Raw genomic sequence first — 50008 nt, forward strand, 5'->3', positions numbered from 1 at the left:
CCGCTTCCAGCCGCTCCCACTGTGCATCCGTCAGATCGCCACGAGACATCTGAAGATCGTTTCACGACCTTGATCAACATCTCAAACACGTCCTACGCGCCGGCCGGGGTGGATCGCATCTCATCCACGCTCGCGGAGGTACGCCTCCAGCTCGGCGGCCCCGGCCAGCATCGCGCGCCCGCGGGCGGACAGCCGACCGTGCCAGTCACGCAGGGTGGCCTCCAGCGGCTCCGGCCCGCCGGCCGCCCGCACCTGGGCGATCAGCGGGGCGATCTGCTCCAACAGGTAACCGCCCCGCCTGAGTTGATGTGCCAGCCGGGCGTCCCGCATATCGGCCTCGTCGTAGACGCGGTAGCCGGTCCGCGGGTCACGGCGCGGGCGTACCAACCCGGCGCGCTCCCACTTGCGCAGCGTCGCGGGCCGGATGCCGAGCTCCCCCGCCAGCGGCCCGATGAACCTGCCGGCAGGCCCTGACACCGCGTTGGGCTCGGACGTCGCAATGGGCTCCAGGCCGCGGAGGGCGCGCTCCACGGCCTGGAGGGTCCGCCGGTCGTCGAGGAGCTGCGTGTGGCTCTCGTCGATGAGGCGCAGCGCTTCATCGACCGCGCCCTGATTCACCGCCCGCATGATCGACGTCGCCGTCCGGTGGCCGTGGCCGGGCACCAGGGCGAGGAACGCGCGCAGGGCCCCCGCGTGCAGCGAGGTATAGGTGCGGTAGCCGTGGGGGGTGCGACCGGCGGCCGGGAGGATGCCGGCCTCCTCGTAGTTCCTGACCGCCTGCGTGGACAGACCGTGCCCGCGCGCCAGATCAACCGGCCTGAGCCGCTCACCGTTTTGAAGGTTTCGCCCCATGAGACGGACGATATCGCGGAAAAGTTTCAACCGAAGGTTCAACGATACCGTTGAAGGCATGGCCACTGACATCAAGGACACCGCCCATGCCCTCGAGGCTGCCACCGTCATGAGGCTGCTCCCGACCCGGCCTCGGCTGCTCGCCCTGGGCGAGCCCACCCACGGCGAGGACACTCTGCTCGACCTGCGCAACGAGCTGTTCCGGCAGCTCGTCGAGCACGAGGGCTACCGGACGATCGCGATCGAGAGCGACTGCCTGATGGGCCTGGTCGTGGACGACTACGTCACCTCGGGCACGGGCACTCTCGACGAGGTCATGGAGCACGGATTCAGCCACGGCTGGGGCACCTCCGCGGCCAACCGTGAACTCGTGCGCTGGATACGGGCCTACAACGACGGCCGGCCCGTGCCCGAACGGCTCCGCTTCGCCGGTTTCGACGGCCCGCTGGAGATCACCGGCGCCGCGAGCCCCCGGCAGGCCCTCACCGCACTCCACGGCTACCTCTCGACCCGGGTGGACGAGGACCTGCTCCCCTGCACCGGGGAAACACTTGACCGCCTGCTCGGCACCGACGACCGCTGGACCGACCCCGCCGCGATGATGGACCCGACCCAGTCCGTGGGACAGTCGGCCGAGGCCGGTCGGCTGCGGCTGCTCGCCGACGATCTGGTGGCGCTGCTCGACGCGCAGGCCCCACACCTGATCAGGGCGACCCCGCGGGACGACTGGGAACGGGCGCGCCTGTACGGGCGTACCGCCACCGGCCTGCTGCGCTACCACTACTGGATGGCCCACACCTCGCCGAGCCGCATGACACGGCTGGTGGGCCTGCGGGACCAGATGATGGCCGACAACCTCCTCGCTCTCGCCGAACGGGGCCCGACACTCGTCCACGCCCACAACGGCCATCTCCAGCGGGCCAAGAGCACGATGCGGATGGGTGGGATGCCGCTGGAGTGGTGGAGCGCCGGTGCGCTGGTGAGTGCCCGGCTCGGCGAGGAGTACGCCTTCGTGGCCACGGCCCTCGGCACGCTCCGGCACCAGGGCGTGGACACCCCGCCGCCAGACACCGTCGAAGGACTCCTGTACGCGCTCCCGGAGGACCGCTGCGTCATCGACGCCCTGCGGCTGGCCACCGCCCTCGGCGACACGCCGCCCGCGCCCCGCGTGTCCCCCTGGTTCGGCTACTCCCCGCTGGATCCGGCCCACTTGGCGGACAGCGACGGAATCGTGTTCGTCAAGGACGTCCCACGGATCCAGCCCTACTGACTGACGACAGGCTCGACTACCTGGTCACCGGCCCCGACCACTGCCGCACCGGCACCTTCCGCGCCGCCCGCCCGTCGAAGATCAGGCGGGCGGCCGGGTCGGTCCCTACGGTGCACGCGTGCTCGGTGCACGCGTGCACCGACACACCTCAGCCGACCTCGATGAGCAGGTCGCCGCCTTCCACCTGCTGGATCCGGTTGATGGCCAGCCTGGTCACCCGGCCGGCCTTCGGGGCGGTGATGGAGGCTTCCATCTTCATCGCCTCGATGGTGGCCACGGTCGCACCGGCCTCCACCGCGTCGCCCTCGGCGACCGCGAGCGTCACCACACCGGCGAACGGCGCCGCCACGTGCCCGGGGTTGGCCCTGTCGGCCTTCTCGGTCACCGGTACGTCGGAAGCCGCCGCGTTGTCACGGACCTGGATCGGGCGCAGTTGGCCGTTCAGGGAGGACATCACGGTGCGCATACCGCGTTCGTCCGCCTCGCCGATGGCCTGGAGCTCGATGAGGAGCCGCACGCCGGGCTCGAGGTCGACGGAGTACTCCTTGGCGGGGCGCAGCCCGTAGAAGAAGTCCTTGCTGTCCAGCACGCTGGTGTCACCGTAGGCCTGGCGGCGGGTGTCGAAGTCGCGCGTCGGCCCGGGGAACAGCAGCCGGTTGAGGGTCGAACGCCGGGACTTCTCCAGGCCCGTACGGTCCTCGGTGCTCAGCTCCGGTACGGGCTTGGCCTCCGCGCGGCCTTGCAGCGCCTTGGTGCGGAAGGGCTCGGGCCAGCCGCCGGGCGGGGTGCCCAGTTCGCCGCGCAGGAAGCCGATGACGGAGTCGGGGATGTCGAACCTGTCCGGTGTCGCCTCGAAGTCCTCCGGCGTCACCCCGGCACCCACCAGGTGCAGGGCGAGGTCACCGACGACCTTGGAGGAGGGGGTGACCTTGACCAGGTGGCCCAGGATACGGTCCGCGGCCTCGTACATCGCCTCGATGTCCTCGAAGCGGTCGCCGAGGCCGAGGGCGACCGCCTGGGTGCGCAGGTTGGACAGCTGGCCGCCGGGGATCTCGTGGTGGTAGACGCGTCCGGTCGGCGAGGCCAGGCCCGCCTCGAAGGGCGCGTAGATCCTGCGGACGCTCTCCCAGTACGGCTCCAGGTCACCGACGGCTCCCAGGTCCAGGCCGGTGGGCCGGTCGGAGTGGTCGGTGGCGGCGACGATCGCCGACAGCGACGGCTGGGAGGTGGTGCCCGCCATGGAGGCGACCGCGCCGTCCACCGCGTCCGCGCCCGCCTGGATCGCGGCGAGGTAGGTGGCGAGCTGGCCGCCCGCGGTGTCGTGGGTGTGCAGGTGCACCGGCAGGTCGAACTCGCGGCGCAGTGCCGACACGAGCGTGGCCGCGGCGGGTGCCCGCAGCAGACCGGCCATGTCCTTGACGGCCAGGACGTGTGCGCCGGCGGCCACGATCTGCTCCGCGAGGCGGAGGTAGTAGTCCAGGGTGTACAGCCGCTCCGACGGGTCGGACAGGTCGGAGGTGTAGCACAGGGCGACCTCGGCGATCGCCGTCCCGGTCTCCCGTACGGCGTCGATGGCCGGGCGCATCTGGCCGACGTCGTTGAGCGCGTCGAAGATGCGGAAGATGTCGATGCCGGTGGCCGCGGCCTCCTGGACGAAGGCGTCGGTCACCTCGGTCGGGTAGGGCGTGTAGCCGACGGTGTTGCGGCCGCGCAGCAGCATCTGGAGGCAGATGTTGGGCACGGCCTCGCGCAGGGCCGCCAGGCGTTCCCAGGGGTCCTCGGCGAGGAAGCGCAGGGCGACGTCGTAGGTGGCGCCGCCCCAGCATTCCAGGGACAGCAGCTCGGGCAGGGTCCGGGCCACGGCCGGGGCGACGGCGAGGAGGTCCTTGGTGCGTACCCGGGTGGCGAGCAGGGACTGGTGGGCGTCGCGGAAGGTCGTGTCCGTGACACCGATGGTCGGCGACTCGCGCAGCTGCCGGGCGAAGCCTTCCGGGCCGAGTTCGACGAGGCGTTGCCGGGAACCCGCGGGCGGCTCGCCGGCGGGCAGCGACGGCAGCTTGGTGACCGGGTCGATCAGCTCGGGGCGTTCGCCGTGCGGCTTGTTCACCGTGACGTCGGCGAGGTAGGTGAGCAGCTTGGTGCCGCGGTCGGCGGAGTGGCGGGCGGTGAGCAGGTACGGCCGCTGTTCGATGAACGACGTCGTGACCCGCCCGGCCTGGAAGTCGGGGTCGTCCAGTACGGCTTGGAGGAACGGGATGTTCGTGGCGACGCCCCGGATGCGGAACTCGGCCACGGCACGCCGGGCGCGGCCGATCGCCGACTTGAAGTCCCGGCCCCGGCAGGTGAGCTTGACCAGCATCGAGTCGAAGTGCGCGCTGATCTCCGTACCCGCGTGGGTGGTACCGCCGTCCAGGCGGATGCCCGAGCCACCCGGCGAACGGTAGGCGCTGATCCGGCCGGTGTCCGGACGGAAGCCGTTCGCCGGATCCTCGGTGGTGATACGGCACTGGAGGGCGGCTCCGCGCAGGGTGACCGTCTCCTGGGAGAGCCCGAGATCCGCCAGCGACTCGCCCGAGGCGATGCGCAGCTGGGCCTGGACGAGGTCGACGTCGGTGACCTCCTCCGTGACCGTGTGTTCCACCTGGATGCGCGGGTTCATCTCGATGAAGACGTGGTTGCCGTCGCGGTCGAGGAGGAACTCCACGGTGCCGGCGTTGCGGTAGCCGATCTCGCGGGCGAACCGCACCGCGTCGGCGCAGATCCGGTCCCGCAGCGCCGGATCGAGGTTCGGCGCGGGCGCCAGCTCGATCACCTTCTGGTGGCGGCGCTGCAGCGAGCAGTCACGCTCGAACAGGTGGATGACGTTGCCCTGTCCGTCGGCGAGGATCTGTACCTCGATGTGGCGCGGATCGACGACCGCCTTCTCCAGGAAGACGGTGGGGTCGCCGAACGCCGACGTCGCCTCGCGGGAGGCCGCCTCGATGGACTCACGCAGGGTGGCCGGGTCCTCGACCCGTCGCATACCGCGTCCTCCACCACCCGCGACCGCCTTGACGAAGACGGGAAAGCCGACGTCCTCGGCGGCGCGGACCAGTTCGTCGACGTCGGTGGAGGGCGCCGAGGAGCCGAGGACCGGCACGCCGGCCGCCCGGGCGGCCGCCACGGCGCGGGCCTTGTTTCCCGTCAGCTCGAGAGTGGCGGCGTCCGGGCCGACGAACGTGATGCCCGCCTCCTCGCAGGCGCGCGCCAGTTCCGGGTTCTCGGACAGGAACCCGTAGCCCGGGTAGACGGCGTCCGCACCCGCCTTGCGTGCGGCACGGACGACCTCCTCCACGGAGAGATAGGCCCGCACCGGGTGCCCGGGCTCGCCGATCTCGTAGGCCTCGTCGGCCTTCAGCCGGTGCAGCGAGTTGCGGTCCTCGTGAGGGAAGACGGCCACGGTTCGCGCGCCCAGTTCATAGCCAGCGCGGAACGCGCGAATCGCAATCTCGCCGCGGTTGGCGACCAGCACCTTGCGGAACATCCTGGATCCCTTCGGCCTGCCGGTGACGAGGACCATGCTGTCGGTGACGCCGCCGTTATGCCATGTGAACCGGGCCACTCCCGTCCATGCCCCTCTCGGAACACCGTGAATTCGGGGTGGACCGTCCGGGGCGGACGCACGTCGTCGCCCGCACGGGTGGTTCCCGCCCCCATCAGGGTGCCCCGCGTGCCCCGACGGATGCGTACCTGCCGCCGTACGACGGGGTCTCGGGCGGCGTCCTGATGCACCGTCGTCAAGAAGCAACCGTCGGCCGCGGTTGGCAGATTGTCGCCGTTGACCCGTATGTACGGCACATGACAGCGTCGGCCCTGCCCGGGTGGCAGACCCCGGGCGCATCCGCAGAGGGAACCGATCAGCATGGGCGGCAGACGGGCCACGTACACGATGGCGGCGTCCACAACAGCCGCACTTCTTCTCGGAGTCTCGGGCACGGCGACCGCGGCCGCCGCCGGACCTTCCCCGGCCACGACACCCGCGGCGGCCGTGCACGCCTTCAACCAGAGCGACTTCTCCCCGGAGGAGGAGGCGCACCTGCGGGAGGTGGCCGCCTCCATCTGGGACGCCGACCTGGCCGCCGGCTGGAACATGAACCCCGACGTCGCCGACGTCCTCTCCCAGGCGACCGGGGATCCTCCGCTGCTCCGAGGCCTTCGCGCCGGTGCCCCGGCCGCCGGGCTTCCTCCCGGGCATCGGCTACTGGGCTTCTTGCGTAGTACCCCAAACTTCAGCCTGGGGGTGAAGCGCATCCGGTGGCTGCGACGCGGAGCGTCGCGGTGCCGGGTGGAGCGGGCGCGGAGCGCCCGCAGCGCTGCCCTGCGGAGCCGGGCAGCGCTGCGTCTGGGCCGGTGTCGCCCGCGTGACGGCAGTGCAGGAGTGGTCCGGCGGGGCTGGGTTCGGCTGATCAGGATGGGGTTGTCGGTGGTGGGTGTCAGCGTCCGGATCATACAGCTTCGGTATGCCTTCCGCCTCGACCCGGGGCCCGGTCAGCGCGTTGCGCTGGCGCGGGCGCGCTGTCGAAGACGCTGATCACCGACGCGAAGCAGAGCCCCGAGCGGCAGTGGCTGTCCGAGGTGTCGACAGTCATCCTGCAACAGGCGCTGCGGGACGTGGAGCGCGCCTACACCAACTTCTTCTCCTCTTAAGGATCCCGCCCGGGGGCGCGGGTGGGGGCGCCGCGCTTCAGGTCGAAGCAGGATGCCCGCCAGGCGATCCGGCTCACCGCGAACGCCCGCTGGAAGATAACCGAGGCGGGGCGGCTGCTCCTGCCGAAGATCGGCGAGGTGAAGGTGCGCTGGTCGCGCAGGCCCCCGTCCCTCCCGTCGAGCGTGACGGTGATCCGGGACGCAGCGGGGCGATTCTTCGCCTCCTTCGTCGTGGAGAGCGACCCGGACGCCGACCTGGCGCGGATGCCGGATGCCGACGGTCTGCCGTCTGTGGACGTGCACGCACTGCGGCACGGTCCACGACCGGGACCACAACGCCGCCAAGAACGTCAAACAGGCCGCCGGACTGGCGGTGACAGCCTGTCGAGCGCAGGTAAGACCGGAACTCGTTCCGGCACCACGCGAAGAAGCAGGAAGCCACGGAATCCACACCGGAGCTCGTGCCGCGCAGCGGCACAGCACCCGGTGAGGAAGGCCAGAATCCCCCTGCTTCAGCAGGGAGAGCAAGTCAATGGAAGAACCTCAAGGACTACTTCCTCGTCGTGAAGGACAACCGCACCTATCGGGCCTGCGTGGTGGCCGCGGCAGCGAACTACCGGTCGGCGATCGAGATGGCGTCGATGGGTATCTGACCGGCAGGCTGTGACGCTCCGACGCAGACCGTTCCAGGTCTCCGGGTCGTGGGCCATCGGTGGCAGAGTGGCCCGCGCCCGCGTGTGCCTCCCGTCCTGTTCCCTCACCGCACTGCACAATCGCCCCTGGTCAAGACGTCCGCAGACGTCTCGGCGGACTGAGAGGTCAGGGCTGATGGACAGAGCGGGACATCCCGATCGCAGAGATCTTCTCGTCGGCGGTCTCGTGGCCGCCACGGCCGCGCTTGCGGGGTGTTCGCCGACGAGCGCGGCCTCGTCGGCGACCAGCGCTCCGCCACAACCGGCGCCGACCACGCCCGCCGCGGCGTTCACCAGGCTGATGGAAGGCAACGAGCGCTGGGTGAGCGGCGATCTTCGACATCCCGACCGCGATCCGGACCGGCGCGAGTTCGTGGCCGAGAAGCAGGAACCCTTCGGGGCGATCCTCTCCTGCATCGACTCCCGGGTACCGCCCGAACTCCTCTTCGACACCGGGCTGGGTGACCTGTACGTGATGCGCACGGGCGGGGAGGCCGTCGGTCCGGTGGTCACCGGTTCCGTGGAGTACGGGCCCATGACGAGCGGCACTCCGCTCATCGTGGTGCTCGGGCATCAACGTTGCGGCGCCATCGAGGCGGCGTACAAGTCCATCCGCGACGACAAACCGCTGCCCGGCAACCTGGAGGCGATCGCCAAGGCCCTGCGTCCGGCGTACGAGCAGGTCCATGGGGGCGGTGGCGACCCGGTGGATTCCATGGCCCGTGCGCAGGTCACGCTGACCGCCGCCGACCTGCGCTCCAATCAGGACCTGGCCCCCCTCGTGAAGAAGGGTGCCCTCGCCGTGGTCGGCGCCTACTACTCGCTCGACACCGGCAAGGTGGAAGTCCTGGCCGGAGCGCCCGCCTGACCGGTCCGAGCCGCTGGCGGAGGGCACGGCCCGCATGACAGGGTCAGCCTGATCGGACACGGGCGGGCGACGAGGATGAGTTCATGGATGCACAGACGTGGGACGCGCTGGTCGAGTCGATGAAGAGCGCGTACGCCGCGGGGCTCGCCGAGGGCGCCGTGCCACGGCCGGTCATCATGCCGCTGGTGCGCGGCGAGTTGGTCGGCCTGATCTGGGTGCGGCCGACCGAGCCCGGCAAGGACGCGCTCACCGGCATCGCCGAGCTCGCGAACATCGCCGCGGCGGCCGGCGCCGACGAGGTCGTTCTCGCCTGGGAGACCCACGACGTGGCCACCGCCTGCCAGTTGCCGGTCACCGGCCCGGTGCCGTGTCTGAACATGGTGCACGCCACGAAGGACGGCCATGTGCTGCACCAGTTCCCCTACACCGAACAGCCCCCGGCCCACTCCCCCGAGGGCCGGGGCTCGGCCGAGCCGGCCTGGCAGCCCGCCGTCGAACCACAGCCGGGCGGCGAGTTGGTCCTTCCCGTCCAGGCCGCGGTCGACTACTCCTTCATCCCGCTCGAACTCGACCATCCCTCCCCGTTCGGCGTCACCGTCGTCCTCATGGAAGAAGACGGCTACAACGTCCGCCTGAACGAGGCGTTCGCCGGCTGACCGCGACTTCGGCAGGGCGGTGACCTCCGCAGGACGGTGACCTCGGCACCCCTCGCATGGATGGTCTGTACGCCGCGGGCACGCACCGCCTGGGTGAATCACGAGCAGAGATCGTGTTCGGATGACGTCGCTCCGGAAGAGACCTCACACTCGGTGGGGCGTAGGCCTGACGACAGGAGGTGGCCGGGCACGTGCGGACATCCGGTCGAATCCGCCCCGGGTCGGTCGCGTCGTGGCTGCGCGACCGCGATCCCGAGCTGGCGGCCACCCGGCGTGCCGGGCGGACGGCGCTCGTCATGCCCGCGCTGTTCGCCCTGTGCAGCCAGGTCATCGGGTCACCGACGATGGCGACCTTCGCCGCGTTCGGTGCGTTCTCGATGCTGCTGCTCGTGGATTTCACCGGTCCGATGGTGCAGCGGCTCCGCGCCCACCTCGGCCTCGCGGTCGCCTGGGCCGTCCTGATCTGTCTGGGCACGCTCGTGGCCGACAAGACCTGGCTCGCGGTCACGGCCATGGTCATCATCGGTTTCCTGGTGCTGTTCTCCGGGGTGGTCAGCTCCGTCCTCGCGGGCGCCTCGACCGCGCTGCTGCTGGCCTTCATCCTCCCGGTGACCTCGCCCGTCCCGGTCGCGGAGCTTCCCGCCCGGCTCGCGGGAGCGGGCCTCGCGGCAGCCGCCGCCATGCTCGCGGTCGCCCTGCTGTGGCCCCGTCCCAGCGGGGACCCCCTCAGCGCACCCGCCGCCCGGGTCTGCAGTGCGGCCGCCGAGCAACTGCGCACCGACGCGTCCCTCCTGGCGGGCGGGCCTGCCGCGCCGAGCACCGGTCAGTGCCGTAGCAGAGCCGACGAGGCCGCCGACGCGGCGGCCGAGCTGCGCACCGTCTTCGACGCCACCCCGTACCGACCCACCGGCCTGTCCACCAGCTCGCGCGCCCTCGTCCGTCTGGTCGACGAACTGACCTGGCTCAGCAGCATCCTGGCCGACAGCGCGCCCCCGCTCGACGGTGGAGCGGCCTGCGACATCGCCGCCCGGTCCGTACGCCGGGCCGCCGCGGCCGTACTCGACGAGGTGGCCGCGCTGCTCGACGCCCCGCGCGGCTCACCGGACGGGCTGCACGCAGCCTCGGAGAGTCTGCGCAAGGCCATGGCCGACATGGAGCGCAACGCCACCACCCTGCTGCCCGTGCACCGGGGCGGCGCCGGCACACCCTCGCAGGTGCATCCCGTCATCGGAGCGCTGGACCTCTCGTTCCGCGCGCAGGAGCTGGGTTTCGCGACACTGCAGATCGCGGACAACGTGGCCCTGGCCGCGGCCGCCGAGCGCCGCAGCTGGTTCGAACGCCTGCTGGGCCGGGAGCCCGACGCCGTGACCCGACCGCTGGCGGCGGCGCGCGAGCGAGCCGCCGCCCACCTTCAGCCGGGGTCGGTCTGGCTGCACAACAGCCTGCGGGGAGCGCTCGGCCTCGGCATCGCGGTCGGCCTCGCCAACGTGACCAGCGTCCAGCACTCGTTCTGGGTGCTCCTGGGAACCCTGTCCGTGCTGCGCTCGAACGCCCTCAACACCGGGCAGAACGCGGTCCGCGCCCTGGGCGGCACCCTCGCGGGTTCGATCATCGGCACCGGGCTGTTGCAGCTGATCGGCCACCACGGCACGGCGCTCTGGTTCCTGCTGCCCCTCGCCGTGTTGCTCGCCGGCATCGCCCCCGCCGCCATCTCCTTCGCCGCCGGTCAGGCGTCCTTCACCATCACCCTCGTCATCCTGTTCAACATCGGCCAGGACCCCGACTGGCACATCGTGCTGCTGCGGATCCAGGACATCGCCATCGGCTGCGCGGTGAGCGTGCTGGTGGGCCTGTTCTTCTGGCCGCGCGGCGCCTCGGCGGCCGTCGACCGGGCGCTCGCCGAGGCGTACACGGACAGCGCCCGGTATCTGGCGGGCGCGGTGCAGTGTGCCATCGGCCACTGCGGCACCGCGCCCGGGCCTGCATCTGCCGAGGTCGCGCTGCGGGAGGGCGTCGAAGCGGCCGCGGCCGCGCGCAGGCTCGACGACGCGTTCCGCAGCTATCTGGCCGAACGCGGCGCCAAACCGGTACCCCTGGCCGACATGACCACCCTGGTGACCGGCATCGTGGGGCTGCGCCTCGCGGCGGACGCGGTCCTGGGGCTGTGGCGGCGCGCCGGTGAACCGGACAGCGAGCCGAACCGGGCGGAAGCCGGCCTCGTCCTGCAGAGCACCGCAGGCCAGATCTCCGGCTGGTACCGGGATCTGGCCGCCGGTCTCGGGCACAACGCCTCCGTCCGGGATCCGCTGCCGCGCAACCCCGCGGCCGAGGCACGGCTGGTCGAATCCCTCCGCCGCGACCTCAGCGACGAGCGCGGGCAGGCCACGGACACGGCCGTCCGCATCATCTGGACCGCCGACCACCTCGACGCCGCCCGCCGGCTCCAGCCGAGCCTGGCCGCCGCGGCGAGGCCCGACGGTCCGTCCTGACCCGGGGCGGTGCCCCGGGTCAGACCGCGGCCTTCGAGGGCGCAGGCAGGCGGCCGGGGTCGAAGGCGGTGGCACTGAGGGTGCCGTCGACGGTGATCAGGCCGAAGACGGGGTACCCGGTGATGTCGAAGGCCTCGCCGAGCGGCCCGTCGCCCGGCTCGACCACGACGTGGGCGACCTCGGACAGCGCCGCCACCTGCTCGCGCGCCTCCTCGTCGGTGCCGTGCACGACGGCGAGGACGCTGCGACCGGTCGCGCGGGCCGTGGTGCGAGCCTGCTCCACGAAGAGCGGCAGCCGCTCCTTGCAGGCCCGGCAGTCGGGCGAGAAGAAGCCCAGCATGGTCTCGCCGAGGCCCTCGCGGGTGATCCGCTCACCGGCGGTGGTGACGGCGGAGAAGCCGGGCACGGCCGAGCCGGCCGGGATGATCAGGCCGTCCGCCACTCGGTCGGCCTTCTCGTCGGCCTGGGCACGGAGTTTGCGTATGACGCCGAAGGTGAGCAGCAGGTTCAGCAGACAGAGCACGGCGATGAGGACGACGGCGGTGACCAGAAAGGGCATGGGTGACTCCGGGGTCTCGTGTCATCGTAGGGCGGGGTGACCGCCCATCGGATCGCGGGATGCGACGGCGCGACGCCGCACGGGTGTGCCGCGCGCCGTGGTGCGGCGGCGGCTGCGACGGGTGCGTCGCGGTGGCCGCCACGGTGGTGCGTGAACATCAACCACCCGGGAAATCGGGAGGGTTGTCGCCTACCAGGTCGCTTGCCCGGGTCGCCTACGGGGCTGATCCGCGGACGCGTCCCGAGGTACGTGGGGCGCCGTCGTCGAACAGCGTGCCCAGCTCGTCCGTGAAGATCACGAGCAGGGCGCCCACCAGCGCGCCGAACGCCGCGATCAGCACGCCCGCCGCCTGGGTCGGCGCCGGCGTCCCCGCGAGGGCGGCGGCCAGACCGAACACGGCCAGGGCGAGCAGCACGGTGTTCCGCACCACGTGGCGGCGGCCGATCGGCGCGGTGGAAGCGCCGAAGCAGGCGCAGGACGCCTTGGTTCCGCTGCGGAGCGTACGGACGATTCCGGTGGTGAACGCGGCGAGCAACAGCAGGGTCAGGACGAAGCCGGGAGCGCCGCCGGGCCCCACGGCGAGCAGCACCACCGCGGCGCACTCCCCCACGACCACGGCCACCGCCACGAGGCGGCTCAGGCGGGCCGGAACGCCCATGGAACGGGCGGATTCCTCGCCCTGCGCGACGCGGACGCGATCGCCGTGCCGGTGGACGGCCGGATCGCCGAACTCGGCTCCCACGACGAGCTGATGGCCCCGGGCGGCGGGCACTACGCCCGGCTGTTCGGCCTGCAGGCGGCGGGCTACGCCGAGCGCGGCGACCGGGGCAGAACCACGGAGGCGGCCACATGAGCCGCCCGGAACGGAAGGCGGCGGCATGACGGGGGCGGGGCGAACGACGGTGGCGATGGCAGCGGGCGCGGGCATGCTGCTCCTGTCCGTACGCGTACTGCGCGCACGCCTCGCCCTCATCAGGGTCACCGGGTCACCGGGTCACCGGGTCGAGCATGACCCCGGCCTTCGCGGGCGGCGACCGGCTGCTGGTCCGCCGCACCACGCGCGTGCGACGCGGCGACGCGGTGGTCTTCCGCAACCCCGTCCCGTTCGGTGACGGCGACGACGCCCTGGCCTGGCTGGTCAAACGGGTCTCCGCCCTGCCCGGCGACGCCGTGCCGCTCGACGTACGCGAGATCGTCGGGGCCCCGGAAGGTGGACGGGTGCCGCCCGGGTGCCTGATCGTCCGGGGCGACGCCGCCCGCACCCAGGACTCCCGCCACTTCGGTTACGTCCCCCAGTCCTCCCTGCTGGGCGTGGTCCTCACCCGCCCAACTCCCCTCGGCCGCCCCTGAAGCCGCCGCTCACGGCGGTGTCCGCTCGGCACAGTCCGCGCACTGCCGCGCTTCTCGTGTGCCCCTTGCATACGCTCTCAGCACACCCCCCTTCTTTCACGACGTGAACTCACATACGCCGGAAGGACTTTCCCGACTTCATCTCTTGACGTACGGAGTGACGGGGAGCACATTGTCCGCGCAGCTGTTTTGAGAGCGCTCTCAAAAGCGTCGGAGCGCTCCCACCACCCGCGCTCCCCACTCCGTACCCGAAGAGGCACCCATGAGTGAACCCTCCGGCACGCCTGTCAGACGCCGCTCCCTACGGCGCGTCCTCATCGCCGTGTTCAGCGCCCTCGGCCTCGCGGCCGCCGCGGCGGCGGCCGCCACCCTCCCCGCCACCGCGTCCGCCCCCACGCCCCCGTCCGGCTGGTCCCAGGTCTTCCTCGACGACTTCGACGGAGCCGCCGGCTCCGGCATCAACAGTTCGAACTGGCAGTACACGACGGGCACGAGCTATCCCGGCGGGCCGGCCGGCTTCGGTACCGGCGAGGTCGAGACGATGACCTCCAGCACCAACAACGTCTCGCTCGACGGCGCCGGAAACCTCCGGATCACCCCACGGCGCGACGCCGCGGGCAACTGGACGTCGGGCCGCATCGAGACGAACCGCTCCGACTTCCAGCCGCCCGCCGGCGGCACACTCCGCGTCGAGGCCCGGCTCCAGATGCCGAACGTGACCGGCGCGGCCGCCAAGGGCTACTGGCCCGCCTTCTGGATGCTGGGCGCCCCGTACCGCGGCAACTGGTGGAACTGGCCCGGCGTCGGCGAGCTGGACATCATGGAGAACGTCCAGGGCATCAACAACGAGTGGGCCACGATGCACTGCGGCACCAGCCCAGGTGGCCCGTGCAACGAGAAGTCCGGCATCGGCGGCCAGAAGGTCTGTGAGGGCACGACCTGCCAGGGCGGCTTCCACACCTACGCCGTGGAGTGGGACAAGTCGACCAGCCCCGAGGAGATGCGTTTCTACCTCGACGGCGTCAACTTCCACACGGTCAGGCAGAGTCAGGTCGACGCGACGACCTGGGCCAACGCCACCAACCACGGCTACTTCATCATCCTGAACGTCGCGATGGGCGGCGAGTTCCCGGCGGCCTTCGGCGGCGGCCCCGGCGGCGGCACGGACCCCGGCCACCCGCTCGTGGTCGACTACGTCCAGGTGCTCCAGGCCACCGGCGGTGGCGGCACGACCCCGCCGCCCACGACCCCGCCGCCTTCCGGCAACCGTGACGCGTACAACGCGATCCAGGCCGAGTCGTACGACGGCCAGGCGGGCGTCGGAACGGAGACCACCACCGACACGGGCGGCGGCCAGAACATCGGCACGCTCGCGAACGGCGACTACGCGCTCTACAAGGGTGTCGACTTCGGCACCACGGCAGCCAAGCAGTTCTACGGCCGGGTCGCGAGCGGCGCAGCCGGCGGTGTCAGCGGTCTGGTCGAAGTGCGCCTCGACAGCCGCACGAGCACGCCGACAGGCAGCTTCGCGGTGGCCAACACCGGTGGCTGGCAGACGTGGAAGACGGTCCCCGCGAACATCAGCTCCGTCACCGGAACCCACGACGTCTATCTGACCTTCACCAGCGGCCAGCCCGCGGACTTCGTGAACGTCAACTGGTTCGACTTCGGTCACTGACGGGAGAGTTGACGGATGATCGCATATCTCCCGGCCAGGTCCAAGAGGTCACGCCCCGGGGTCGGGCGGCTGGTGACGGCCGTCCTGACCGCCCTCCTCACGGTGCTGGCGCTGGGCCTGGCCGGGGCGGTGCCCGCGAAGGCCGCCTCCGACTACACCCAGGGCGTCACCTCGACCGGTTCCGGTTCGGTCCAGATCTGGTTCAAGCCGACCACCCCCGCGTCCCTGGTCGACGTGCACTACCTGTCGGCCGGCGCCGGCCAGCAGAACTTCCGGATGACGAACAACGCGGGCACCTGGCAGCAGAACGTCAGCGGCCTACCGAGCGGCTTCACTCTGGAGTACTGGTTCACATACGAGAGGAGCGGCCCGCTCTACGGCACCCCGCACTTCACCTACTCCGTCGGCGGAGGTGGGGGCGGAGGTGGCGGGGGCGGGAGCGGCAGCTTCCCGATCACCTTCCAGAACAACACCCGTGGCACGTACACCAACGCACAGATCCACATCACCGTGCTCGGCCAGGTGACGCCCGGTCAGTGGTCGTACATGAAGGCCGACGGAACCATGACCCACATCAACCACCTGGACGCGAACGCGCCCGGACACCTGACCAAGAACGGCGTGAACTACCCCGACATGTCGTTCACGCTCGCCCAGTCGGGCGGTTCGGTACCTTCGCCGACATCGATCCGCGGCGGGCGGATCTACGTCTCCCTCGGCTCCCCGCTGTACATTCCGGTCTCCCCGGACGACCAGGGCTGGGGCGGCCCCGACCTGCGCAATCCGAACGACCCCAACACCGACGTCTACTACGACTGGTACGAGTACACGTACGTCTTCGGGCAGGTGGCCTTCGGCGGCAACACCACCCAGGTCGACCAGTTCGGCTTCCCGATGACCTCACGTCTGACGCAGACGTCGAGCGGCTACGACACCACACGCGGCATCACACAGACCCGCGCCCAGGTGATGTCCCAGTACGCCGCCTCGGTGGGCGCGGCCTTCAAACCGCTGCAGAACACCTACCGGATCATCGCGCCGCGCTCCTCCGACCTCTTCCTCACGGGAGGCTCCCAGGCGAACCACCTCCAGTCGACCATCGACCAGACCTGGTCCTCCTACTCCACGCACCCCTTCAGGCTGACCCGGCTCGGTGAGACCTTCACCGGCGGTGTCTCCGGGACCACACTCACCTTCACCAAGAACGGCGCCGGTCCCTACACGCTCCAGAAACCGTCCTCCCCGGACGTCATGGCCTGCGCGGGCACCCTGGCCTCGGGCAGCGACCCGGAGAAGCAGCTCGGCGCGGAGTTCTGCGCCGCGTTCAACCGGGGCGTGGCCCTCGACACCTCGGCCTGGTACACCCCGTCCGCCTACTACACCGGAGGCAACAAGAACGACTACGCCGCCTTCCTCCACACCGTCGGCCTCGACCGGCGCGCCTACGCCTTCCCCTACGACGACATCAACGACCAGTCATCCGTGCAGATCCTGGGCAACGCGAACCCGCCGACCGGGCTGACGCTCGGCATCGGCTGGTGATCCCCACGCAATGAAGAGGGGGCGGCCTCGGCGGTCCGGCGCCGGAGAGCCAGGCGTCGTCGTTCGAGCCGCCCCCTTCCCCAGCAGGAGCGGGTTCTCTGAGGCCCGGTCAGCGGGGTGTCGTCCGCAGGTCGATGCCGCGGCGCTGGGCGTCGGTGGCCACGACCTGGGCCGCCAACTGGGACAGCCGCTGCCGATCGGCGTCCGAGAGCGGCGCGACGGACAACTCGATCTGCTCGGCGAACTGTGCCGCGAGCTGTTCGATGAGCTGTCGGCCGGCGTCGGTGATCGACACCTGGAACGCGCGGCGGTCGTTCGGGCTGACGGTGCGCGTGACCAGGCCGCGACGCTGTGCGCGGTCGACCAGGCCGCTGATCGAGGACTTGTCCAGGCCGAGCAGCCGACCGAGCTGGTTCATCGTCGGCTCCCGGTCGCGCAACACCCCGAGCAGTCGCGCCTGGATGATCGACAAGTCGCGCTGCCCGGCGATCTCGTCCAGGGCGTTGTGCACCAGAAACGACAGCTGGGCGAGGGCGTCCACGTCCACCAGCACGGGTTCCCCACCTGTGCGTGACGGTGCGACCGAGGGCGGCGTGTCGTTGGGAGAAGTCATGCTCCGATTCTACTTGCAAAGGTACGTGGCGCGAACTACTTTAGTTCGTGCCACGTACCAACCTTGGTGCGTCGCCTACGAGCGTGCTGAACCGCTCGGACACCTACTGCCGACGGAGAGCTGAGCCATGACTCACACCCCGGACACTGACGTGATCATCTGCGGAACGGGAGCGGCCGGATTAACCCTCGCCATCGACCTCGCCCGCCGGAATGTCGGATTCCTACTGATCGACAAGGCGGCACATCCGTTCATCGGCTCCCGCGGCAAGGGCATTCAGCCCCGAAGCCAAGAGGTGTTCGAGGACCTCGGCGTGATCGACCGGATCGTCGCCAGCGGGGGCGAGTACCCCGTCCAGCGTTTCCACACCGACGAGGGACCGATCGACAAGGCCGTCGTCGAGTTGTCGGATCCGACGCCGGACGAGCCGTACCAGATCCCGCTGCTCGTTCCGCAGTTCCTCACGGAGCGCCGGCTGCGGGAACGACTGACCGAGCTCGGCCATGCCCCGCACTACAGCCACGAACTCGTCGGCTTCGACCAGGACGCCGACGGCGTGACCGCACGGATCGCGACCCCTGACGGCGAGCGGACCGTGCGGGCCTCGTACCTGATTGGCGCCGACGGTGGATCGAGCTTCGTCCGCAAGGCCCTCGGTATCGGCTTCCCCGGCAAGACCCTCGGCGTCCGGGCGATCGTCGCGGACGTACTGGTCGATGGCGTCTCGTCGGACGCCTGGCACCGATGGGGCGAGGACACGGCGGCGCAGGTGTCGATGTGCCCGCTCTACGGCACCGACATGTTCCAGCTCCAGGCCCCGATCCCGTTCGATGTCGACATCGACCTTTCGGCCGAGGGGCTCACCTCGTTCTTCCGCGAACGCACCGGCCGGAACGACGTCGTGATCCGTTCGGTGTCCTGGGCGTCCGCGTTCGAGATGAACGCCCGGCTGGCCGACACCTACCGGCGCGAGCGGGTGTTCCTGACGGGGGACGCGGCACACTGCCATCCGCCGACCGGCGGACAGGGCCTCAACACGAGCGTCCAGGACGCCTACAACCTCGGCTGGAAACTCGCCGCCGTGCTCGACGGCGCCCCGGAATCGTTGCTGTCGACCTACGAGAAGGAGCGTCGGCCGATCGCCGAGGCAGTCCTCGGCCTCTCCGAGAGGCTGCTCGAAGCGGCCAAGAACCGAGACACCCACCGGGGCCGCGAGGTCAGCCAGCTCGATCTCGGCTACCCGGACTCGCCCTTGTCGATGACCAGTCCCGACCGCGGCAACGGTGTCCTGGCCGGCGACCGCGCGCCCGACGCGCCCGTGACCGGCGCGGGCGGCCTCCCCACGCGCTTGTTCAGCCTGTTCCAGGGGCCCCACTGGACCCTGCTCGGCTACGACGTCGACGGTGCACCGGCGCCGCGCAGTGGCCTGCACCTTCACGTCATCGGCGGCGGGGGCGACATCCTCGACACCGGCGGCCATGTCCACAGCGCCTACGGACTGTCGTCCGGTCAGTGGGTGCTCGTGCGTCCGGACGGATACGTCGCGGCTGTGGTCGGCACGGCCGACCTCGGCTCACTCGCCACCTACCTCGACGCCGTCGGCATCCGCCCCGTGCCGGTGGCGCAGCCGCACCACACGGAAACGAGCGCCGACATGCCCGCACCGGGCCCTTCGGGCGCCCCCCGCACCCGACGTGAGCACCGTCGGATCCGCAGCGCCGCCGAGCAGCGACTCGCCACCGCCCAACGCGAGCTCCATCAGCTCTCGCGCCAGGTCCAGCGGGACCTGCGCAGTGTCCGCCGGCAAGGGGAGACCACCGCGATCGTCGCCCGCTCGAACTTCGCCGAGCTCGCGGTCCAGAGCATCACCCGGTTGGCGGCCGACCTCCGCACCGACCCCGGCGACCGAAGCGGCCGGAGCGACCAGTAGCTCCTCGGCCGCCCCGGCGCCGACGAGGCGAATGCCCCATACGGGTGATCCTCCACACGGCGCGTCAACTCCGTTGTGCTGTGCGGCCCACCACGGATCACGACCGTGATCCCGTTGAGGCGCTCACGGTGGGGCATGCGTGGTGGGGCCGTACGCGCTCAGCCCGAACCGGAAGTGTCGGACATCTCGTTCGCGGCGCGACGGTACTCGGCGTTGATGCGCTGCGCTTCCTCGAGTTGGTCCTCGAGGATGACGATGCGGCAAGCGGCCTCGACCGGGGTCCCCCTGTCGACGAGCTCGCGGGCGCGGGCGGCGATCCGAAGTTGGTAGCGGGAGTACCTCCGGTGCCCACCCTCCGAGCGCAGCGGAGTGATCAGGCGGGCTTCCCCGATGGCCCGGAGGAAGCCGGGAGTCGTGCCGAGCATCTCGGCGGCCCGGCCCATCGTGTACGCGGGGTAGTCGTCGTCGTCCAGACGACCACTCAGTGGAGTATCTGCTGTCATTTCACCTCGTTGTGCAACGCGTCGAGGGGCCCCGATGCCGTACGGCACCAGGGCCCCGAAGGAAATTGAACACCATCTGTCGGCGCTACTGCTCTGCCGACCTCTTGTTTCCGCTACCTGGCCCCTGTGAGGGGGCGGGAATGCGGGGTTCGCGGATGCTTGACCGGGGACCACCTTCCATTCCGGGGTCTTGCGGCACCCGACCTCGTGCATGTCGGCCGGGTGATCCCGATGGCGTCGGCTCCTTCCGTACCTCCGCTGAATCAACTCGCTTGCCAGGCGGCGCGGCCGGCGGTCTCGTCCCCGTCCTACGGACAGCTCGGTTTCGAGACTCCTCAGCCACCCCGACCTGCGAACTTCTGCACTACGAGAGAAACACTAATCATGCAGCAGCCCAATGTCTACTCTGTCAAACATAGATTTTAGGTTGCTCAGGGCATCGATATTCTCTGTCGTGCGGGCCATATGAGCAGGTGGCAGTGGGGGCGCGGCGGTCGACCGACTCCAGCGCCCGGATCGCGCACGCAATAGAATCGGCTCTCATGTCGAACCCTGACGAGCTGCTCGTGGATCTCTGCGCCCTGGTGGAGTCCGAGCAGAGCAATCAGATGTCATTGACCGTGGTGGTCGGCGGTGCCGTCATCACCGGGCGGCTGGCTCCCGAAAGCGTATGGAGGGAGCGCGTGTCGGAGGTCCTGAAGGACTCGGACCGTCTGGGCCCCTTCTCCGACGTCTTCTCCGCCGACCGGACAGTGGGCCGGCCCGAACCCGGCGGGGCCCCCACGCATCTGCACTTCCACCTCGCCCGGATCCTGCAGGGCAGCGTCGGAATTCCCGAGACGGGCGGAATGTACCGCGTCGCGATCAAAGACGTCAGCGCCTGGACGGTGGGCGACTTCAGCTACTCCGACCAGTGAGGCACCGCACCCGAACCGCTCCGGTCGGCCGGGAGCCGTCGGCCGGACGGTGACACGCGAGGGGGCCCTGCCGACGCGCGTCGGCAGGGCCCCCTCGCTGTCCTGGTGTCAGCTTCCGTCGCTTATCACAGTCCCAGCGGCGCGGGGCTGCCGAGCAGCGCCGACGCGGTCTGCAACGGCGTAAGGGCCCGCACGGCGGTCGCGGACTCAGGGGTGGGCTCATGGGTGCCGCGGCAGGTGAAGCCGAGGCGCGTCATGGCCCGGGTGACTTCCCCGCTGGTGAAGTCGCGGGGGTCCTGCCGGGTGATGACCACGCCCACTTGCTTGGCGGGGTAGTGGCGGCGGCCGATGAGCACGGACTCCCCCGTGATGGGCTCCGGCTTGACGCCCTTCATGGAGGCAAGTACCCCGCTCTTGGTGAGGTCGAAGGGGAACCGGGCGATGACGCAGCGCATGATGCCTCGCAGGGAAGGGAGAAGGGAGAGGGAGGAACGGGGCTGATGCCGAGCGGTCAGCCGGATCAGAGGGAGACGGTGACGGCGAGGGCGCCCGGGCCGCGGCCGTGCGGTCCGCCGACGCCGAGGACGTCCCGTACACGCATCCGGTCCGTATAGGCGGGGCTGTCACGGACCACGGCGAGTTGGGCCCGCGTGACCGAGCCTGTGCAGTGTTCGTCCTGGTCGCAAAGGAGCAGGTACTCGACACGGGCACTGGCCATGAGGAACAGGGCCACCTCGACGGTCATGTCGTCACCGACCCGCGGTCCGGAAGTGTCCAGGGCGTCGAACACGGTCGTGGGAACGGAACCGACCAGGCGTTGCTGCGTCTGAACCAGCGTCAAAGGGGTCCTCCTGGACGGGTGGGCGGGGCTTCCGATCACGAAGGTACTAGGCCGCCGCTGTGACCGCGGACGACCGCCGCGGCGTACGGCGTGCCGCCTCGCCGGTGGATCGGCCCTCGCCAGTGGATCGGCCCTGGCCGGCACGGCCGCGCCGGCCCCGGGACGGGGAGGATGAGCCGCGCCGAGGACGTTCCACGACCGGCGCGGTGATGGTGACCGCGATCCCCGAGGGGGCCTGGGCGCCGGTGATGCGACTCAACTCGGCTTCGCCCGAGCGCACTTGGGTGGTCTGGGGAGTGATGCCTGCGGCAGTCATCAGTCGGCTCATGTCGCGTCGCTGCTGAGGCGTCACCAGGGTGACGACGCTGCCGGACTCGCCGGCGCGGGCCGTGCGGCCGCCCCGGTGCAGATAGTCCTTGGGGTCGCTGGGCGGGTCCACGTTCACGACCAGGTCGAGGTTGTCGACGTGGATCCCGCGCGCCGCGACATTGGTCGCCACCAGCACCGTCACATGCCCGGTCTTGAACTGGGCCAGGGTCCGTGTGCGCTGTGGCTGGGACTTGCCGCCGTGCAGGGCCGCGGCACGGACGCCGCTGTTCAGCAGGTGCTCGGTCAGCCGGTCCACCGCGTGCTTGGTGTCCAGGAACATGATCACCCGGCCCTCGCGGGCCGCGATCTCGGTGGTCGTCCGCTGCTTGTCCGCGCCGTGCACGTGGAGTACGTGGTGCTCCATGGTGGTGACCGCGCCCGCGGACGGGTCGACGGAGTGGACCACCGGGTCGGTCAGGTAGCGGCGGACCAGGAGGTCGACGTTGCGGTCCAAGGTGGCCGAGAACAGCATCCGCTGCCCCTCGGGGCGCACCTGGTCGAGCAGCGCGGTGACCTGGGGCATGAAGCCCATGTCGGCCATCTGGTCGGCCTCGTCGAGGACGGTGATGGCGACCTGGTCCAGACTGCATTCGCCGCGGTCGATGAGGTCCTTGAGCCGGCCCGGCGTCGCCACGACGACCTCGGCGCCGCCGCGCAGCGCACTGGCCTGCCTGCCGATCGGCATCCCACCGACCACCGTGGCCAGACGCAGTCGCACGGAACGGGCGTACGGAATGAGAGCGTCGGTGACCTGTTGGGCCAGCTCGCGGGTGGGTACGAGGACCAGGGCGAGCGGCAGCCGCGGCTCGGCGCGCCGACCGGCCGTACGGGCCAGCAGGGCGAGACCGAAGGCGAGCGTCTTGCCGGAGCCGGTGCGGCCACGGCCGAGTACGTCACGGCCCGCGACGGAGTTCGGCAGGGTCGCCGCCTGGATCGGGAACGGTACGGTCACGCCTGCGCGGCCGAGTTCGGCCAGCAGCGGCGTCGGCAGGGCGAGATCGGCGAACGCCTCAACAGCGGGCAGCGCGGGAGTGATCGTCGTCGGCAGCGCGAACTCACCTTGCGGCGTGGTCTGTCGACGTCCGTAACCCTTCGCACGGCTGGGAGCACCGGAGCGGCTGGAGGATGCGGCTCCGAAGCGGCTGCCGCCCCTTTGGGAACCAGAATTTTCGGTGCGGGATCGGGTGCGGGCGAAACGATCATTTGTACGCGTGCGGTTCATGCGGAACCTTCCTTGATGTGGCACGTATCAAGGAATTCCCGCAGCGAATGAACAGCGCAGAGAATCGCAAGAACGAGCCGAAAATGATGCGGCGCCGAATCGGCCGGTCGGATCAGATCGGTCAGATCAGATCAATCGGATCAACCGGATCGGCAGAGAATGCACTCGGAGTACGCCGGCGAAGAGAGCAGCGCGATCTCGACAGTGAGATCGGGCATTCCGTGAGTGAGGCCTTGGCGGATTTACGTCCGGAGCGTCGGGGTGGAGCGTCCCCGGGGGATCCGGTGGAGCCTTCCCCGGGGGCGGGGCCGCGGTGCCCCTGATCATGCCGTGGGGGACATCACCACGGCCCTGACGGAGCAGCTGCGCCCCGGAAAGCGGCGAGCTGGGGCCCGCACCCCAAGGTGCGGGCCCCAGCTGCGAAGTATGTGTCAGCGTCAGGCGGGAACGATGTTCTCAGCCGTCGGGCCCTTCTGGCCCTGCGCGATGTCGAAGGTCACCTTCTGGCCCTCCGACAGCTCACGGAAGCCCTGAGCGGCGATGTTCGAGTAGTGGGCGAAGACGTCCGCGCCGCCGCCGTCCTGCTCGATGAAGCCGAAGCCCTTTTCCGCGTTGAACCACTTCACGGTACCGGCAGCCATGTCAAATCTCCTTCGGGACGGTGTTCGGAGTCTCGCACTGTGCGCACTCCGCGTCGCCGTGATGATTATCCCGCCGGAAAATTCGCCGGAGCCGAAAAGGAGCGCCACCAGCAGATGAAGCCGGTGAGGGCACTTGCAAGATTTCGGGAACCACAACTGCAACTGAGATCTACAGTAGCACGTTGCGATCGATCGTGTGCGATAAACAACCCCGCACCGCCTGCCGATACAGTCGATGCAGGAAAACTCGTTGCACCTTCCGTCATTTTCTCACTTCACGGGCACAGATATGGGTTCAATCGGCTCACCGCGATTGCGGGGAGGTGGGGCGACTCGTGTCCTTCTTCGGCCGTGCCGCGTGGGCCACGAGGAGCAGGAACAGTCCGCAGGTGGCGACCAGGATCCAGCCCGGGCGGGACGCGTGTGCGAGTCCCGTCGGGGCGGTGCCCGCGACCAGGCCGCCGGCGATGGCTATGCCGAGCGCGGAGCCGAGCTGGCGTGCGGTGGACGTGATCGCTCCGGCCACGCCGGCACGGGTGGAAGGCAGGCCACTCACCGCGGTGTTGGTGATCGGCGCGTTGGCGAAGCCGAACCCGACGCCGACGAGCAAGTAGGCCGACAGGAGCAGGAGCACGCTCGTGTGCTGGTCGAGCCCGACCAGGCAGAGTCCGCCCACCGTGATGAAACCGCCGGCCAGGACAAGCGGCAACCGCGGTCCGCTACGACCGACCAGGCGGCCGGACAGGGGTGCGCAGACGGTCGCTCCGACAGCCATGGGCAAGGTCGCCACCCCGGCGGCCAGTGGTGTCCATCCTCGGGCGTGCTGCAGGTAGAGGGTGTTGAGCAGGAGCGTCACGTTCAGGGCGACGAAGACCGCCACCGCGCCCAGCACGGCACTGCTGAAGACCGGATGCCGGTAGAGCCGTAGATCCATCAGCGGCTCGCTCCTGCGGGATTCGACCGACACGAATCCGACTGCCGCCACGGCTGCGATCGCGTACGCGACCAGCGCCGGAAGCGACGCCCACCCGATGCGCGGTCCTTCGATGAGGACGCCGACCGAGACGCCGATGACCACCGTCAGCAGGGCCTGCCCCGGGAGGTCGAGCCGCTGTGCCCGCGGCGCCCGCGACTCCGGCACAAACAGCGCGCTGAGCACGAGGGCGGTCACGATGACCGGCGCGTTGATCCAGAACACCGACCGCCAGCCGAAGCCCGCGATGAGGGCGCCGCCCGTGACAGGGCCGGCGGCCATGCTGAGCCCGAAGACCGACGCCCAGACACCGATCGCCTGTGCCCGCTCCCTCGGGTCGGGCATCGCGTTGACCACGATCGCGAGAGCCACGGGGCTGAGCATCGAGGCGCCGATTCCCTGGACGGCGCGAGCCGCGATCAGCACGCCCACCGAAGGGGCGATCGCGCAGACCAGCGAGGCCACACCGAACACGACCAGGCCGACCTGGAACACCCGTCGGCGTCCGAACCGGTCCGCCAGCGCGCCGGAGGAGATCAGGAGACTGGCCAGGACGAGCGTGTACGCGTCGACGGTCCATTCGAGGCTGCGGGTCCCGATGCCCAGGCCGTGGCCGATCGCCGGCAGTCCGACATTGACGATGGTGGTGTCCAGGCCCACCAGGAACATGCTCAGACAGCAGACGGCCAGCACAGTCCAGCGCCTGCGTGCGCTCAGAACGGGCCGAATGGGGTCAAGTGGCTGTATGGGATGGGTGGTCGCGGTCACCTGGTACCTCTCACGTCCGGAAGGGGCTGCCCGGCAAGGCTCGGGCCGGACCGCACCCGCCGCCCACCAAATTTGCGAAGGCTGCAAACTGGACCCCATGGACGCGGAGCTGGAACAGATCATCGACGGCATCGGCCCCCGGCTGCGCACGCTGCGCCGGGACCGCGGGCTCACGCTGGAGGCGCTCGCGGCGACGACCGGAATGTCGGTGAGCACGCTGTCGCGTCTCGAGTCGGGCAAGCGGCGCCCGACTCTGGACTTGCTCATCCCGCTCGCGCGTACGCACCGCGTCGCACTCGACCAGCTGGTGGCCGCGCCGGCCACCGGTGATCCTCGGGTGCATCTCAAACCCTTGCGCAAGGGTCACGGCAGCGTCCTTGTGCCTCTGACGCAGTACCCGGGTCGGGTGCAGGTGTTCAAGCAGGTACTGGCTCCCCGCGAGCCGGTGTTGGTGACCCATGACGGGTACGAGTGGCTCTACGTCCTCGCGGGCGAACTGCGCCTCATCCTCGGAGAGCAGGACTGCACACTCCACCCGGGCGAAGTGGCCGAGTTCGACACCAGAGAACCGCACTGGTTCGGTCCGGCGAACACCAGCGCCGTCGAGATCCTGCATCTGTTCGGGCCGCGAGGCGATCAAGCCGTGGTCCGCGCGAAACCCGCCCCGTCCGACTCCGACCGGGCGACCCCCACCACCCCGCCGTCAACAACGTCGTGAGTCACCACTCCCGGCCCGTCGGGCGTACTCCGACCCGTCGTCGCCGTCATTCGCCCGCGGGGAAGTCCGCCGAGCGGCTGATGTCGGCCCACCGCTCGGCTTCGGCGGCACGACTACGGGAGGCGCCGGCCGCCATCTCGACGGCTCCGGCGCCGAGCAGCAGGCGCAGCGGTGGCTCGTCGAGCCCGACGAGGTCGGTGATGATCTTGGCTGCCCGGGACGGGTCTCCGGGCCAGGTGGCGGCGGTCTGTTCGCGGTAGCGGTTCATCGCGCCAACGGTCTCTTCGTAGGGGGGACTTACGGGCAGGGCGGTCATGGACGAGCCGCCCCAGTCGGTGCGGAAGCCACCGGGCTCGATGATGGTGACCTTGATGCCGAGGGGCCCGACCTCGGCGTTGAGGACTTCGGAGAAGCCTTCGACGGCGAACTTCGCGGTCTGATAAGCGCTCAGGCCCGGTGATCCGCCCACGCGTCCGCCGATGGAGGAGAACTGGAGGAAGTGGCCGGAACCCTGGCGGCGGAGTACGGGCAGAGCAGCCTTGGTGACGTTGACGACGCCGAACAGGTTCGTCTCGATCTGGGCCCGGAAGTCGTCGTCCGGCATGTCCTCGATGGCGGCACTGTTGGCGTACCCGGCGTTGTTCGCGACGACGTCGAGCCCGCCGAAGGCGTCCAGGGCCAGTTGTACGGCGGCACGGGCGGCTGCCGGGTCGGTGACGTCGAGGGCGACGGCGCGGACCCGGTCGCCGTGGCGCTCGACGAGGTCCTTGAGCTGTTCGGGACGGCGGGCAGTGGCCACGACGCGGTGGCCGTTGTCGAGGACGTGGCGGGCGAGTGCCCTGCCGAAGCCGCGGGAGCTGCCGGTGATGAGCCAGGTCTTGGTCATGAGGTGTCTTCGCTTCCGGGATGGCGCTGGCCGCAGGGCTGGAGCCCTGCTAACTAAACAGTCATTTATATAGTGCGACGGGCCGAGAGGCGTGTCAAATAAACAGTTAGTTGCACTACTCTGGGGTCATGCCCCAGCACCAGCCCCCGGCCCGCCCCCGGGACTCCGAGGCCTCCAAGGCCCGCCTGCTCAAAGCCGCGACGGACGAGTTCGCGGCCCGCGGTATCGCCGGTGCCCGAGTGGATCGCATAGGCGCCGCGGCAGAGGTGAACAAGGCCCTCATCTACACGTACTTCGGCAACAAGGAGCAGTTGTTCGACGCCGTCATGGACGCGCATGTCGCCCGCGTCCTCGACGAGGTCCCCTTCACGCCCGAGGACCTGCCCGGCTACGCGGGTCGCCTGTTCGACTTCCTCCTCGCCAACCCGCACCAGCTCCGGCTGGCCACCTGGCACCGCCTCGAACGCTCAGGCACCGACCACGAGCCGCAAGGGCTGGGAACCTCCATGCGGCAGAAGACCGCCGCGATCACCCAGGCGCAGACCGACGGCCTGCTGACCACGACCTTCACCCCTGAAGACCTGCTCGTCTTCACCCTCGCCCTCGCCAACGCATGGATGCCCACCAGCCCCACGGCCACCAACGACCAGGCTGCCGAGCAGACCCGACAGCACCGCGACGCGGTCGTCGAGGCCGTCCGACGCCTCGTCGCGGGAACCCCGACAACCCAGGCTTTTTAGGAAACGCGGAGGACGCGGGATCCGCCGTCGGCGTGGGCGGCGGTCTCCGTCAGCGCCATGGCACCGCCGTCTCCACAACGTGACGTCCGAATCCCGCCGGGCAAGACGATCCACAAGCCTCAAGGTTGGGAGTGCAACACCACTGGTGACCTTGGACAGGAAGGATCGAGATCGATGACGCCCGCCGCCGCGCACCGTACGTACACACTGCTCGGCCCGGACGGGCAGCTCTGCTGGACCGGCACGCCGGGCACACTCGGCGGACACCGGCGCGGGCGCCTCTACGGGCGCCTCGACTGTCCTTCCGCCCTCCGGGCCATCGCCCGCGGCCACTACGCCGAGCACCGCGTGTTCTTTCCGGACGAGGCCACCGCGATCGCGGCCGGATACCGGCCCTGCGCGGTCTGCCTGCCCAGCGCGTACGCCCGCTGGAAAACGACCCGGGAAAGCAGCAGCGCCTCGTCATGAACATCCGCGCCGAGCGGGAACGCTCCCGCTCACCCCTGATCGGCGCCGCCGCGTTGGTCGAGTTCGGTGACCTGTCCGCGACTACTCCGCACACGGAGGCCGAACTCACGGCCCTCATCGGCCTGTTGACCGCTCCGAAGTCACGGATCGAGACCGTGACCATCGGCCACAGCCGCGATGCGGATTCCCTGGCGGCTGCCGAAGCCTTCGCCGCCGCGTGGGAGGCGCGTGGCGGAAAGGTCCTCGCGTCGGTGGACTGGCCGGAGACCGCCGCATCCTGGCTGCGCCCCGCCAGCAGGCTGACTGCCGAGGCACCCGACGCCTGGGTCATGGCCGCGGCCCCGCTCGGCTTCGCCCAACTCGCCCGCCGTCTGCGCCACTCCACCGGCTGGGACCCGGCGCGCACCTTCGCCTTCGCCTCCCTGCGGGACTCCCGACTCCCCGCGCTCACGGGCCCGGACACCCTGCACGGCCTGCGCGGGGCGACCACCGACGGCGCTACCTGGTACGTCCGCCACCGCTGGGTCATGTCCTAGGTCATGAGAGGCCGTGCCGAGCCGGAATGGCTCACCCCGTCGTCTCGGACGGCGCTCGGGAGCGCAGCCGGCGGAGCATCCGAACGTCCTGGAAGCCCACCTCGCGGGCCGCGGCCTCCACCGTTGTGCCGTGGGCGATCAGGTGCTCCGCGCGTTCCACTCTCAAGGTCTGCTGGTAGCGCAGCGGCGTCAGGCCGCCTGTGGCACGGTGAAACATCCGGGTCAGCGTGCGTTCGCTGACGCCGACGCAGGCGGCCACGTACGCCAGCGGCAGTGGTTCGGCGAATCGCGCGTCGATGAGGTCCTGAGCGCGATGGACGGCGTCGTCGAGGTGGGACCGGTGCCGGAGCATGGCGCTGGCCTGCGGCTCGTCGCCGTTGCGGCGGGCGTAGACGACCATGTCCCGCGCCACCTGGGCGGCGAGTGCGGGACCGTGGCGGACGGCCAGCAGGTGCAGCGCCAGGTCGATGCCGCTGGCGATGCCGGCCGACGTCACCACCCGGTCGTCGGCGGTGAACAGCACATCCCGCACCACGATCGCCCGGGGGTGGCGGGCCGCCAGCTCGTCCTGGAGGTGGTGGTGCGTGGTGCACCTGCGCCCGTCCAGCAGCCCGGCGCGGCCGAGGGCCTCGGCCCCGGCACACACGCTGGCGACAGCGCCCCCGGCGGTGTGGTGGGCGTGCAGCCGCTCCAGCACGGACCGGCTCAGCTCGGGGCCGCCGCGCAGTGTGGACGCCCTCCACCCCGGCACCAGCACCAGGTCGTCGGCGCTCAGCTCCGGCCATTGCGTCTGCGCGGCCAGCGGCAGGCCCTGGGCGCTGCGCACCTCTTCCTGGTCGGCGACGTAGCTGAGCCGGTAGGGCTGTCCGAAGTCCCCCGCCATGCTGAAGACCTGGGCCGGTCCGGCGAGGTCGAGCAGGTGGACGCCGGGTACGAGGACGAAGACGACATGGCTCACGCCTGGGATGCTCCCAGCTCCGCCTCCCGTTCGGCCACCGTGGAGATCCGGGCGAACCGGTCGCGCAGGACGGCCTCCGTGCGCTCGATGATCGCGTCGGCACTCAGGTCGCCGATCGGATTGGTGGTGGTGGCGTCGGTGACGAAGACCATCCGGTATCCGAGGTCGCTTCCCACCCGGGTGGTGGTTTCCACGCACTGCTCGGTACGGATGCCGCAGACCGTCAGCTCGCGCACGCCCGCCTCGGTGAGCAGTTGTTGCAGATGAGTGGTGGTGAAGGCGTTGTGGGAGGTCTTGTGCAGGACCGGCTCACCGGACTGCGGCTGCTCCAGTTCGTCCAGCAGGCGGACGTGCCCCTGGGCCGGGTCGAAGACACCGCCGCTGCCGGGCTCCGTGTGGAGGACCCAGACGACCAGGTCGCCGTTGGCGCGGGCGAGTCGCACCAGACGGTTGACCGGTTCCGCGATCTTCGGGTTGGCGATCTGTTCCCACAGCGGGCGGGCTCGGAAGGATTCCTGGACATCGATCACGATCAGCGCTCGGTTCATGCCTCCCATTCTGACCTGGCCGGATACCGGATCCGCAGGCCTGATCCAGGCCGGCATCGGACCGATCCGGTCAGTGGTGTGAGGGATCGGTGCGAGAACTCGGTGCCAGGGCTCGGTGCGAGAGCTCGGTGCGAGAGCTCGGTGCCAGGGCTCGGTGCGAGGGCTCGCGGAAAATGAGACACGGCGTTGTGCCGTCTCCGACAGGTTGGCGCACCGGCCGGCCTCTCAGTACGCGGCGAGCCCAGCTATGAGTTGGCGACCGGTCACCAACTCGGGCTCGATGCGGATGAAGACCTCCTCGGGTGAGGTCACCCAAGAGCGCGGACCGGTCCGGGCCAGTCGGCCGTGCTCCACGGGATCGGTCACCACCGTCGCGCGGCCGGTGACCACGACACTCCAGCCGGAGTGCGCCGTCGCATCCACCTCATCCGCTTCGAAGGCGATCACCACGCCGTCGACCGCGGCGGCCAGTTCCGAGTCGGCGGAAGTACGCATCAGTACCGCGGAGTCGACGTCCAGGCAGAAGTTGACCGGCAGGACCGCGGGCAGGGCGTGGCGCGTGTGGACGACGCGGCCGATCGGTGCCCGCTCCAGCAGACGCAGGCACTCCTCGCGGTCGAGTTCACGGAAGCCGTCGTTGGCGTTCATCGCCGGGTCCAACCTTCACGGGGTACAGCGCGGTACGCGTTTCAGTGTGTGGGGCGGCGGACGCCGGGAAGAGGGCCCACCGGCACGGGGCGGCCGAAGAGCGACGCCCCTCGCTGCCGGCGGTCAGGGCACATCGATCCGGCGCCCGGTGACGGCGACCGGATCCACGCACACCCACAGGGACCGTTCGCCGCCCGCCCACGGATCGCTGTACGCGCATTCCTCCAGCCGACGCGTCGCGTCCGCGTCCGTCACGGCCCTCGCGCGGCCCCGCACGAGGACGCTCCAGCCCTGGCTGAGCGCTTCGTCGATGTGGTCCACCTCGAAGGCCACGTCGGTTCCGACGGCCTTGGCGGACGTCGTGCCCGGTGCCGTCCGGAACGCGATCGCACCGTCGACGACGCTGTAGTTCAGGGGGACGATCAACGGCCCTTCGGCGGTCTCTGTCGCCAGTCTTCCCACACCGTGTGTCGACAGCCGCGTCCGGCACTCCTCCGCGCTCAATTCGATCAGCCGGGCGTGGTGGGCGGCTCGGCCGGTCCCGGGTGGCAGGTCCGCCTCGCCACCGCGCAGGGCCGCGACGCTCGTCTCGAGGACGTCGGCGAGTCTGATGAGAACGCCTGGGCCCGGAGTGGCGGTGGACTGTTCCTCCAGGTACCGGACGTAGCCGGGAGCCGTGCCCGCCCGGTAGGCGGTCTCCTCCCGGGTCAGGCCGAGTTCCTCACGGCGCTGGGCGATACGGCGGCCGATGTCGCCCCGCGCGCTGTCCGCGGTGGCCGCGCTGGCCGCGCTGGCCGTGCTGGCCGTGCTGGCCGACACGGCGTTCGACGATGTGTGTTCACTCATGGCCGTCACTTCCTCCTGTCAGGGCGTCCTGACCGTCAGGGCGTCGTGCTGCGGTGCGCCGAGGACGACCTTGAGCGCGCCTGTGTCGGCGGCCCGCGAGAAGACGTCGTACGCCTCCTCCATCGCGTCCAACGGGAAGGTGTGGGTGACCAGGGACGACGTGGGCAGTTGCCCGGCGGCCGTCATGCGCAGCAGGGTGGGCGTGGAGTACGTGTCGACCAGGCCGGTGGTGATCGTCACGTTCTTGCTCCACAGGTCTTCGAGGTGGAGTGTCACGGGCTTGCCGTGCACGCCGACGTTGGCCACGTGCCCGCCGGGCCGCACCATGCGCGTACACGCCTCGAAGCTCGCGGGCACCCCCACCGCCTCGATGACCAGATCGGCCCCCAGGCCCTCGGTGAGGTCGGCGACCAACTGCTCCGCCTCCTCCCCCGCCATGGCCACCGCGTCGGCGCCGAGGCGCTTGGCGGCGTCCAGCCTGGCCGGGGCCAGGTCCACGGCGATGATCTTCCCCGGGGTGTACAGCCGGGCCGTGGCGATCGCGGCGAGCCCGATCGGCCCCGCTCCGACCACGACGAGGGTGTCCGCGGGCCGTACCCGCCCGTTCAGCACGCCCACCTCGTAGGCGGTGGGGAAGATGTCGGCCAGCAGCACGGCGTCCTTGCTGTCCACCGCGCCCGGCAGCGGATAGGTCGACAGGTCCGCATGCGGTACCCGGACGTACTCGGCCTGCGTGCCGTCGATCAAGTGGCCGAGGATCCATCCCCCACCACCGCGGCACTGCCCGTACATGCCTTCCCGGCAGAAGCGGCAGCGGCCGCACGTGGTGATGCACGAGACCAGGACACGGTCACCGGGACGGACCGTGCGGACCTCACCGCCGACGTCGACGATCTCGCCGACGGCTTCGTGTCCGAGTACCGTGCCGGGGCGCACCTCCGGTACGTCGCCCTTGAGGATGTGCAGGTCGGTCCCGCAGATCGTGACGGCGTCGACGCGGACGATCGCGTCGGTGGCATCCTGGATTCCGGGGTCCGTGACCTTCTCCCACGCGGACTTTCCGGAACCGTGGAACACGAGTGCTTTCATGACGATCCCTTCCTGGCTCTTGCGGATGCCGGTCGCGGGGCACTACGGCGAGCAGGCGCCCCTTGCCGCGCCACCACCGCTTGCCGTCGCAGTCGTCGACTCCGACGATGGTGGTACGCCGCTCGACGGCCTGTTCGCGCATGGATCGACCTCGTATGTCCAGCCTGAGCGTGACCGTCGGTGTCCGCTTGGGCCGATCGGTCCCCATCGCGGGACCGGGCGGGGCCGCGACGGCGCCCGGTCGGCCTCTGCCGCCGCGCATTCCCCGACGCGACCGTCCAGTCCATGACGACGAGGAGGTGCGGTCGGATGCACAGGACCGAGCGTGTCAGGCAGCTGCTGTGGCGCTGGCGGAGCAACCCCCTGCGCCGGCACGACGACGTCGTCGAGGCCTGGATCGTGCTGGCCGTGTGGCTGGTCATGACGATCGGCGGCACCCTGACCGGGCTGCTGACGGCCCACGCCGCCGACGCGTCCTTCGCGCGGCTTCGGCACGAGCGGCACGCGGTGCAGGCCGTCCTCGTCGCGAGCACGGCCCGGACGGTGGGGATCGGGGCGGATACGCCCTACGACCGTGTCCGGGCGACGGTCCGCTGGAAAGCGGCGGACGGCTCGACGCATACCGGACGGGCCCTGGTGGACTACGGCCACCGGGTCGGATCGAAGGTCGTCGTGTGGCTGAACAGCAAGGAGCAGCTCACCACGCAGCCGCCGACCGCCTCGGCGGCAGACGTCGAGGCAGCCTCGCTCGGCGCCGCGGCCGGGGTCGCCTTCGGCGGCCTGGCCTTCGCCGCCGGGCGCGTCGCACGGTGGCGGCTCGACCAGCGGCGCTACGACCAGTGGGGTCGTGAATGGGACCAGGCCGGACCACAGTGGCGACGCAAGACCACATGAGACACAGCACGCCTGGTCGTCTCTCACTCGTCCTCCGGGGCTTTCAGCCGTGCGGGACGACGGCGACGGGGCAAGGAGCGTGGTGCAGTACGCCGTGCGCGACGGAGCCCAGGTGGGTGCCGAGCCGGGTCTCGCGCACCCGGCGTCCCACCACGAGGAGGGCCGCGCCGGCCGAGGCGTGGATCAGCTCGCCGGCCGCGCGTCCCTCGATGACGGTCTCGGTCACGGCGAGCGCGGGGAACTTCTCGCACCAGGGGCGAAGCGTCGCGACCACGGCACGCTCGTGCTCGACGCGCAGCTCGGTGTCGTACTCGGGGGCGAGCCTGTCGATCGCCGCGTAGGGGGACGGACCGCTGAAGGCATGGACCACGCGGAGCGGGGCAGCACGGCGTCGGGCGGCGTCGAAGGCGAACTCGATCAGCTCGTCGCAGGGCCGGTCCGTGCCGAGGCCGAGCACGACATCGCGGTACGGGGTCTCGGGTATCTCGTCGGGGGAGATTCCGTCCACCGCCGAGAAGTGCTCGTCGGCGGTGCACTCCCCCGCCCGCACCAGCACCACGGGACGCGATGACCTTGCGACCACCCGCTGAGACACCGAGCCGGTCAGGAAGCCCGCGACACCGCTGATCCCGTGGGAGCCGAGGACCAGCAGGTCGGCCTCTTCGGACGCCGCGAGCAGGGCTTCGACCGGTGCGTCGGCGACCGCGTGGGTGCTGACCTGCAGGCCGCTGTGCGCGGCACGCATGCTGTCCGACGCCTGCGCCAGCATGTCCTCGGCCCAGGACCGCTGCGACATGTCCGCGGGCACGGTCGGGGCCGGCCGTGGCTGCCACTTCCAGGCGTGCACCAGGCGCAGCGCCGTGCCTCGGCGCAGGGCTTCTCTGGCCGCCCAGTGCGCGGCGGCCAGGCCTTCGGGAGAACCGTCGATCCCTGCGGCGACGTGTCGAAGCATGGTCCGCACCTTCCTGCGCGCATGGCGGTGGATTCCCTGTCTCCCCTCAAGTCTGGTACCGGGCCGGGCCCGGACGCAGGGGCCGGGCAGGCCCTGGCGAGGGGCCCTTCGGCCCCTGGTGGAAGCGGGGCCCGGAGAAAGACATTGGAGGTGGCCTGGTCGCGCTCCTGGAAGAGGAGCTCGAGGAAGAGGACACCATCATGAACGCTTCCCCCACTTCCAGCATCCTGCGGGCGTTGCCCGCCGAGCACGGCGAACGACTGATGCGCAGCGCCCGGGAGGTGTCGTTCCCGCTGGGAACCCGCCTGTTCGAGGAGGGACGGCGAGCGGACCGGTTCTGGATCGTCCGTACCGGCACGGTGGCCCTCGACATGCGCGTGCCGGGCCGCCGCGCGGTCGTGATCGAGACCGTCGGGCACAACGAACTCGTCGGCTGGTCCTGGCTGTTCGGGCCGCACACCTGGCATCTGGGCGCCGAGGCGACGAGCCCGGTGCGCGCGTACGAGTTCGACGCCGAAGTCGTACGCGCCATGTGTCTGGCCGATCCGGCGCTGGGCACGGCCGTGGGCCAGTGGGTGGGAGACACGGTCGCCCGCCGGCTGCGGTCGGCCAGGACCCGGCTGTTGGACATGTACGCGCCCTACGGCAGCGGAAGTCTCCGCTGACCGCGTCGCCATCCACCGAGGAGTCACCGTGCACGGCAGCCCGCGCATCGTCAGCGACGTGATGACCCACACCGTCGCCGCCGTCGGCCGCAAGGCGAACTTCAAGGAGATCGTGCGGTTGATGGGGCAGCGGAAGGTCAGTGCCCTGCCCGTCCTGGAGGGCGAGGGCCGGGTGATCGGCGTGGTCTCCGAGGCCGATCTGCTCCCCAAGGAGGAGTTCCGCGACAGCGATCCGGACCGGTACACGCAGTTGCGGCGGCTGTCCGATCTCGCCAAGGCCGGCGCCGTGACCGCCGAGGACCTGATGACGGCCCCCGCATTCACCGTCCGGGCGAACGCGACTCTCGCGCAGGCCGCACGGACGATGGCGCACGCCAAGGTCAAGCGGCTGCCCGTCGTCGATGACAAGGGCCTGCTCGAAGGCGTCGTCAGCCGCGGCGACCTGCTGAAGGTGTTCCTGCGGGACGACGAGGACATCGCCGAGGAGGTACGCCGCGAGGTGGTGTCGTATCTGTTCCGTGCGCCGTCGTCACCGGTGCGGGTACAGGTGCACGACGGGGTCGTCACCCTCGCCGGGCGTGTCCGGGACACCTCGCTGGTGCCCGTGGCAGCGCGCCTGGTACGGGCCGTCGAAGGGGTGGTGGACGTGGAGTTCGAGCTCACGGGGCCGGCCCGCGGACCGGAGCGGTGACCGGGGGCCGATGCGACGGGCGCGGTCAAGTTGGGCCGGTCGGCCCTAGTGAGTTCGGCCCCGGAGGGTGATGATCGTCGTCACAGCCGGCTCGTGGTCCACAGTCCGCCACGGAAACCGAACAAGGGGTCGTCATGGCCGAGGCGCGCACCTTCACGGAACAGAACCCCATCCGGGTCTTCCTGCTGGACGACCACGAGGTGGTGCGCCGCGGTCTGACCGATCTCCTGGACGCCGAGCCGGACATCTCGGTGGTCGGCGACGCTGGCAGCGTCGAGCACGCGCTGGTGCGTGGCCCGGCGCTGCGACCGCACGTGGCCGTCCTGGACGTACGCCTGCCGGACGGCGACGGGATCAGAGTCTGCCGGGAGCTGCGCAGCCAGATGCCGGAGCTGGCCTGTCTGATGCTGACGTCGTTCGACGACGAGGAGGCCCTGCTCGACGCGATCATGGCCGGAGCCTCGGGCTATGTGCTCAAGCAGATCAAGGGCTCGGATCTGGTCTCGGCGGTACGCACCGTGGCTTCCGGTCAGTCGATGCTGGACCCCACGACGACCGCCCGGCTGATGCGGTCGTTGCGCGCGGACCCCACCGAGGCCCCGGCGCTGGCCCCCGAACTCGCCGGCCTCTCGCCCCGCGAGCGCGACATCCTCGCGCTGATCGGGGACGGGCTCACCAACCGTGAGATCGGCAAGAAGCTCTACCTGTCCGAGAAGACGGTGAAGAACCACATCTCCCGGCTGCTGGCCAAACTCGGTGTCCAGCGCAGGGTGCAGGCGGCGGTCCTGGCCAGCCAGCTGGAGCACCCCGGCACCGCCGACCACCGGAGCCGCTGACCCCGGGGAACACCCCTTCAGGACCGCGGGGAACTGCGCGACCGGCCCCAGCACCCGCGGCCCCACCCGCACCCGCACCCGCACCCGCACCGCAGAACACCGGACGCACAGGTCACCGGCAGTCTCAGCCGTGCGCCGGACCGCCCCCCGGGCCCGCGCCGGGTGCGCTCACCGGCACCCGCCACACCAGCCGTGTACCACCGCCCCCGGGCCGCTCGCCGAGCGTCAGTACGCCCCCGAGGGCGATGGCCCGGTCCTCCATGTTCTTCAGCCCGCTGCGCCGTACGTCAGCCGGCACCCCACAGCCGTCGTCCGTCACGGTGAGCGTCAACTCGCCACCGGCGCACTGGAGCCGGACGTCCACGGCGTGGGCCCCGGAGTGCCGGGCCGCATTGCTCAGCGCCTCGCCGAGCACCGCGACGGCGTGGTCGGCGATGTCGCCGGGGACTTCGGTCTCGACGAGCCCCTCGATCCGCAGCGCGGGCGCGAACCCGAACAACGTGGTCGAGGCAGTGACCGCCTCGGAGACCCGGCTGCGCAGACCGTCGCCGTCCCGGCCGGCCCCGCCGCGCGTCCGCAGGCCGAAGATCGTGGACCGGATGATCTTGATGGTGTCGTCGAGGTCGTCGACGGTCCGTGTCAGTCGCTCCATGCCCTCGGCATGCTCCATGAAGCGCTGGGCGCTCTGCAGTGTCATGCCGGCCGCGAAGAGCCGCTGGATGGCGAGGTCGTGCAGGTCCCGGGCGATGCGGTCGCGGTCCTGGAGCAACGCGATCTGTTCCGCGTCCCGCCGTCGCTCGGCCAGCTCCAGCGCCAGTGCGGCCTGATCCGCGAACCCGAGCAGCGGTCCGGTGTCCGCGTCGCCGAACGGAGTGCCGCCCCGCAACCGCCCCAGCAGCAGCACGCCCCGCGCCTTGCCGCTGGTGCCGAGCGGCACCGCGACGACGGGTCCGAGCCCGGCCCACTGGGCTTCGCCCTCGCCCACGCGGGGATCGTGTTCGATGTCGGCGCTGACCACCGGCTCGGCGGAGCTGAGCGCGGCTCCGACGAAACCGCTTCTGGCCGACATCACCAGGCCACCGCGCTCCTCCGCGCCGAGCCCGACGGCCAGCGCCGGCCGTAGCTCCTCTTCGCCCGCCACGCGTTCCGCGATCAGCCCCATGTCCGCGGAGACGATCTTCCGTGCCTCGTCGACGATCAGCTCCAGCACCTCCGCGCCGGGCGCGCCGGTCAGCAGGACGCTGGTGACCTTCCCGCTGGCCCGCTGCCAGCGTTCGCGGAGCCTGGTCTCCTCGTACAGCCGCGCGTTCTCGATGGCGACGCCGGCGGCCACGGCCAGCGTCGCCAGGACGGACTCGTCCTCCGCGTCGAACTCCCGCTCGTCGCGCTTCTCGGTGAGGTACAGGTTCCCGAACACCTCGTCCCGTACCCGGATCGGTACGCCGAGGAAGGAGTGCATCGGCGGGTGGTGGGCGGGAAAGCCGTACGACTCGGGATGCTCGGACAGCTCCGGCAGCCTCAAAGGCACCGGGTGCCGGATCAGCTCGCCGAGGAGTCCGTGCCCGCTGGGCAGCGCCCCGATCTCGGACCGCCGCTCATCGTCGATGCCGACGGTGATGAACGCGGACAGCTTCCGGTCGCCACCGATCACGCCCAGCGCCCCGTACTCGGCGTCCACCAGGACGACGGCGGCCTCGACGATGCTGCGCAGCACCTGCGGCAGATCCAGCTCCCGGCCGACCGACAGGACGGCCTCCAGCAGGCTGTGCAGGCGGTCCCGAGTACCGCGTACGGCGGCGATGCGTACCTGCAGCTCGCCCAGCAGCTCGTCGAGCCGAAGCCTGGGCAGATGCTGCTCGGATCCCCCGCGTGTCTCCGCGCCCATCGCTTCCTCCGGCCCATTCGGCGGACAAGAGGCCGCACACCAGTCCGCCTGCCCTCACCGTACTGCCTGGCGACCCGCGGGACCGTCCGGTCACTGGTCCGGCAGGGTGAGGGTGCAGGACTCCCCGGGTGCCAAGGACACGGTGCGGTCCACGAGGGCGATGTCGATCGGGTCCTGGTCGGACGCGGGCACTGCCAGCATCAACTGGTCCGCGGTCAGGTGCAGTTGTACGCCACGATGGCCCCGGTAGCGGATGGCGAAGCCGTACTCGGAGAACTCCGGCAGCGGCACCGGATCGAGCCGCAGCGCGCCGCCCCGGGTCTCCAGACCGGTCAGGCAGCGCTGGACGAGATCGAGGGTGCCGGCCATGGCACCGAGGTGGATGCCCTCCCCCGTGGTGCCGCCCTGCAGATCGGCGACGTCCCCGGCCAGGGCCTCGTGTACGAACGTCCACGCCTCCGCGCGCCGCGCCCGGGCCAGCACCCAACCGTGCACCACGCTGCTCAACGTCGAGCCGTGACTCGTGCGGCGCAGGTAGTGGTCGACGGTGCGCCGCCACAGGGTGTCGTCCACCTCGTGCCCGAGCCTGCGGAAGAGCCCGCCGAGCTCGGCGGGCGAGAAGAGGTAGCCCAGCATCAGGACGTCCGCCTGCTTGGACGCCTGGTAGCGGTTGACGCTGTCGCCCTCGGCCTCCAGGATCCGGTCGAGCCGCCGGATGTCGCCGTAGCGGGTCCGGTAGCCGTCCCAGTCCAGCTCCTCCAGTCCGCCGTAGCCGTCGAACTGGCTGATCACCCCGGCATGGAAGGGCACGTACAGCTTCCGGGAAACCTCCTGCCAGCCGTCGAGTTCGGCCGCGTCGAGGCCGGTGCGCTCGCAGAGGTCCCGGCGCGGCAGTTCGGGCAGGTCGTAGAGGACGTCGAGGGTGCGGGCGATCACCCAGGCCGCGGTGACGTTGGTGTACGCGTTGTCGTCGAGTCCAGGCCGCTCGGCGCCGGGGTAGGCGTCGTGGTACTCGTCGGGGCCCATGACGCCGCGGATCCGGTACCGGCCGAGCGTCCCGTCGTACGCGGCGAGGCCGGCCCAGAAGCGGGCGATCTGCACGAGCATCTCGATGCCCTTGGTGTGCAGGAACTCGGTGTCGCCGCTCGCCTCGCAGTACTGCCACACGTTGTACGCGATCGCCGAGCCGACGTGGTGCTGAAGCCGCGAGTGGTCGGGCAGCCAGCGCCCCGAGCGCGGGTTGAGGTGCAGTCGCTGGGTCTCCTCCCGGCCGTCGCTGCCGCTCTGCCACGGGTACATCGCGCCGGTGTGCCCGGCGTCGACCGCGGCCCGGCAGGCCTGCTCGAGGCGGCGGTGGCGGTAGGTGAGCAGGGCGCGGGAGACCTCGGGGAAGTGCAGGTTGAGGTACGGCAGGACGAACAGCTCGTCCCAGAAGACGTGTCCCCGGTAGGCCTCGCCGTGCAGACCGCGCGCCGGCACGCCGACGTCCAGCTCCGCGGTGTGCGGGGAGAGCGTCTGGAGCAGGTGGAAGAGGTGCAGCCGCAGCACCGGGCCCGCGCTGTTCGGCACGTCCAACTCGGCGTTGCGCCACAGCTGTTGCCAGGCCGTGCCATGGGAGTCCAGCAGGGTCGCGAAATCCGGAGCGCGAACGACCCGGTCGAGGGCGGCGTGCGCCGGCTCCTCGATGGCCGGGTCGTGGGAGGTGTGCAGGGCGACGGTCTTGTCGACCGTGACCGTCCGGCCGTCGGTCAGGGAGAGCCGCAGCAGCCGTGCCGCCCGCGCGTCCTCGTGTGCGTCCACGGTCTGGACGGGTACGTCGGTGACCGTGCGGGCCGCCAGGCCGATCCTGATGTCGGAGGTGCTGGTCCGGCACTCCAGCCAGATCGTGTCCGGCGCCGCGGTGCCGGTCCGGACGTCCGTGAGGTGCCGGGAGGCGAGGGAGCGGTAGCGCTCCACGCCGGTGTTGGCGACACTCCCGTCGAGCGCCGTCTCGACCTCGATCTCCCCGGACCAGCCCTGAGCCGTCAACTCCATGCGCAGCAGGGCCAGATGGGGGTCGGCCATGTGGACAAGGCGTACCTGCCGTACGGCGAGGCAACGCCCCTGCTCATCCTCGTACCGCAGGGTACGTTCCAGGACGCCCGCGCGCAGGTCCAGAGTCTGGCGGTGGTCGAGGAGCTTGTGGGTGTCGGGCGTGAGCCAGTTCCCGGAGCGGGTGCGCACGCGAAGTGGCAGCCAGTTGGGGAGGTTGACCATGTCCTCGTTCTCGACCCGGTGTCCGGCCACGTCCGAGGTGAGGCGGTTGTAGCAGCCCGCCGCGTACGTGCCCGGGTAGTGGACGGGGTCCGCCGCGCACTCGGGAGCCGCGCCCCGGGTGGCGAGATAGCCGTTGCCGAGGGCGCACAGCGCCTCGCGCAGCCGCTCCTGCGCGGGCTCGTAGCCTTCGTACGCCCAGGTCCAGTCGGACATCCTCAGTCCTCCATCGGGGTGAGCAGCTCCGCGAGGTCCTCGACCACCAGGTCCGCGCCGTGCTCCAGCAGAGCGCTCCGGGTGGCCGGGGTGCGGGCGCGGTCGACGCCCACGACGAGTCCGAATCCGCCACGTCGGCCGGCCTCGACTCCGGCGAGGGCGTCCTCGACGACGGCGGCCTGTTCGGCGGGGACCCCGAGGCGGCGGGTAGCCTCCAGGAAGAGAGCGGGGTCGGGCTTGCCGGGCAGACCGAGCCGGGCCGCCTCCCCGCCGTCCACCAGAGCGTCGAAGAGACCGCGTACTCCCGCCTGTTCGAGGAGTTCGCCCGCGTGCCGGGAGGCGGAGGCTGCGGCCAGCGGGATCCCGGTGGACCGCAGGGCGCGCAGCAGGCGGACCGTGCCCGGGTAGGCGTCGACGCGCCCGGCGCGCAGCCGCTCGGAGAACAGCCGTTCCTTGTGGGCGGCGACGGCCCGGATCTCGGCATCGGAGGGCCGCAGCCCCCGGGATTCGAGGAAGGCCGCGGTTCCGTCGAGGCGCGACTTGCCGTCGACGTGGCGCAGATAGTCCTCGCGCGGGTCGAAGGGGCGCTCGCCGCGTGGGCGTAGGAAGGCGTCGAAGGCCGTCTTCCACGCGGCGGCGTGCAGCCGCGCGGAGTCCGTGACGACGCCGTCGGTGTCGAGGACCACGGCCCGCGTCCCCCGCAGCGCACGGGGTACGCGGGCCGTGTCGTTCCGCTCCGCGCTCATCGGTCGTCGGCCACCCTCATGTCGATGCCGATGCGTACGGTCATGGCGTTGAACTCCCTTGCGTGGTCCGGGATTTCGGCCGGTGCGGGGTGGAGGCTCAGCCGCTCCAGGTCCAGTCGGCGACTTCGGGCAGGTCGGTGCCGTGTGCGCGGATCCAGGCGTGGTGGCGGGTGCGGACGTCGGCCATCTGCTGGCGGACGGCGGCGGCGCGGACGCCGAGGCCGGGGACGCGGTCGATCACGTCCATGACGAGGCGGTAGCGGTCCATGTCGTTGCGGACGACCATGTCGAACGGGGTCGTGGTGGTGCCCATCTCCTTGTAGCCGCGTACGTGCAGGTTGGCGTGGCCGGTGCGGCCGTAGGCGAGCCGGTGGACCAGCCAGGGGTAGCCGTGGTAGGCGAAGATCACGGGCTTGTCGGTGGTGAACAGCCCGTCGTACTCGAAGTCGCGCATCCCGTGCGGGTGTACCTCGCGCGGCAGCAGCCGGGTCATGTCGACGACGTTGACGACGCGGACGGCCAGCTCGGGCAGATGGCGGCGGAGCAGGTCGGAGGCGGCCAGGATCTCCTGGGTGGGGACGTCACCCGCGCAGGCGAGGACGACGTCCGGTTCGCGGTCCCCGTTCGCCGAGCCCGCCCACTCCCAGATCCCGGCGCCCCGAGCGCAGTGGTCGCGGGCCTGGTCCATGGAGAGCCAGTCGAAGCAGGGCTGCTTGCCCGCGACGACGACGTTGACGTAGTCGCGACTGCGCAGCACGTGGTCCGCCACCGACAGAAGGGTGTTGGCGTCCGGCGGCAGATAGACCCGTACGACTTCGGGGCTCTTGTTGAGGACGTGGTCGACGAAGCCGGGGTCCTGGTGCGAGAAGCCGTTGTGGTCCTGGCGCCAGACGTGCGAGGTGAGCAGGTAGTTGAGGGAGGCGATGGGAGCGCGCCACGCCAGCTCCCTCGACGTCTTGAGCCACTTGATGTGCTGGTTGACCATCGAGTCGACGATGTGCACGAACGCCTCGTAGCAGGAGAACAGCCCGTGCCGGCCGGTCAGCGTGTAGCCCTCCAGCCAGCCCTGGCAGAGGTGTTCGGAGAGGACCTCCATGACCCGGCCGTGCCGGTCCAGGTGCTCGTCCACCTGGAGGGTCCGCTCCTGCCAGGCCTTGCCGGTGGCGCCGAAGACGGCTCCCAGCCGGTTGGAGGCGGTCTCGTCGGGGCCCACCAGACGGAAGTCCCTGCGGTGGGAGGTGTCCTTCATGACCTGTTCGAGGAAGTCGCCGAGGACCCGGGTGGGCTCGTGCAGGGTGGCGCCCGGCTTGTCGACCGGGACGGCGTAACGGTCGAGGGACGGGACGGGCAGATCACGGACGAGCAGGCCGCCGTTGGCGTGCGGGGTGCCGCCGAGTCGCTTCGCGCCGTCGGGCACGCAGGCGAGGACGTCGGCGACCGGACGCCCCTCGGCGTCGAAGAGTTCCTCGGGACGGTACGAGCGCAGCCAGGTCTCCAACTGCCGCAGGTGTTCCGGGTTCTCGCGGACCGCGGCCAGCGGTACCTGGTGGGCGCGCCAGGTGCCCTCGACGGGCACGCCGTCGACCTCCGCCGGTCCCGTCCAGCCCTTCGGGGTGCGCAGCACGATCATGGGCCAGCGCACCCGCTCGGCCACGCCGTCCTCGCGGGCGGTGCGCTGCATCCGCGCGATGCTGTCCAGGGTCCGGTCCAACGCGTCCGCCAGCGCGCGGTGGACCTCGTGCGGGTCGTCGCCCGCGACGTGGATCGGGTCGTGGCCGTAGCCGCGCAGCAGCTCGTCGAGTTCGGCCTCCGGGATACGGGACAGGACGGCCGGGTTGGCGATCTTGTAGCCGTTGAGGTGCAGGATCGGCAGCACGGCGCCGTCGTGGACCGGGTCGAGGAACTTGTTGGAGTGCCAGGACGCGGCCAGCGGCCCCGTCTCCGCCTCGCCGTCACCGATGACGCAGGCGACCAGCAGGTCCGGGTTGTCGAAGGCGGCCCCGTAGGCGTGCGCCAGCGAGTAGCCGAGCTCGCCGCCCTCGTGGATCGAGCCCGGGGTCTCGGGCGCGACATGGCTGGGCACCCCGCCGGGGAACGAGAACTGCCGGAACAGCCGTTCCATGCCTGCCGCGTCCCGCGAGACGCTCGGATACGTCTCGCTGTAGGTCCCCTCCAGCCAGGAGTTGGCGAGGACCGCGGGCCCGCCGTGTCCGGGCCCCCACACGCACAGCGCGTCCAGACCGCGGGCCTTGATCACCCGGTTGAGGTGCGTGTGCACGAGGTTGAGGCCGGGTGAGGTGCCCCAGTGGCCGAGCAGCCGCGGCTTGATGTGCGCGGAGGTCAGGGGTTCGGTCAGCAGCGGGTTGGCGAGCAGGTAGATCTGGCCCACGGCAAGGTAGTTGGCGGCTCGCCAGTGGGCGTCCAGGGTGCGCAGTTCCTCGTCGGTCAGTACGGTGCTGTCCTGGTGTTCGACCTTGGGCGGTTCGACCTTGGGCATGGTGACTCCGTAAGTCATCGAGGTGCGTCACGAGGCGTGTCGCGGGGCGTGGCATCGGTGTGCGTGATCGAGCGGAGGAGGCGGCATGGCCGGCGAGAAGACGGCGAAGGTGCCGGTAGCGGCGTACGAGCGGGAGCTGCTGCGCCTGCAGACGGAGCTGGTGAAGCTCCAGGAGTGGGTGCGCACCGAGGGTGCCCGGCTCGTGGTGATCTTCGAGGGCCGGGACGCGGCGGGCAAGGGCGGCACGATCAAACGGGTGTCGGAGCTTCTCAACCCGCGCGTCGCACGGACCGTGGCGCTGCCCAAGCCGACCGAGCGCCAGCGCACCCAGTGGTACTTCCAGCGGTATGTCGAACATCTGCCCGCCGCCGGGGAGATCGTGCTGTTCGACCGGAGCTGGTACAACCGCGCCGGCGTCGAGCAGGTCATGGGCTTCTGCACGAAGGAGGAGCACCAGCTCTTCCTTCGCCAGTGCCCCATCTTCGAGCGGATGCTCGTCGAGGAGGGGATCCTGCTGCGCAAGTACTGGTTCTCGGTGAGCGACGCGGAGCAGCAGAAGCGGTTCCGGCGCCGGCTGAAGGATCCGACGCGGCGCTGGAAGCTGTCCCCGATGGACCTGGAGTCGATCACCCGCTGGGAGGCGTACTCCCGGGCCAAGGACGAGATGCTGGTGCACACGGACGTCTCGGAGGCTCCGTGGTACATCGTGGAGAGCGACGACAAGCGCCGGGCCCGCCTGAACATGATCGCCCACCTGCTCGGCTCCGTTCCGTACCACGAGGTGAAGCCACCGGTTCTCGAACTGCCGCCCCGGCCGCCGTCGACGGGCTATGTGCGCCCGCCGCGCGATCTGCAGACGTATGTCCCCGACCATGCGGCGACCCTCTGAGTCGCTCATCCCCGTTGCGGTACGACGGCGACCGGGCAGGCGGAGTGGTGCAGGAGCGTGTGGGCGACCCGGCCGAGCTGGAGTCCGGCGAGTCCGTGGTGGCGCCGGACTCCGACGACCAGCAGGTCGGCGTCGTCCGAGGCGTCCAGCAGGATCCGGCGAGCGCTGCCCTCGGCGGTCCTGCGGTGCAGATCCACCGCAGGACGCTCGTCCGCGGCCTTGCTCAGCGCCGACTCCATGATCTCCGCGGCCCGCTGCTCGTGCAAACGGGCCGGTTCGCCCTCGAGCAGAGGGTCGTCGGCGCTCTCGTACGCCGGGCAGCGCCAGGCCCGTACGGCGTCCAGGGTGGCCTTACGGGCCTCGGCCTCCTCGAAGGCGAACCGGGTGGCCGCCGTGCCGTGCGGCCCCTCGCCGACTCCCAGGACCACGCGCCGGTGCGTCTTGTTCCCTGCCTGGTTGTCCTGGTCGCCGCGCAGCACGATCACCGGGCAGGCGGCGCGGCCGGCGACCGTGAGGCTGACCGAGCCGAGCAGCAGTTCGGCGAGGCCGCCGCGGCCGCGCGACCCGACGACCAGCGCGGCAGCGGTGTGCGCCTCGTTCAGCAGCACGCTCGCCGCGTCGTCGGGCAGGACGTCGGTGCCGACCTTCACCTCGGGGGCCCTGCGGTGGGCCCGGCGCGCGGCGGCCTCGACGATGTTGTCGGCCATCACCTGCTCCGAGGACCTGCCGAGGCCCTCGGCGAGCGCGGCGCCCTCGTAGCGCTCCCACAGCGACGCGTACACCAGGCGCAGCGGTGCGCCGCGCAGCGCGGCGTCGTCCGTCGCCCAGTCCACGGCGCGCAGGCTGGGCTCCGAGCCGTCGACGCCCACGACCAGGGGCAGCTCCACCGTCCTCACCGTCCTTCGCCGCAGACGAGGGGCCGGGACTCGCGGATGACCCGGATGGTCCCGTGCGCGGGCACCGCCACCATGACAAGTCTCCCTCCACACTCGTACGACTGCCGCATGCATGGGCGGCTCTCCTCGGACGGCAAGGCGCGCCTGATGGCGAGTCGTGTCGGTTGATCGGTCGTGTCATCGGGTGATCGGTCGTGTCGGGCCTCAGTCGTGCGGGACCACGGCGACGGGGGCGGTGGCGTGGTGCAGTACGGCATGGGTGACCGGCCCGATGTGCGCGCCGAGCGCCGAACGGCGGATACGGCGGCCGACGACGACCAGGGAGGCCTCCGCGGAGGCCTCCACGAGGTGGCTGGCCGCCCTCCCGGACAGGGAGTCCTCGACAACGTCCACCGTCGGGAACTTCTGCCGCCACGGCCGCAGCACCTCGCTCACGGCGACGGCCTCCTCCGCGCCGATCTGGGCGTTCAGTTCCAGATCCGGGGGCATGCCGTACGCGATGTAGGGCGGCTCGTTCCAGCCGTGGACGACACGCAGGGAGGCGCCGCGCAGGACGGCCTCCTCGAAGGCGAAGCCGATCAGGGTGTCGTCGGGGGCCGTGGTGTCGAGCCCGAGCACGACGGGTCGCGGGGCCGCAACGCCGGCGTCGGTGCCCGAGGTGCCTCCTTCGGCCCGTACGAGGACGACCGGACGCTCGGCGCGGGCCACGACGGCCAGGCCGACGGAACCGACCACGAAACCGCCCATCCCGCTCAGGCCGCGGGATCCGAGGACCAGCGGTTCGGCGTCCTTCGCGGCGTCGGTCAGCACCTCGGCCGGCCTGCCGGTGACCTGCTCGACGAGCACGTCGACCCCCGGGTGGGCCGCCCGCAGTTCCCCGGCCGCTTCACGCGGTATGTGTTCGCTCCACTGCTGACGGGTCTCGGGGCCGAGCAGTGGGGCCTGGGCGATGGGGGTCGGAGCGGGCTCCCAGACGTTGACCAGCTTCAACGGCAGCCCGCGCAGCTTCGCCTCACGGGCCGCCCAGTCGGCGGCGGCACGGCTCTCGGGCGAGCCGTCGAGGCCTACGGTGACGGTGCGGGGCATGATCTCCACCTCCTGAACCGGGATCGCTCGATCCCTCTTCCAGCGTGGTGTCGTGGGGGTTCGCGGTGCAGGGGCCGCAGGTCCCCGGAAGGGGCCGATCGGCCCTATGGACCCGCGGGGCGAGCGTGGGAGGGCAGCCCTGCCCGCAGGGGCTGTTGGGCTTGTCCCGCACGACCACACCACTGGGCACCGGCTCCACCCGACGCATCTTCGAGGAAGCCGCCTACGTCTCCCTCTCCAGGTCGCGGCCGCCGCGCCGGAGCCACTCCCGGTAGGCGGCCAGGGTCGTGGGCAAAGTCGGGAAGATCCGGTCGGTGCCGATGGCCTCGGTCAGCCCGAAGGCGTCGAGGTCGTCGCGCAGGTCCTGCTTCACGCGGGCGAGCGCGAAGACGATGTGACGCTGTTCGAGTTCCTGGCGCAGGGCGTCGACCGCGTCGAGCGCGGTGATGTCCACCTCGACGATGGCCTCGGTGTTGAGAACGAACCAGTCGACAGGACCTTCGTGTCGGTCGACCGCCGCCAGCGCCCGCCGCTTGAAGTCCTCGGCGTTGGCGAAGAACAGGGGCGAGTCGTAGCGGTAGACAAGCAGGCCGGGGACCATGCGGGCCTGTGGATAGTCGTCGACGTCGTGCATGCCTGCCAGTCCCGGCACCAGACCCTCGATCGCGTCGTGCGGGCGGGCCACCCGGGTGAGCAACTCCGCGACGGAGAGCCCGACCGCCACCAGCACGCCGTACAGGATGTCCAGGGCCAGCACTCCGGCCAGACAGCCCAGGGCCAGGAGCAACTCCCGGCGCCGGAAGGCGGCCAGCCGCCGGAACCCGGCCAGATCCATCATGCGGACCCCGGCATAGACGACCAGGGCGCCCAGCACGGTCGACGGCGTGTGCGCGAGGAGCGGGCTGAGGAACAGCAACACGGCGAGGACCACCGCGCCGGCGACGAGCGAGTACGCCTGGCTGCGGCCCCCGGCCGAGTGCGCGAGCGCGGTACGACTGGCGCTGCTGCTCACCGGGAAGCCGTGCAGCACGCCCGCGCCCAGGTTCGCGGCTCCCAGGGCCAACAGTTCCTGGTTGGGCTCGAGTTCGTCGCCACGAGTCGAGAAGGCGCGCGCGGTGAGGATGACGTCGGTGTAGCCGACCAGGAGCACGCCGAGTGCCGGCAGTACCAGGTGCGGCAGGTCTCCCGGCGTCGGCAGGCCGGGGCTCGGCAGCCCGGCCGGTACCGCGCCGATGACGGCGATGCCGCGGTCCTCGAGTCCGAGGACCGCGACGGCCGCCGTGCCGAGCACCAGGGCCAGCAGGGGGCCCGGGACACCGGGGAAGAACCGCGCGACCGCGAAAAGGAACGCGATCGCCGCCACGGAGAAGATCACCGTGGCGGGATGGGCTTCTCCCAGGTTCCTCACGAAGGAGAGCAGTTGAGGAAAGAACTCGGATCCCGAGGTGCGGACACCGGTCAGTTTGGGGAGCTGGTCGACGATGATGATGAGCGCCACGCCCGTCAGGTAGCCGACCAGGATCGGCCGTGACAGAAGGTCGGCGAGGAAGCCCAGCCGCGCCACCCACGCCACCAGGAACATCGCCCCGACCACGACCGCGAGCCCGGCGGCGAGCGCGGCGTACCGGTCCGGGGCGCCCGCGGCGAGGGGCCCCACCACGGTGGCGGTCATCAGCGCGGTGGTCGACTCGGGCCCGACGGACAACAGCCGTGACGAACCCAGCAGGCTGTACAGCAGCAGGGCGGGAAGGATCGCCCACAGCCCCGCGACCGGCGGCAGTCCCGCGAGGCCCGCATAGGCCATGACCTGCGGAACGAGATAGGCCGCGACGGTCACTCCGGCCAGCAGGTCGCCGCGCAGCCACGAACGGTGGTAGCCGGCCAGGACGACGAGGCCGGGAGCCACCCGCCGCACGAGACCGCGTCGGCCCGCCCCGGCGGCCGCATCCGAGCGCTCGGACATGGGGCTCCCTTCGTCACCCCCTTCAGCATCGCCCCACGGTCGTCCCACCGCACGGTCGTCTCGGTAGGTCGGTAGGTCGGTAGGTCGGTGGGTCGGTGGACCGGCAGGGCCGACTCACGACGGAACATGTCGGCAGACGGACGAAGCCCGCGCTCACCGCAGACACGATCGACCGCGGTGCGGCCAGAATGAGACATGCCCGAGTGATCGTGACCCAAGTGCGCTGAGATGGCCCGAACGACCCATGCGGAGGGTCTGTGGGGGGCGAACGTGGGAGAAACGATCAGTTCGGCTTCGGCCGCACCGGACTCGGTGTCCGGCTGCGCCACGTCGATGTGCTGTGCCGGGGAGTGCGGTGCCCGTTCGGGAGGCGCCGAGGACAGGTTCCGGGGGCTCCTGGAAGCAGCGCCGGACGCCATGATCATCGTGGACGACACCGGGACGATCACACTCGTCAACGCCCAGACCGAAGCGCTCTTCGGCTACGGCCGCGAGGAACTCCTCGGCCGAACCGTGGACTTGCTCGTACCCGACCGCTTCCGAACCCACCATGCACTGCACCGATCCGGCTACGCCGAAAATCGTCAAGTGCGCCCCATGGGAGCCGGTCTCGAACTCCACGGCCTGCGCAAGGACGGCACCGAGTTCCCCGTCGAGATCAGCCTCAGCCCCCTGGAGACCAC

46 protein-coding genes and 1 pseudogene are annotated in these 50008 nt (G+C 70.8%); 22 read left to right on the forward strand and 25 right to left on the reverse strand.

Annotation, left to right across the window (positions count from 1 at the left end; genetic code table 11):
* Positions 1-120: 120 nt before the first annotated feature.
* Positions 121-852: a TioE family transcriptional regulator gene (locus tag ACZ7M3_RS36525; protein WP_472069156.1), complete on the reverse strand. Its 732-nt coding sequence runs from the start codon at positions 850-852 to the stop codon at positions 121-123.
* Between the two features lie 58 nt (positions 853-910).
* Here ACZ7M3_RS36525 and ACZ7M3_RS36530 point away from each other — a divergent pair, with 58 nt between their 5' ends.
* Entirely contained in the window at positions 911-2122 is a 1212-nt protein-coding gene (locus tag ACZ7M3_RS36530; RefSeq protein WP_472069158.1) for an erythromycin esterase family protein, read from the forward strand.
* 148 nt (positions 2123-2270) lie between these two features.
* On the opposite strand, the gene ACZ7M3_RS36535 is transcribed toward ACZ7M3_RS36530, so the two are convergent.
* Positions 2271-5645, reverse strand: a complete 3375-nt coding sequence (locus ACZ7M3_RS36535; RefSeq protein ID WP_472069524.1) for a pyruvate carboxylase — start codon at positions 5643-5645, stop codon at positions 2271-2273.
* Between the two features lie 1434 nt (positions 5646-7079).
* On the opposite strand from ACZ7M3_RS36535, the gene ACZ7M3_RS36540 reads away from it, so the two are divergent.
* From ACZ7M3_RS36540 to ACZ7M3_RS36560, 5 genes are all read left to right on the forward strand, one after another.
* A complete protein-coding gene (locus ACZ7M3_RS36540; protein WP_472069160.1) occupies positions 7080-7298 on the forward strand; it encodes a zinc ribbon domain-containing protein in 219 nt (72 codons plus the stop codon).
* On the forward strand, positions 7270-7461 hold the full coding sequence (locus tag ACZ7M3_RS36545; RefSeq protein WP_472069537.1) for a hypothetical protein: 192 nt from the start codon (positions 7270-7272) through the stop codon (positions 7459-7461). The genes ACZ7M3_RS36540 and ACZ7M3_RS36545 overlap by 29 nt, the downstream gene beginning before the upstream one ends.
* Positions 7462-7636: 175 nt before the next feature.
* Complete coding sequence (locus ACZ7M3_RS36550; protein ID WP_472069162.1) at positions 7637-8368, forward strand: carbonic anhydrase; 732 nt, start codon at positions 7637-7639, stop codon at positions 8366-8368.
* A gap of 83 nt (positions 8369-8451) precedes the next feature.
* The gene (locus tag ACZ7M3_RS36555; RefSeq protein ID WP_393017045.1) at positions 8452-9024 is read left to right on the forward strand and encodes a hypothetical protein; all 573 of its coding nucleotides are present in this window, start codon (positions 8452-8454) and stop codon (positions 9022-9024) included.
* Between the two features lie 191 nt (positions 9025-9215).
* Positions 9216-11513, forward strand: a complete 2298-nt coding sequence (locus ACZ7M3_RS36560) for an FUSC family protein (protein WP_472069164.1) — start codon at positions 9216-9218, stop codon at positions 11511-11513.
* A 19-nt stretch (positions 11514-11532) separates the two neighbouring features.
* Here ACZ7M3_RS36560 and ACZ7M3_RS36565 read toward each other — a convergent pair whose 3' ends face one another.
* Both ACZ7M3_RS36565 and ACZ7M3_RS36570 read right to left on the reverse strand, forming a co-directional pair.
* Entirely contained in the window at positions 11533-12072 is a 540-nt protein-coding gene (locus tag ACZ7M3_RS36565; protein WP_352048803.1) for a hypothetical protein, read from the reverse strand.
* A gap of 214 nt (positions 12073-12286) precedes the next feature.
* The gene (locus tag ACZ7M3_RS36570; protein WP_472069166.1) at positions 12287-12730 is read right to left on the reverse strand and encodes a MauE/DoxX family redox-associated membrane protein; all 444 of its coding nucleotides are present in this window, start codon (positions 12728-12730) and stop codon (positions 12287-12289) included.
* A gap of 45 nt (positions 12731-12775) precedes the next feature.
* Here ACZ7M3_RS36570 and ACZ7M3_RS36575 point away from each other — a divergent pair, with 45 nt between their 5' ends.
* The 4 genes and pseudogenes from ACZ7M3_RS36575 (at position 12776) to ACZ7M3_RS36590 (ending at position 16642) form a co-directional block, all read left to right on the forward strand.
* Positions 12776-12925: a hypothetical protein gene (locus ACZ7M3_RS36575; RefSeq protein WP_472069168.1), complete on the forward strand. Its 150-nt coding sequence runs from the start codon at positions 12776-12778 to the stop codon at positions 12923-12925.
* A gap of 146 nt (positions 12926-13071) precedes the next feature.
* Positions 13072-13422, forward strand: a pseudogene (locus tag ACZ7M3_RS36580) (S26 family signal peptidase); the annotation flags it as partial.
* Between the two features lie 262 nt (positions 13423-13684).
* Complete coding sequence (locus tag ACZ7M3_RS36585; RefSeq protein ID WP_472069170.1) at positions 13685-15100, forward strand: glycoside hydrolase family 16 protein; 1416 nt, start codon at positions 13685-13687, stop codon at positions 15098-15100.
* Positions 15101-15115: 15 nt separating this feature from the next.
* Positions 15116-16642 (forward strand): glycoside hydrolase family 64 protein, encoded by a 1527-nt coding sequence (locus ACZ7M3_RS36590; RefSeq protein ID WP_472069172.1) that lies wholly within the window; start codon positions 15116-15118, stop codon positions 16640-16642.
* 109 nt (positions 16643-16751) lie between these two features.
* Here the strand turns inward: ACZ7M3_RS36590 and ACZ7M3_RS36595 are convergent, their stop codons facing one another.
* Positions 16752-17255 carry a MarR family winged helix-turn-helix transcriptional regulator gene (locus tag ACZ7M3_RS36595; RefSeq protein ID WP_472069174.1) on the reverse strand — a complete coding sequence of 168 codons (504 nt, stop codon included), beginning with the start codon at positions 17253-17255 and terminating at the stop codon, positions 16752-16754.
* A 127-nt stretch (positions 17256-17382) separates the two neighbouring features.
* Between ACZ7M3_RS36595 and ACZ7M3_RS36600 the strand changes: the two genes are divergently transcribed.
* A complete protein-coding gene (locus ACZ7M3_RS36600; protein WP_472069176.1) occupies positions 17383-19185 on the forward strand; it encodes an FAD-dependent oxidoreductase in 1803 nt (600 codons plus the stop codon).
* Between the two features lie 158 nt (positions 19186-19343).
* On the opposite strand, the gene ACZ7M3_RS36605 is transcribed toward ACZ7M3_RS36600, so the two are convergent.
* Positions 19344-19688: a MerR family transcriptional regulator gene (locus ACZ7M3_RS36605; RefSeq protein ID WP_355311887.1), complete on the reverse strand. Its 345-nt coding sequence runs from the start codon at positions 19686-19688 to the stop codon at positions 19344-19346.
* A gap of 542 nt (positions 19689-20230) precedes the next feature.
* On the opposite strand from ACZ7M3_RS36605, the gene ACZ7M3_RS36610 reads away from it, so the two are divergent.
* Positions 20231-20605, forward strand: coding sequence for a hypothetical protein (locus ACZ7M3_RS36610; RefSeq protein WP_120987911.1), 375 nt, complete (start codon positions 20231-20233; stop codon positions 20603-20605).
* A gap of 125 nt (positions 20606-20730) precedes the next feature.
* On the opposite strand, the gene ACZ7M3_RS36615 is transcribed toward ACZ7M3_RS36610, so the two are convergent.
* From ACZ7M3_RS36615 to ACZ7M3_RS36635, 5 genes are all read right to left on the reverse strand, one after another.
* The gene (locus tag ACZ7M3_RS36615) at positions 20731-21060 is read right to left on the reverse strand and encodes an SCO5918 family protein (RefSeq protein WP_351306245.1); all 330 of its coding nucleotides are present in this window, start codon (positions 21058-21060) and stop codon (positions 20731-20733) included.
* Positions 21061-21125: 65 nt separating this feature from the next.
* On the reverse strand, positions 21126-21446 hold the full coding sequence (locus tag ACZ7M3_RS36620) for a CBS domain-containing protein (RefSeq protein ID WP_472069178.1): 321 nt from the start codon (positions 21444-21446) through the stop codon (positions 21126-21128).
* Between the two features lie 46 nt (positions 21447-21492).
* A complete protein-coding gene (locus tag ACZ7M3_RS36625) occupies positions 21493-23037 on the reverse strand; it encodes a DEAD/DEAH box helicase (RefSeq protein WP_472069180.1) in 1545 nt (514 codons plus the stop codon).
* Positions 23038-23474: 437 nt separating this feature from the next.
* Positions 23475-23678 (reverse strand): cold-shock protein, encoded by a 204-nt coding sequence (locus ACZ7M3_RS36630; protein WP_030872951.1) that lies wholly within the window; start codon positions 23676-23678, stop codon positions 23475-23477.
* A 304-nt stretch (positions 23679-23982) separates the two neighbouring features.
* Positions 23983-25419, reverse strand: coding sequence for an MFS transporter (locus ACZ7M3_RS36635; RefSeq protein WP_472069183.1), 1437 nt, complete (start codon positions 25417-25419; stop codon positions 23983-23985).
* A 97-nt stretch (positions 25420-25516) separates the two neighbouring features.
* Between ACZ7M3_RS36635 and ACZ7M3_RS36640 the strand changes: the two genes are divergently transcribed.
* Positions 25517-26137, forward strand: a complete 621-nt coding sequence (locus ACZ7M3_RS36640; protein ID WP_472069185.1) for a helix-turn-helix domain-containing protein — start codon at positions 25517-25519, stop codon at positions 26135-26137.
* A gap of 46 nt (positions 26138-26183) precedes the next feature.
* Here ACZ7M3_RS36640 and ACZ7M3_RS36645 read toward each other — a convergent pair whose 3' ends face one another.
* Positions 26184-27023, reverse strand: coding sequence for an oxidoreductase (locus ACZ7M3_RS36645; RefSeq protein WP_472069187.1), 840 nt, complete (start codon positions 27021-27023; stop codon positions 26184-26186).
* Positions 27024-27151: 128 nt separating this feature from the next.
* Here ACZ7M3_RS36645 and ACZ7M3_RS36650 point away from each other — a divergent pair, with 128 nt between their 5' ends.
* From ACZ7M3_RS36650 to ACZ7M3_RS36660, 3 genes are all read left to right on the forward strand, one after another.
* Complete coding sequence (locus ACZ7M3_RS36650; protein ID WP_472069189.1) at positions 27152-27763, forward strand: TetR/AcrR family transcriptional regulator; 612 nt, start codon at positions 27152-27154, stop codon at positions 27761-27763.
* A gap of 174 nt (positions 27764-27937) precedes the next feature.
* Positions 27938-28231, forward strand: coding sequence for an Ada metal-binding domain-containing protein (locus ACZ7M3_RS36655; protein ID WP_472069191.1), 294 nt, complete (start codon positions 27938-27940; stop codon positions 28229-28231).
* Entirely contained in the window at positions 28228-28767 is a 540-nt protein-coding gene (locus ACZ7M3_RS36660) for an ABC transporter substrate-binding protein (protein ID WP_472069193.1), read from the forward strand. The genes ACZ7M3_RS36655 and ACZ7M3_RS36660 overlap by 4 nt, the downstream gene beginning before the upstream one ends.
* Before the next feature lie 31 nt (positions 28768-28798).
* Here ACZ7M3_RS36660 and ACZ7M3_RS36665 read toward each other — a convergent pair whose 3' ends face one another.
* From ACZ7M3_RS36665 to ACZ7M3_RS36685, 5 genes are all read right to left on the reverse strand, one after another.
* Entirely contained in the window at positions 28799-29725 is a 927-nt protein-coding gene (locus tag ACZ7M3_RS36665; protein ID WP_472069195.1) for a GlxA family transcriptional regulator, read from the reverse strand.
* Positions 29722-30273: a cysteine hydrolase family protein gene (locus tag ACZ7M3_RS36670; protein WP_095857471.1), complete on the reverse strand. Its 552-nt coding sequence runs from the start codon at positions 30271-30273 to the stop codon at positions 29722-29724. Before ACZ7M3_RS36670 ends, ACZ7M3_RS36665 begins: the two co-directional genes overlap by 4 nt.
* Positions 30274-30498: 225 nt before the next feature.
* Positions 30499-30921 carry a pyridoxamine 5'-phosphate oxidase family protein gene (locus tag ACZ7M3_RS36675; RefSeq protein ID WP_351538776.1) on the reverse strand — a complete coding sequence of 141 codons (423 nt, stop codon included), beginning with the start codon at positions 30919-30921 and terminating at the stop codon, positions 30499-30501.
* Between the two features lie 123 nt (positions 30922-31044).
* Positions 31045-31767 (reverse strand): helix-turn-helix domain-containing protein, encoded by a 723-nt coding sequence (locus ACZ7M3_RS36680; RefSeq protein ID WP_472069198.1) that lies wholly within the window; start codon positions 31765-31767, stop codon positions 31045-31047.
* Between the two features lie 18 nt (positions 31768-31785).
* Entirely contained in the window at positions 31786-32856 is a 1071-nt protein-coding gene (locus tag ACZ7M3_RS36685; protein ID WP_472069200.1) for a zinc-dependent alcohol dehydrogenase family protein, read from the reverse strand.
* A gap of 309 nt (positions 32857-33165) precedes the next feature.
* Between ACZ7M3_RS36685 and ACZ7M3_RS36690 the strand changes: the two genes are divergently transcribed.
* Positions 33166-33750: an Rv1733c family protein gene (locus ACZ7M3_RS36690; RefSeq protein WP_472069202.1), complete on the forward strand. Its 585-nt coding sequence runs from the start codon at positions 33166-33168 to the stop codon at positions 33748-33750.
* A gap of 43 nt (positions 33751-33793) precedes the next feature.
* Here the strand turns inward: ACZ7M3_RS36690 and ACZ7M3_RS36695 are convergent, their stop codons facing one another.
* Entirely contained in the window at positions 33794-34702 is a 909-nt protein-coding gene (locus tag ACZ7M3_RS36695; protein ID WP_472069204.1) for a universal stress protein, read from the reverse strand.
* A 200-nt stretch (positions 34703-34902) separates the two neighbouring features.
* Here ACZ7M3_RS36695 and ACZ7M3_RS36700 point away from each other — a divergent pair, with 200 nt between their 5' ends.
* The 3 genes from ACZ7M3_RS36700 (at position 34903) to ACZ7M3_RS36710 (ending at position 36894) form a co-directional block, all read left to right on the forward strand.
* Positions 34903-35367 carry a Crp/Fnr family transcriptional regulator gene (locus ACZ7M3_RS36700; RefSeq protein WP_472069206.1) on the forward strand — a complete coding sequence of 155 codons (465 nt, stop codon included), beginning with the start codon at positions 34903-34905 and terminating at the stop codon, positions 35365-35367.
* Positions 35368-35395: 28 nt separating this feature from the next.
* A complete protein-coding gene (locus tag ACZ7M3_RS36705) occupies positions 35396-36058 on the forward strand; it encodes a CBS domain-containing protein (protein ID WP_472069208.1) in 663 nt (220 codons plus the stop codon).
* A 134-nt stretch (positions 36059-36192) separates the two neighbouring features.
* Positions 36193-36894 (forward strand): response regulator, encoded by a 702-nt coding sequence (locus tag ACZ7M3_RS36710; RefSeq protein ID WP_472069210.1) that lies wholly within the window; start codon positions 36193-36195, stop codon positions 36892-36894.
* A gap of 124 nt (positions 36895-37018) precedes the next feature.
* On the opposite strand, the gene ACZ7M3_RS36715 is transcribed toward ACZ7M3_RS36710, so the two are convergent.
* From ACZ7M3_RS36715 to ACZ7M3_RS36730, 4 genes are all read right to left on the reverse strand, one after another.
* Entirely contained in the window at positions 37019-38779 is a 1761-nt protein-coding gene (locus tag ACZ7M3_RS36715) for a sensor histidine kinase (protein ID WP_472069211.1), read from the reverse strand.
* Positions 38780-38869: 90 nt separating this feature from the next.
* Positions 38870-41248, reverse strand: a complete 2379-nt coding sequence (locus ACZ7M3_RS36720) for a glycoside hydrolase family 65 protein (protein ID WP_472069213.1) — start codon at positions 41246-41248, stop codon at positions 38870-38872.
* Positions 41249-41250: 2 nt separating this feature from the next.
* Positions 41251-41994: an HAD family hydrolase gene (locus tag ACZ7M3_RS36725; RefSeq protein ID WP_472069215.1), complete on the reverse strand. Its 744-nt coding sequence runs from the start codon at positions 41992-41994 to the stop codon at positions 41251-41253.
* Positions 41995-42091: 97 nt separating this feature from the next.
* Positions 42092-44491 carry a phosphoketolase family protein gene (locus ACZ7M3_RS36730; RefSeq protein ID WP_472069217.1) on the reverse strand — a complete coding sequence of 800 codons (2400 nt, stop codon included), beginning with the start codon at positions 44489-44491 and terminating at the stop codon, positions 42092-42094.
* 85 nt (positions 44492-44576) lie between these two features.
* On the opposite strand from ACZ7M3_RS36730, the gene ppk2 reads away from it, so the two are divergent.
* Positions 44577-45380 (forward strand): polyphosphate kinase 2, encoded by an 804-nt coding sequence (ppk2, locus tag ACZ7M3_RS36735; protein ID WP_054232062.1) that lies wholly within the window; start codon positions 44577-44579, stop codon positions 45378-45380.
* 5 nt (positions 45381-45385) lie between these two features.
* Here the strand turns inward: ppk2 and ACZ7M3_RS36740 are convergent, their stop codons facing one another.
* The 3 genes from ACZ7M3_RS36740 to ACZ7M3_RS36750 form a co-directional block, all read right to left on the reverse strand.
* Complete coding sequence (locus ACZ7M3_RS36740; protein WP_472069219.1) at positions 45386-46267, reverse strand: universal stress protein; 882 nt, start codon at positions 46265-46267, stop codon at positions 45386-45388.
* A 213-nt stretch (positions 46268-46480) separates the two neighbouring features.
* A complete protein-coding gene (locus tag ACZ7M3_RS36745; RefSeq protein ID WP_472069221.1) occupies positions 46481-47362 on the reverse strand; it encodes a universal stress protein in 882 nt (293 codons plus the stop codon).
* A gap of 223 nt (positions 47363-47585) precedes the next feature.
* Complete coding sequence (locus ACZ7M3_RS36750; protein WP_472069223.1) at positions 47586-49325, reverse strand: SulP family inorganic anion transporter; 1740 nt, start codon at positions 49323-49325, stop codon at positions 47586-47588.
* A gap of 333 nt (positions 49326-49658) precedes the next feature.
* On the opposite strand from ACZ7M3_RS36750, the gene ACZ7M3_RS36755 reads away from it, so the two are divergent.
* Positions 49659-50008: PAS domain S-box protein (locus ACZ7M3_RS36755; RefSeq protein ID WP_472069526.1), on the forward strand; the 350-nt coding region annotated here is incomplete at its 3' end.

It is taken from the genome of Streptomyces sp. NPDC111656 (assembly GCF_055656965.1).

Coding starts and splice junctions, on each gene's coding strand:
- ACZ7M3_RS36525 (WP_472069156.1), bottom strand. CDS start 852: ATGGGGCGAAACCTTCAAAACGGTGAGCGGCTCAGGCCGGTTGATCTG.
- ACZ7M3_RS36530 (WP_472069158.1), top strand. CDS start 911: ATGGCCACTGACATCAAGGACACCGCCCATGCCCTCGAGGCTGCCACC.
- ACZ7M3_RS36535 (WP_472069524.1), bottom strand. CDS start 5,645: ATGTTCCGCAAGGTGCTGGTCGCCAACCGCGGCGAGATTGCGATTCGC.
- ACZ7M3_RS36540 (WP_472069160.1), top strand. CDS start 7,080: ATGCCGACGGTCTGCCGTCTGTGGACGTGCACGCACTGCGGCACGGTC.
- ACZ7M3_RS36550 (WP_472069162.1), top strand. CDS start 7,637: ATGGACAGAGCGGGACATCCCGATCGCAGAGATCTTCTCGTCGGCGGT.
- ACZ7M3_RS36555 (WP_393017045.1), top strand. CDS start 8,452: ATGGATGCACAGACGTGGGACGCGCTGGTCGAGTCGATGAAGAGCGCG.
- ACZ7M3_RS36565 (WP_352048803.1), bottom strand. CDS start 12,072: ATGCCCTTTCTGGTCACCGCCGTCGTCCTCATCGCCGTGCTCTGTCTG.
- ACZ7M3_RS36570 (WP_472069166.1), bottom strand. CDS start 12,730: ATGGGCGTTCCGGCCCGCCTGAGCCGCCTCGTGGCGGTGGCCGTGGTC.
- ACZ7M3_RS36585 (WP_472069170.1), top strand. CDS start 13,685: ATGAGTGAACCCTCCGGCACGCCTGTCAGACGCCGCTCCCTACGGCGC.
- ACZ7M3_RS36590 (WP_472069172.1), top strand. CDS start 15,116: ATGATCGCATATCTCCCGGCCAGGTCCAAGAGGTCACGCCCCGGGGTC.
- ACZ7M3_RS36595 (WP_472069174.1), bottom strand. CDS start 17,255: ATGACTTCTCCCAACGACACGCCGCCCTCGGTCGCACCGTCACGCACA.
- ACZ7M3_RS36600 (WP_472069176.1), top strand. CDS start 17,383: ATGACTCACACCCCGGACACTGACGTGATCATCTGCGGAACGGGAGCG.
- ACZ7M3_RS36605 (WP_355311887.1), bottom strand. CDS start 19,688: ATGACAGCAGATACTCCACTGAGTGGTCGTCTGGACGACGACGACTAC.
- ACZ7M3_RS36610 (WP_120987911.1), top strand. CDS start 20,231: ATGTCGAACCCTGACGAGCTGCTCGTGGATCTCTGCGCCCTGGTGGAG.
- ACZ7M3_RS36615 (WP_351306245.1), bottom strand. CDS start 21,060: ATGCGCTGCGTCATCGCCCGGTTCCCCTTCGACCTCACCAAGAGCGGG.
- ACZ7M3_RS36625 (WP_472069180.1), bottom strand. CDS start 23,037: ATGAACCGCACGCGTACAAATGATCGTTTCGCCCGCACCCGATCCCGC.
- ACZ7M3_RS36630 (WP_030872951.1), bottom strand. CDS start 23,678: ATGGCTGCCGGTACCGTGAAGTGGTTCAACGCGGAAAAGGGCTTCGGC.
- ACZ7M3_RS36640 (WP_472069185.1), top strand. CDS start 25,517: ATGGACGCGGAGCTGGAACAGATCATCGACGGCATCGGCCCCCGGCTG.
- ACZ7M3_RS36645 (WP_472069187.1), bottom strand. CDS start 27,023: ATGACCAAGACCTGGCTCATCACCGGCAGCTCCCGCGGCTTCGGCAGG.
- ACZ7M3_RS36650 (WP_472069189.1), top strand. CDS start 27,152: ATGCCCCAGCACCAGCCCCCGGCCCGCCCCCGGGACTCCGAGGCCTCC.
- ACZ7M3_RS36655 (WP_472069191.1), top strand. CDS start 27,938: ATGACGCCCGCCGCCGCGCACCGTACGTACACACTGCTCGGCCCGGAC.
- ACZ7M3_RS36660 (WP_472069193.1), top strand. CDS start 28,228: ATGAACATCCGCGCCGAGCGGGAACGCTCCCGCTCACCCCTGATCGGC.
- ACZ7M3_RS36670 (WP_095857471.1), bottom strand. CDS start 30,273: ATGAACCGAGCGCTGATCGTGATCGATGTCCAGGAATCCTTCCGAGCC.
- ACZ7M3_RS36675 (WP_351538776.1), bottom strand. CDS start 30,921: ATGAACGCCAACGACGGCTTCCGTGAACTCGACCGCGAGGAGTGCCTG.
- ACZ7M3_RS36680 (WP_472069198.1), bottom strand. CDS start 31,767: ATGAGTGAACACACATCGTCGAACGCCGTGTCGGCCAGCACGGCCAGC.
- ACZ7M3_RS36685 (WP_472069200.1), bottom strand. CDS start 32,856: ATGAAAGCACTCGTGTTCCACGGTTCCGGAAAGTCCGCGTGGGAGAAG.
- ACZ7M3_RS36690 (WP_472069202.1), top strand. CDS start 33,166: ATGCACAGGACCGAGCGTGTCAGGCAGCTGCTGTGGCGCTGGCGGAGC.
- ACZ7M3_RS36695 (WP_472069204.1), bottom strand. CDS start 34,702: ATGCTTCGACACGTCGCCGCAGGGATCGACGGTTCTCCCGAAGGCCTG.
- ACZ7M3_RS36700 (WP_472069206.1), top strand. CDS start 34,903: ATGAACGCTTCCCCCACTTCCAGCATCCTGCGGGCGTTGCCCGCCGAG.
- ACZ7M3_RS36710 (WP_472069210.1), top strand. CDS start 36,193: ATGGCCGAGGCGCGCACCTTCACGGAACAGAACCCCATCCGGGTCTTC.
- ACZ7M3_RS36715 (WP_472069211.1), bottom strand. CDS start 38,779: ATGGGCGCGGAGACACGCGGGGGATCCGAGCAGCATCTGCCCAGGCTT.
- ACZ7M3_RS36720 (WP_472069213.1), bottom strand. CDS start 41,248: ATGTCCGACTGGACCTGGGCGTACGAAGGCTACGAGCCCGCGCAGGAG.
- ACZ7M3_RS36725 (WP_472069215.1), bottom strand. CDS start 41,994: ATGAGCGCGGAGCGGAACGACACGGCCCGCGTACCCCGTGCGCTGCGG.
- ACZ7M3_RS36730 (WP_472069217.1), bottom strand. CDS start 44,491: ATGCCCAAGGTCGAACCGCCCAAGGTCGAACACCAGGACAGCACCGTA.
- ppk2 (WP_054232062.1), top strand. CDS start 44,577: ATGGCCGGCGAGAAGACGGCGAAGGTGCCGGTAGCGGCGTACGAGCGG.
- ACZ7M3_RS36745 (WP_472069221.1), bottom strand. CDS start 47,362: ATGCCCCGCACCGTCACCGTAGGCCTCGACGGCTCGCCCGAGAGCCGT.
- ACZ7M3_RS36750 (WP_472069223.1), bottom strand. CDS start 49,325: ATGTCCGAGCGCTCGGATGCGGCCGCCGGGGCGGGCCGACGCGGTCTC.